At 65.3% G+C, this 56,373-nt stretch carries 55 protein-coding genes, 1 other RNA gene and 1 riboswitch (1 of these 57 only partly in view); of the genes, 33 read left to right on the top strand and 23 right to left on the bottom strand.

Going from position 1 to position 56,373, the window contains the following annotated elements:
* Together K359_RS0136120 and dapE are read left to right on the top strand one after the other, a co-directional pair.
* Positions 1-223, top strand: partial view of a DUF805 domain-containing protein gene (locus tag K359_RS0136120; protein WP_029083628.1) — the final stretch only. Its footprint begins 395 nt before the window's first position; the window shows 223 of its 618 coding nt (coding positions 396-618); its start codon lies off the left edge, out of view; its stop codon occupies positions 221-223.
* Positions 224-240: 17 nt separating this feature from the next.
* A complete protein-coding gene (gene dapE / locus K359_RS0136115; protein WP_029083627.1) occupies positions 241-1,407 on the top strand; it encodes a succinyl-diaminopimelate desuccinylase in 1,167 nt (388 codons plus the stop codon).
* Positions 1,408-1,470: 63 nt separating this feature from the next.
* On the opposite strand, the gene truA is transcribed toward dapE, so the two are convergent.
* From truA to def, 3 genes are all read right to left on the bottom strand, one after another.
* Positions 1,471-2,208: a tRNA pseudouridine(38-40) synthase TruA gene (gene truA / locus K359_RS0136110; RefSeq protein ID WP_029083626.1), complete on the bottom strand. Its 738-nt coding sequence runs from the start codon at positions 2,206-2,208 to the stop codon at positions 1,471-1,473.
* Positions 2,208-3,143 carry a methionyl-tRNA formyltransferase gene (fmt, locus tag K359_RS0136105; protein WP_029083625.1) on the bottom strand — a complete coding sequence of 312 codons (936 nt, stop codon included), beginning with the start codon at positions 3,141-3,143 and terminating at the stop codon, positions 2,208-2,210. Before fmt ends, truA begins: the two co-directional genes overlap by 1 nt.
* A gap of 177 nt (positions 3,144-3,320) precedes the next feature.
* Positions 3,321-3,848, bottom strand: a complete 528-nt coding sequence (gene def, locus K359_RS0136100; RefSeq protein WP_029083624.1) for a peptide deformylase — start codon at positions 3,846-3,848, stop codon at positions 3,321-3,323.
* Positions 3,849-4,012: 164 nt separating this feature from the next.
* Between def and K359_RS0136095 the strand changes: the two genes are divergently transcribed.
* From K359_RS0136095 to K359_RS0136085, 3 genes are all read left to right on the top strand, one after another.
* The gene (locus K359_RS0136095; RefSeq protein ID WP_029083623.1) at positions 4,013-5,221 is read left to right on the top strand and encodes a DNA recombination protein RmuC; all 1,209 of its coding nucleotides are present in this window, start codon (positions 4,013-4,015) and stop codon (positions 5,219-5,221) included.
* A 76-nt stretch (positions 5,222-5,297) separates the two neighbouring features.
* A complete protein-coding gene (locus tag K359_RS0136090; protein ID WP_029083622.1) occupies positions 5,298-5,603 on the top strand; it encodes a GIY-YIG nuclease family protein in 306 nt (101 codons plus the stop codon).
* Between the two features lie 78 nt (positions 5,604-5,681).
* Positions 5,682-7,058, top strand: a complete 1,377-nt coding sequence (locus K359_RS0136085) for an AmpG family muropeptide MFS transporter (protein WP_029083621.1) — start codon at positions 5,682-5,684, stop codon at positions 7,056-7,058.
* A gap of 130 nt (positions 7,059-7,188) precedes the next feature.
* On the opposite strand, the gene K359_RS0136080 is transcribed toward K359_RS0136085, so the two are convergent.
* The 5 genes from K359_RS0136080 to ffs all read right to left on the bottom strand — a co-directional run bounded on the left by K359_RS0136080 (position 7,189) and on the right by ffs (position 10,765).
* Complete coding sequence (locus K359_RS0136080; protein ID WP_029083620.1) at positions 7,189-7,617, bottom strand: hypothetical protein; 429 nt, start codon at positions 7,615-7,617, stop codon at positions 7,189-7,191.
* Between the two features lie 148 nt (positions 7,618-7,765).
* Positions 7,766-8,368, bottom strand: coding sequence for a recombination mediator RecR (recR, locus tag K359_RS0136075; protein WP_029083619.1), 603 nt, complete (start codon positions 8,366-8,368; stop codon positions 7,766-7,768).
* On the bottom strand, positions 8,369-8,689 hold the full coding sequence (locus tag K359_RS0136070; RefSeq protein ID WP_029083618.1) for a YbaB/EbfC family nucleoid-associated protein: 321 nt from the start codon (positions 8,687-8,689) through the stop codon (positions 8,369-8,371).
* A gap of 21 nt (positions 8,690-8,710) precedes the next feature.
* Positions 8,711-10,555 carry a DNA polymerase III subunit gamma/tau gene (locus K359_RS0136065; RefSeq protein WP_029083617.1) on the bottom strand — a complete coding sequence of 615 codons (1,845 nt, stop codon included), beginning with the start codon at positions 10,553-10,555 and terminating at the stop codon, positions 8,711-8,713.
* Between the two features lie 113 nt (positions 10,556-10,668).
* Positions 10,669-10,765, bottom strand: an RNA gene (gene ffs / locus K359_RS58370) — signal recognition particle sRNA small type.
* A gap of 97 nt (positions 10,766-10,862) precedes the next feature.
* Between ffs and K359_RS0136060 the strand changes: the two genes are divergently transcribed.
* The 4 genes from K359_RS0136060 to K359_RS0136045 all read left to right on the top strand — a co-directional run bounded on the left by K359_RS0136060 (position 10,863) and on the right by K359_RS0136045 (position 13,843).
* Positions 10,863-11,282 (top strand): HIT domain-containing protein, encoded by a 420-nt coding sequence (locus tag K359_RS0136060; RefSeq protein ID WP_029083616.1) that lies wholly within the window; start codon positions 10,863-10,865, stop codon positions 11,280-11,282.
* A gap of 6 nt (positions 11,283-11,288) precedes the next feature.
* Complete coding sequence (gene nudC / locus K359_RS0136055; RefSeq protein WP_029083615.1) at positions 11,289-12,239, top strand: NAD(+) diphosphatase; 951 nt, start codon at positions 11,289-11,291, stop codon at positions 12,237-12,239.
* Between the two features lie 79 nt (positions 12,240-12,318).
* Positions 12,319-13,266 (top strand): sugar kinase, encoded by a 948-nt coding sequence (locus tag K359_RS0136050; RefSeq protein WP_029083614.1) that lies wholly within the window; start codon positions 12,319-12,321, stop codon positions 13,264-13,266.
* Between the two features lie 76 nt (positions 13,267-13,342).
* Entirely contained in the window at positions 13,343-13,843 is a 501-nt protein-coding gene (locus tag K359_RS0136045) for an Lrp/AsnC family transcriptional regulator (protein WP_024578797.1), read from the top strand.
* 147 nt (positions 13,844-13,990) lie between these two features.
* Here the strand turns inward: K359_RS0136045 and K359_RS0136040 are convergent, their stop codons facing one another.
* The 4 genes from K359_RS0136040 to hrpB form a co-directional block, all read right to left on the bottom strand.
* A complete protein-coding gene (locus K359_RS0136040; RefSeq protein WP_029083613.1) occupies positions 13,991-15,490 on the bottom strand; it encodes a phosphomannomutase/phosphoglucomutase in 1,500 nt (499 codons plus the stop codon).
* Between the two features lie 151 nt (positions 15,491-15,641).
* On the bottom strand, positions 15,642-16,154 hold the full coding sequence (locus K359_RS0136035) for a TIGR02281 family clan AA aspartic protease (RefSeq protein WP_029083612.1): 513 nt from the start codon (positions 16,152-16,154) through the stop codon (positions 15,642-15,644).
* Positions 16,155-16,344: 190 nt separating this feature from the next.
* Positions 16,345-17,811 (bottom strand): NCS1 family nucleobase:cation symporter-1, encoded by a 1,467-nt coding sequence (locus tag K359_RS0136030; protein ID WP_156928838.1) that lies wholly within the window; start codon positions 17,809-17,811, stop codon positions 16,345-16,347.
* 329 nt (positions 17,812-18,140) lie between these two features.
* Positions 18,141-20,675: an ATP-dependent helicase HrpB gene (hrpB, locus tag K359_RS0136025; RefSeq protein ID WP_029083610.1), complete on the bottom strand. Its 2,535-nt coding sequence runs from the start codon at positions 20,673-20,675 to the stop codon at positions 18,141-18,143.
* Positions 20,676-20,898: 223 nt separating this feature from the next.
* Between hrpB and K359_RS0136020 the strand changes: the two genes are divergently transcribed.
* From K359_RS0136020 to K359_RS0135980, 9 genes are all read left to right on the top strand, one after another.
* Positions 20,899-21,966 carry an acyltransferase family protein gene (locus K359_RS0136020; protein WP_029083609.1) on the top strand — a complete coding sequence of 356 codons (1,068 nt, stop codon included), beginning with the start codon at positions 20,899-20,901 and terminating at the stop codon, positions 21,964-21,966.
* Positions 21,967-22,201: 235 nt separating this feature from the next.
* Positions 22,202-22,813 (top strand): sigma-70 family RNA polymerase sigma factor, encoded by a 612-nt coding sequence (locus K359_RS0136015; protein ID WP_029083608.1) that lies wholly within the window; start codon positions 22,202-22,204, stop codon positions 22,811-22,813.
* A 413-nt stretch (positions 22,814-23,226) separates the two neighbouring features.
* Positions 23,227-23,922 carry a cytochrome c biogenesis CcdA family protein gene (locus tag K359_RS0136010; RefSeq protein WP_029083607.1) on the top strand — a complete coding sequence of 232 codons (696 nt, stop codon included), beginning with the start codon at positions 23,227-23,229 and terminating at the stop codon, positions 23,920-23,922.
* An 18-nt stretch (positions 23,923-23,940) separates the two neighbouring features.
* Positions 23,941-24,519 carry a thioredoxin family protein gene (locus K359_RS0136005; RefSeq protein WP_029083606.1) on the top strand — a complete coding sequence of 193 codons (579 nt, stop codon included), beginning with the start codon at positions 23,941-23,943 and terminating at the stop codon, positions 24,517-24,519.
* Positions 24,520-24,690: 171 nt separating this feature from the next.
* Positions 24,691-26,097 carry a cytochrome ubiquinol oxidase subunit I gene (locus K359_RS0136000; RefSeq protein WP_029083605.1) on the top strand — a complete coding sequence of 469 codons (1,407 nt, stop codon included), beginning with the start codon at positions 24,691-24,693 and terminating at the stop codon, positions 26,095-26,097.
* Positions 26,094-27,104 carry a cytochrome d ubiquinol oxidase subunit II gene (gene cydB, locus K359_RS0135995; RefSeq protein ID WP_029083604.1) on the top strand — a complete coding sequence of 337 codons (1,011 nt, stop codon included), beginning with the start codon at positions 26,094-26,096 and terminating at the stop codon, positions 27,102-27,104. Before K359_RS0136000 ends, cydB begins: the two co-directional genes overlap by 4 nt.
* On the top strand, positions 27,104-27,232 hold the full coding sequence (locus tag K359_RS61920) for a DUF2474 domain-containing protein (RefSeq protein ID WP_156928837.1): 129 nt from the start codon (positions 27,104-27,106) through the stop codon (positions 27,230-27,232). Before cydB ends, K359_RS61920 begins: the two co-directional genes overlap by 1 nt.
* A 168-nt stretch (positions 27,233-27,400) precedes the next feature.
* On the top strand, positions 27,401-27,994 hold the full coding sequence (locus tag K359_RS0135985) for a L,D-transpeptidase (RefSeq protein ID WP_029083603.1): 594 nt from the start codon (positions 27,401-27,403) through the stop codon (positions 27,992-27,994).
* Positions 27,995-28,041: 47 nt separating this feature from the next.
* Positions 28,042-29,079 carry an amino acid ABC transporter substrate-binding protein gene (locus K359_RS0135980; RefSeq protein WP_029083602.1) on the top strand — a complete coding sequence of 346 codons (1,038 nt, stop codon included), beginning with the start codon at positions 28,042-28,044 and terminating at the stop codon, positions 29,077-29,079.
* Positions 29,080-29,432: 353 nt separating this feature from the next.
* Here K359_RS0135980 and K359_RS0135975 read toward each other — a convergent pair whose 3' ends face one another.
* A complete protein-coding gene (locus tag K359_RS0135975; RefSeq protein ID WP_029083601.1) occupies positions 29,433-30,572 on the bottom strand; it encodes an acyl-CoA dehydrogenase family protein in 1,140 nt (379 codons plus the stop codon).
* Between the two features lie 183 nt (positions 30,573-30,755).
* Positions 30,756-31,940 (bottom strand): acyl-CoA dehydrogenase family protein, encoded by a 1,185-nt coding sequence (locus K359_RS0135970; RefSeq protein ID WP_029083600.1) that lies wholly within the window; start codon positions 31,938-31,940, stop codon positions 30,756-30,758.
* A gap of 167 nt (positions 31,941-32,107) precedes the next feature.
* Here K359_RS0135970 and K359_RS0135965 point away from each other — a divergent pair, with 167 nt between their 5' ends.
* Together K359_RS0135965 and K359_RS0135960 are read left to right on the top strand one after the other, a co-directional pair.
* Positions 32,108-32,653, top strand: coding sequence for a carboxymuconolactone decarboxylase family protein (locus tag K359_RS0135965; RefSeq protein WP_029083599.1), 546 nt, complete (start codon positions 32,108-32,110; stop codon positions 32,651-32,653).
* A gap of 134 nt (positions 32,654-32,787) precedes the next feature.
* Complete coding sequence (locus K359_RS0135960; protein WP_029083598.1) at positions 32,788-33,282, top strand: VOC family protein; 495 nt, start codon at positions 32,788-32,790, stop codon at positions 33,280-33,282.
* Between the two features lie 280 nt (positions 33,283-33,562).
* Here K359_RS0135960 and K359_RS0135955 read toward each other — a convergent pair whose 3' ends face one another.
* The 3 genes from K359_RS0135955 to K359_RS0135945 all read right to left on the bottom strand — a co-directional run bounded on the left by K359_RS0135955 (position 33,563) and on the right by K359_RS0135945 (position 37,019).
* Positions 33,563-34,777: an MFS transporter gene (locus K359_RS0135955; protein WP_029083597.1), complete on the bottom strand. Its 1,215-nt coding sequence runs from the start codon at positions 34,775-34,777 to the stop codon at positions 33,563-33,565.
* A gap of 200 nt (positions 34,778-34,977) precedes the next feature.
* Complete coding sequence (locus tag K359_RS0135950; protein WP_029083596.1) at positions 34,978-36,222, bottom strand: MFS transporter; 1,245 nt, start codon at positions 36,220-36,222, stop codon at positions 34,978-34,980.
* 305 nt (positions 36,223-36,527) lie between these two features.
* Positions 36,528-37,019, bottom strand: coding sequence for a type II toxin-antitoxin system HicB family antitoxin (locus K359_RS0135945; protein WP_029083595.1), 492 nt, complete (start codon positions 37,017-37,019; stop codon positions 36,528-36,530).
* An 81-nt stretch (positions 37,020-37,100) separates the two neighbouring features.
* Here K359_RS0135945 and K359_RS0135940 point away from each other — a divergent pair, with 81 nt between their 5' ends.
* Both K359_RS0135940 and K359_RS0135935 read left to right on the top strand, forming a co-directional pair.
* On the top strand, positions 37,101-37,973 hold the full coding sequence (locus K359_RS0135940; RefSeq protein ID WP_029083594.1) for a protein-L-isoaspartate O-methyltransferase: 873 nt from the start codon (positions 37,101-37,103) through the stop codon (positions 37,971-37,973).
* 107 nt (positions 37,974-38,080) lie between these two features.
* Positions 38,081-40,150, top strand: a complete 2,070-nt coding sequence (locus K359_RS0135935; protein ID WP_029083593.1) for a prolyl oligopeptidase family protein — start codon at positions 38,081-38,083, stop codon at positions 40,148-40,150.
* 6 nt (positions 40,151-40,156) lie between these two features.
* Here K359_RS0135935 and K359_RS0135930 read toward each other — a convergent pair whose 3' ends face one another.
* Positions 40,157-40,825, bottom strand: coding sequence for a DUF938 domain-containing protein (locus K359_RS0135930; protein WP_029083592.1), 669 nt, complete (start codon positions 40,823-40,825; stop codon positions 40,157-40,159).
* A gap of 468 nt (positions 40,826-41,293) precedes the next feature.
* Here K359_RS0135930 and soxX point away from each other — a divergent pair, with 468 nt between their 5' ends.
* The 8 genes from soxX (at position 41,294) to K359_RS0135890 (ending at position 47,321) form a co-directional block, all read left to right on the top strand.
* Entirely contained in the window at positions 41,294-41,584 is a 291-nt protein-coding gene (soxX, locus tag K359_RS0135925) for a sulfur oxidation c-type cytochrome SoxX (RefSeq protein ID WP_051346599.1), read from the top strand.
* Between the two features lie 32 nt (positions 41,585-41,616).
* Complete coding sequence (soxY, locus tag K359_RS0135920) at positions 41,617-42,111, top strand: thiosulfate oxidation carrier protein SoxY (RefSeq protein WP_029083590.1); 495 nt, start codon at positions 41,617-41,619, stop codon at positions 42,109-42,111.
* A 92-nt stretch (positions 42,112-42,203) separates the two neighbouring features.
* Entirely contained in the window at positions 42,204-42,515 is a 312-nt protein-coding gene (soxZ, locus tag K359_RS0135915; protein WP_029083589.1) for a thiosulfate oxidation carrier complex protein SoxZ, read from the top strand.
* 86 nt (positions 42,516-42,601) lie between these two features.
* Positions 42,602-43,435: a sulfur oxidation c-type cytochrome SoxA gene (gene soxA / locus K359_RS0135910; protein WP_029083588.1), complete on the top strand. Its 834-nt coding sequence runs from the start codon at positions 42,602-42,604 to the stop codon at positions 43,433-43,435.
* Positions 43,432-43,734, top strand: a complete 303-nt coding sequence (locus K359_RS0135905; RefSeq protein ID WP_029083587.1) for a hypothetical protein — start codon at positions 43,432-43,434, stop codon at positions 43,732-43,734. Before soxA ends, K359_RS0135905 begins: the two co-directional genes overlap by 4 nt.
* 34 nt (positions 43,735-43,768) lie before the next feature.
* A complete protein-coding gene (gene soxB / locus K359_RS0135900; RefSeq protein ID WP_029083586.1) occupies positions 43,769-45,517 on the top strand; it encodes a thiosulfohydrolase SoxB in 1,749 nt (582 codons plus the stop codon).
* Entirely contained in the window at positions 45,514-45,969 is a 456-nt protein-coding gene (locus tag K359_RS0135895) for a hypothetical protein (RefSeq protein WP_029083585.1), read from the top strand. The genes soxB and K359_RS0135895 overlap by 4 nt, the downstream gene beginning before the upstream one ends.
* A gap of 311 nt (positions 45,970-46,280) precedes the next feature.
* On the top strand, positions 46,281-47,321 hold the full coding sequence (locus K359_RS0135890) for an MBL fold metallo-hydrolase (RefSeq protein WP_029083584.1): 1,041 nt from the start codon (positions 46,281-46,283) through the stop codon (positions 47,319-47,321).
* 203 nt (positions 47,322-47,524) lie between these two features.
* On the opposite strand, the gene K359_RS0135885 is transcribed toward K359_RS0135890, so the two are convergent.
* The 3 genes from K359_RS0135885 to K359_RS0135875 are packed head-to-tail and all read right to left on the bottom strand — an operon-like array spanning position 47,525 to position 50,174.
* Positions 47,525-48,319, bottom strand: coding sequence for an ABC transporter substrate-binding protein (locus K359_RS0135885; RefSeq protein ID WP_334261920.1), 795 nt, complete (start codon positions 48,317-48,319; stop codon positions 47,525-47,527).
* Between the two features lie 41 nt (positions 48,320-48,360).
* Positions 48,361-49,134 (bottom strand): ABC transporter ATP-binding protein, encoded by a 774-nt coding sequence (locus K359_RS0135880; RefSeq protein ID WP_029083582.1) that lies wholly within the window; start codon positions 49,132-49,134, stop codon positions 48,361-48,363.
* Positions 49,131-50,174 carry an iron ABC transporter permease gene (locus K359_RS0135875; RefSeq protein ID WP_029083581.1) on the bottom strand — a complete coding sequence of 348 codons (1,044 nt, stop codon included), beginning with the start codon at positions 50,172-50,174 and terminating at the stop codon, positions 49,131-49,133. The genes K359_RS0135880 and K359_RS0135875 overlap by 4 nt, the downstream gene beginning before the upstream one ends.
* Before the next feature lie 112 nt (positions 50,175-50,286).
* A riboswitch (cobalamin riboswitch) is annotated at positions 50,287-50,485 on the top strand.
* A 108-nt stretch (positions 50,486-50,593) separates the two neighbouring features.
* On the opposite strand from K359_RS0135875, the gene K359_RS0135870 reads away from it, so the two are divergent.
* Positions 50,594-52,858, top strand: coding sequence for a TonB-dependent receptor (locus K359_RS0135870; RefSeq protein ID WP_029083580.1), 2,265 nt, complete (start codon positions 50,594-50,596; stop codon positions 52,856-52,858).
* Positions 52,859-52,970: 112 nt separating this feature from the next.
* Positions 52,971-53,144 (top strand): hypothetical protein, encoded by a 174-nt coding sequence (locus K359_RS63575; RefSeq protein ID WP_165127318.1) that lies wholly within the window; start codon positions 52,971-52,973, stop codon positions 53,142-53,144.
* Between the two features lie 110 nt (positions 53,145-53,254).
* On the opposite strand, the gene K359_RS54030 is transcribed toward K359_RS63575, so the two are convergent.
* The gene (locus tag K359_RS54030; RefSeq protein ID WP_035977726.1) at positions 53,255-54,541 is read right to left on the bottom strand and encodes a hypothetical protein; all 1,287 of its coding nucleotides are present in this window, start codon (positions 54,539-54,541) and stop codon (positions 53,255-53,257) included.
* Between the two features lie 170 nt (positions 54,542-54,711).
* Here K359_RS54030 and K359_RS0135855 point away from each other — a divergent pair, with 170 nt between their 5' ends.
* A complete protein-coding gene (locus K359_RS0135855) occupies positions 54,712-55,935 on the top strand; it encodes an MFS transporter (RefSeq protein ID WP_029083579.1) in 1,224 nt (407 codons plus the stop codon).
* A gap of 124 nt (positions 55,936-56,059) precedes the next feature.
* Here K359_RS0135855 and K359_RS0135850 read toward each other — a convergent pair.
* Positions 56,060-56,373, bottom strand: a 314-nt coding sequence (locus K359_RS0135850; protein WP_029083578.1) for a transposase, incomplete at its 5' end; no start/stop codon positions are given.

Below are 56,373 nucleotides of genomic sequence, written 5' to 3'. Positions count from 1 at the left end.
GGCCGCGGGCACGATTGTCTTTGTGCTCTATATCTGGGGCTTCATCGAGCTCGCCTTCCTGCGGGGCACGTCATACCCAAATCGATACGGTCCCAATCCGCTGGGAAAAGCCCATGAGAGGCGAGGAGGCGACAGCGGCAGTGGGTCGCGCTCCGGGCGGGGCTGGGATCAGCAGAGCGAACTCGATATCGTGCCTCACAAAGCTGGTCCACCCGCGGTGTGACGTGTTAAGCGAGGCGCATGAATGATGCCGTCTCGATCACCCGCGATCTGGTTCGCTGCCCCTCCGTCACCCCGGCCGACGCCGGCGCGCTCGGCGTTCTCGAAAGCCTGCTGAAGGCGGCAGGCTTCGACGTCCATCGCGTGACGTTCTCCGAGCCCGGCACCGCCGATGTCGACAATCTCTACGCCCGCATCGGCAGCTCCGCGCCGCACATCACCTTCGCCGGCCACACCGACGTGGTGCCGCCCGGCGATGAATCAGCGTGGACGATCGGCGCATTCTCCGGCGAGGTGAAGGACGGCTTTCTCTACGGCCGCGGCGCCGTCGACATGAAGGGCGGCATCGCCTGCAGCGTCGCCGCGGTGCTGCAATATCTGCAGGACCATGGCGGCAAGCCACAAGAAGACGGCAACGGCTCGATCTCCTTCCTGATCACCGGCGACGAGGAAGACGTCTCGATCAACGGCACCGTCAAGCTGTTGAAATGGTGCGCCGAGCGCGGCGAGAAATTCGATCATTGCGTGCTCGGCGAGCCCTCCAATGTCGAGGTGCTCGGCGACATGATCAAGATCGGCCGGCGCGGCTCACAGTCCGGCACGCTGGTGGTCGATGGCGTGCAGGGCCACGTCGCCTATCCGCACCGCGCCTCGAATCCGGTGCCTGACATCTCGCGGCTGATCGTGGCGCTGAGCGACGAGCCGCTCGATCACGGCAGCGCGCAATTCCAGGCGAGCAATCTCGAATTCACCACGGTCGATGTCGGCAACACCGCCGGCAATGTGATCCCCGGCCAGGCACGAGCGAAATTCAACATCCGCTTCAACGACAACCACACCCAGGAGAGCCTGCGGCAGCTGGTCGATGAGCGGCTGGCGACAGCCTGCGGCAACCGCATCCGCGCCCACATCGACTGGATGCCGTCGAACTCGAACGTGTTCGTCACCAAGCCGGGGCCGTTCACCGACCTCGCCGTCGCTGCGATCGAGGAGATCACCGGCCGCAAGCCGGAGCTCTCGACCTCGGGCGGGACCTCGGACGCACGCTTCATCTCCAGCTATTGCCCGGTGATCGAATTCGGCCTGGTCGGCCAGACCATGCACCAGATCGACGAGCGCACGCCGGTGGCCGATCTGGAGAAGCTGACGCGGATATATCGGGGCGTGTTGGACAGGTATTTTGCGTAATCCAGCGGCTCGGCTAGACCAAAACTTCGAAAACAACCCCATGCACAGTAGGGATTGGGGCCACTAATAATCCACCCGCATCAGATAGAGCCCGTCCGGCGGCGCGACCGGGCCGCACGCCGCGCGGTTGCGGGCGGCGAGCGCGGCAAAGAGATCGTCCGCGCTCCAGCGGCCCTCGCCGACCCAGACCAGCGAGCCCACCATCGAGCGCACCTGGCTGTGCAGGAACGAGCGCGCCGACGTCACGATGTTGACGGCGTCGCCGTCGCGCCTGACGTCGAGTTGATCAAGCGTCTTCTCCGGCGACTTGGCCTGGCACTCGGTGTCGCGGAAGGTGGTGAAATCGTGCTTGCCGAGCAACCGCTGCGCGGCGTTGTGCATCGCTGCCGCATCGAGCGCGCGCGGCACGCGCCAGACGCGGCTGATGTCGACCGCGAGGTTCGCACGCGTGTTGGTGATACGATAGAGGTAGTGCCGCCTGGTCGCGGAGAAGCGCGCCTCGAAATCGTCTGATACGATATCCGCCGCCAACACGCCGATCGGATTGGGCCGCAGATGCGCGTTCAGCCCGTCGCGAAAACGGCCGGGCGGAAAATGCTTGGCGATGTCGCAATGCGCGACCTGGCCGCGCGCGTGCACGCCGGCGTCGGTACGGCCGGCGCCATGGACGCGCACGTCCTCGCCGCAGATCGCTTTCACCGCCGTCTCCAGCGCGCCCTGCACGGTCGGCGCGGTGTCCTGGATCTGCCAGCCGGAGAACGGCGTGCCGTCATATTCGATGGTGAGCTTGTAGCGGGGCATCAGGCGAGCCGCGCAGGCGGCTTCAGCGGCGTGCCGCGCAGAAAATCTGCCGCCTTCATCGGCGCCTTGCCGGCGCGTTGCAGTTCGAGAATCCGGATCGCGCCGTCGCCGCAAGCGATGGCAAATTTGTCGTCGAGCACATCGCCAGGTTCGCCCGAGCCCTTGGCGAATTCGCAACGCAGGATTTTCAGCCGCACCGGCTCGCCTTCGCCGGCGAGCTCGCACCAGGCGCCGGGAAACGGCGAGAGCCCGTGAATGTGCCGCAGCACCGCGTGCGCCGGCTTACTCCAGTCGATCCGCGCCTCGGCCTTGTCGATCTTGGCGGCATAGGTGACGCCGTCCTCGCTCTGCTTCGTAAGCTGCAAGCCACCACGCTGCAGCGCAGCCATCGCGCGCACCATCAAATCGGCACCGAGCGGCGCCAGCGCGTCGTGCAGATCGGATGCCGTCATGCTGTCCGAGATCGGCAGCCGCTCGGCCATCGCGACGTCGCCGGTGTCGAGACCGACATCCATCTTCATCACCATCACGCCGCTCTCGGCGTCACCCGCCATGATGGCGCGGTTGATCGGCGCGGCGCCGCGCCAGCGCGGCAGCAGTGAGGCGTGCAGGTTGAAGCAGCCGAGCCTGGGCGCGTCGAGGATGGCCTGCGGCAGGATCATGCCATAGGCGACGACGACGGCGGCATGCGCGTCATGCGCGCGAAATTCCTCGAGTGCTTCCGGCGTCTTCAGCGTTTTCGGCGTCAGCACGGGAATGCCGAGGCGGCGCGCTTCCTGCTCGACCGGCGTCGGCTGCAACTGCAGGCCGCGCCGCCCGCCCGGCTTCGGCGCGCGGGTGTAGACGGCTACGACCTCATGGCCATGGGCCACAAGCTCCAGCAGCGTCGGCACTGCGAAATCGGGCGTGCCCATGAAGATCAGGCGGAGAGGCATGCGGTCAATTTCTTCCGAGAGGCTCAAACATCCAAGTATTCGTCATGGCCGGGCATGGCCGTCAAGGACGGCGTCGCTTTCGCTCGCCTGTGCCCGGCCATCCACGTCTTTGGCCCCTTGAGAAGTAAGACGTGGATGCCCGGGTCAAGCCCGGGCATGACAGCAGAAGGAACGCCGTCACTCCGCCGCGCGCTTGGCGGCCTTCTCGAATTTCTTGAAGACGCGGTCGCGCTTCAGCTTCGACAGATAGTCCACGAACAGCACGCCGTTGAGGTGGTCGATCTCGTGCTGGATGCAGGTAGCATAGAGCCCCTCGGCATCCTCTTCATGCACCTTGCCGTCGAGATCGGTGAAGCGCAGGCGCACCCGCGCCGGACGCTCGACCTCCTCGTAATATTCGGGGATCGACAGGCAGCCCTCTTCGTAGACCGACAGCTCTTCCGAATACGAAATGATCTCCGGATTGATGAACACCCGCGGCTGCGGCGTGGTCTCGCCGTTCTCGTCGCGCTTGGCGAGGTCCATGGTGATCAGCCGCAGCGGCTGCGCGACCTGGATCGCCGCGAGCCCGATGCCCGGCGCGTCATACATGGTCTCGAGCATGTCGTCGGCGAGCTTGCGGATCTCCGGCGTCACCTTCTCGATCGCCTTCGACACCAACCGCAACTGCTTGTCCGGCAGAATGATGATTTCTCTGATAGCCATGGCCGCGATTTAAGCTGCGGGCATGATGCGGTCAATGCGTTCAGGAACCCCTTAAGGCGGCCTTAACCACGTTTCTTTACACAGCGTTAACCAGGAAAATTGCGTTGACCATAAATGTTCCCTTTTCGTTCGGCGGCGACGCCGAATCGGCTACAACGGCTGGCATGAACGAGATTCTCCTCACGCTTGGCGACCTCCCGGTCCGCGTCTCCGATGCGTTGATCGGCCTTGGCGCGCTGGCGCTGGTGCTGCTGCTGGCCATCGCGGTGGTGATCGCGCGCGCCAGCCGGCGCGGCGCGGAACTGGCGATGGCCCAGGCTATTCGGGCCGACGAGCTGGAGGAGCGGCTCGCCGACATGCTGCGGGCCCAGAGCGAGGCCTCAGGACGGGTCGATGCCATGGGGCAGGCGCTGGCCGGCCGCCAAGCGGAGATGGCCCGTGCCGTCAACGAGCGGCTGGATTCGGTGACCCACCGGGTCGGCCAGTCGATGGAACAGACCACGCGCAACACGATGGATTCTCTGCGCGTGCTGCATGAGCGGCTCGGCATCATCGACCACGCCCACAAGAACCTCAACGAGCTCACCACCCAGGTCACGACGCTGCGCGACGTGCTCGCCAACAAGCAATCCCGCGGCGCGTTCGGCCAGGCGCGGATGGAGGCCATCGTCCAGGACGGCATGCCGAAGGGCTCGTTCGAGTTCCAGTACACGCTGACCACGGGCAAGCGGCCGGACTGCGTGGTGTTCCTGCCCGACCAGCGCCCGCTCTGCATCGACGCGAAATTCCCGCTGGAGGCCATGACCGCGCTGCACGATGCGCGCAGCGACGAGGAGCGCAAATTCGCCAGCCAGCGGCTGCGCGCCGACGTGCTGAAGCATGTCAGCGACATCGCGGAGAAGGACCTGATCCCCGGCGAGACCCAGGACACCGCGCTGATGTTCGTGCCGTCGGAATCGGTCTATGCCGAAATCCATGACGGCTTCGACGACGTGATCCAGAAGGCCTATCGCGCCCGCGTCGTGCTGGTATCGCCCTCGCTGCTGATGCTGGCGATCCAGGTGATGCAGCAGATCCTGAAGGACGCCCGCATCCGCGACGCCGCCGACCAGATCCGCAACGAGGTGATGCATCTCGGCGATGATCTCGCCCGCCTGCGCGAGCGCGTCCTGAAGCTGCAGAACCATTTCGGCCAGGTGAACGAGGACGTCAGGCAGATCCTGATCTCCGCCGACAAGATCGAGAAGCGCGCCGGCCGCATCGAGGAACTCGACTTCAGCAAGTCCGAGACCCCGATCGAAGTCCCCCGCTTCGTCAAACCCGCCGCCCCCGACCTGTTCCCCGCCCCGCGCAAGCTGCAGGCGGGGGAGTAGTATAGCCCCGATGTCACCCCATAATCGGTGTCATCGCCCGGCTTGACCGGGCGACCCAGTATCCCAGAGGCGGCAATTGGGAGCACGCTCCTACTACGTCTACATCCTCACCAACCGCATCGGCGGCACGCTCTACATCGGTGTGACAAATGACCTCATTCGCCGCGTCGGCGAGCAGAAGCTGAAATTGGTTGAGGGCTTCACGGAAAAGTACGATGTCGCGAGGCTGGTCTATTTCGAGGTCTTCGACGTTGTCGAACAGGCGATCCATCGCGAGAAGCGGCTAAAGAAATGGCCGCGCGCGTGGAAAATATCCCTGATTGAGAAGGACAATCCGGACTGGATCGATCTTTACCCGGAGATCGCCGGTGGCGGCGGATAGGCCTCTGGGATACTGGATCGCCCGGTCGAGCCGGGCGATGACAGTCTTTTTGGGGACGAATCTGGTAACACCGGTTCTATGACAGCACCTGAAGCGACGTCAGACGTGCCTGCAAAGCCGACGCCAAAGCCTGCCGCCACCTCTTGGCGCGACGGCCTCGCCGTATATCTGCAGCCGCGGGTGCTGATCGTGTTGCTGCTCGGCTTCTCCTCTGGCCTGCCGCTGGCGCTGTCGGGCTCGACGCTGCAGGTGTGGATGAAGGAGGCCGGGGTCGATCTCGGCACCATCGGGCTGCTGGCGCTGATCGGCACGCCCTACACGCTGAAATTCCTCTGGGCGCCGCTGGTCGACGCGCTGCATGTGCCGCTGTTCACGCAAATGTTCGGTCGCCGTCGCGGCTGGCTGCTGTTCTCGCAGCTGTTGCTGATCGCGGCGATCATGGTGCTGGCGATGGCCGATCCGGCGCGATCGCCATGGTTCGCGGCACTTGCCGCGCTGCTGGTCGCAACCGCTTCGTCGACACAGGACATCGTGGTCGATGCCTTCCGCGTCGAAAGCCTGCCGGAAAGCGAGCAGGCCGCCGGCATGGCGTCCTATGTCGCAGCCTACCGCATCGGCATGCTGGTCTCGACCGCAGGCGCGCTGTTCATCGTCAGCGGGTTCGAGTCCGCCGGAGTGGCGCGCCCGTCGGCGTGGATGTGGGGCTATGTGGTGATGGCCGCGCTGGTCGTGATCGGCATCGTCACCGCGCTGGCTGCGACCGAGCCGGCCCAATCGAAAGGTGCGGAGGCAGCCACGCATGCGCAGACCGCAGCCGAACGCGTATGGCACGCGGCGCTCGGCGCGTTCTCCGAGTTCCTCAGCCGCAAGGACGCATTCGCGGCGCTCGCCTTTGTGGTGCTGTTCAAGTTCACCGACGCGTTCTCAGGCACCATGACCGCACCGTTCGTGATCGACATCGGCTTTTCCAAGGTCGATTACGCGGCGATCGTGAAGGGCGTAGGTCTTGCCGCAACCCTGATCGGCGGATTTGCCGGCGGCTTCGTGGCGCGGCGCTATTCGCTCGCCACCAGCCTCTGGATCGGCGGTGTGCTGCAGGCGATCGCCAACCTCTCGTTCTCCTGGCTCGCGCATGTCGGCGTCGATCAATGGGCGCTCGCGCTTGCGATCACGGCGGAGAACTTCACCAGTGCGATCGGCACCGTGATCTTCGTCGCTTATCTCTCGGCGCTGTGCCGCAACCCGCTGCACACCGCGACCCAGTATGCGCTGCTCACGGCGCTCGCGGCGGTCGGCCGCACCTATCTGTCATCGGGCGCGGGCTATGTCGCCAAGGCCGTTGGCTGGCCGGTGTTCTTCGCGATCTGCGTGCTGGTCGCGATCCCAAGCCTGATCCTGCTCGCCTGGCTGCAGCGCCGCGGGCATTTTGACGAGCTGGGGCCGGTGCGGGTTTAAGCCTCCGCTGTCGTCACCCGCGAAAGCGGGTGACCCAGTATTCCAGAGACAGTTGTGCTTGAATCGAGAGGCCGCGGCGTGCTGAATCGCCCGGTCGAGCCGTGCGTGACACTGCAATTGAGGCACGGCCCTACTTCGCGACCACGCTCCACTTGGTGACGATGGCTTCGCTCATCTGGCCGGCGTCCTGGGCGCAGGCGACCTCGTCGACCTTCACCGAGATTTCCTTGCCGGTGAAACTCTTCAGCTGCGCGGCCTGGGCGTCGTTGGTCGGAATGAGCTGGAAGGTTTCCGGCCCGGTCTCGAGGTTGCAGAGACCGTTCGGCGGCGGCAGGCGGCGCGGCTCGCTGGTGATCTGGTAGGTCGCGACGCGCTTGCCACGGTTCTTGGCATCGCGCACCTTCAGGGCGCTGAGTTCCCCCGACAGCACGTCGCCGGTCCGGATCATCTTGCCGGGCTTCTGCGGCGCGTCGCTCTGCTGCGCAATGGCGCAAGGCGCGGCGAAGGTGGCCGCCAGAAACGCAAAGCCCAAGCGTACGCCGAATCGCTGTGTCGTCATTTTCAGGAGTTCCGTATCTAGATTCGTCCGAGCGTGAATGACCGTCCCCGAATCGCCGTCCACCCTATCATTTTGTTTCAGCGCGATCTTTTCGGCTTGTCACCGAACGCCTGGCGTCTGCCGCTGGGTTCGGCCGCCGGATCGCGCGCTAGAACAGCGTCCGCTGCCGCATGGCTGCGGATAGCGTACCTTCATCGAGGTAATCAAGCTCTCCGCCGACCGGCACGCCATGCGCCAGCCGCGTCACCCGCACATTGGCCTCCGACAGCAGGTCGGTGATGTAATGCGCGGTGGTCTGGCCGTCGACGGTCGCATTCAGCGCCAGGATGATCTCGCTGACCTCAGGCGCATGCGCCCGCGCCACCAGCTGATCGATGGTGAGATCCTGCGGGCCGACTCCGTCGAGCGGCGACAACGTTGCGCCAAGCACGTGATAGCGGCCATTGGTCGCATTGGCGCGTTCCAGCGCCCAGAGATCGGCGACATCGGCGACCACGACGATGATCGAGGGATCGCGGCGCGGATCGGTGCAGACCGTGCAGGGATTTTGTGTATCGATGTTTCCGCAGGTGCAGACCTGGATCTTGTCGATGGCGACCTGCAACGCCGCGGTCAGCGGCGTCATCAGGGCTTCGCGCTTCTTGATCAGGTGCAGCGCCGCGCGCCGCGCCGAGCGCGGGCCAAGCCCGGGCAGCCGCGCCAGCAACTGGATCAGGCGTTCAATCTCGGGGCCGGCAACGCTTGCAGCCATTTAGGTCGGACCAAATCCCGGCGGCAGGCTGAGCCCGCCGGTGATAGCCATCATCTTCTCCTGCATCGCGGTCTCCGCCTTGCGGCGGGCGTCGCCGAGCGCGGTGACCAGCAAATCCTCGAGCACCTCGCGTTCCTCCGGCTTCATCAGCGACGGATCGATCTTGATGCCCTTCACTTCCATCTTGGCGGTCATGCGCACCGCGACCAGGCCGCCGCCGGAAATACCCTCGACCTCGACATTGCCGAGTTCGTCCTGCATCGCCTGCATCTTGGATTGCAGCTGCGCTGCCTGCTTCATCATGCCGAGAAAATCAGCCATGCGTGCGTTCCTATAATCTGATCAATCGTCGTCGCTGTCGGAAGTTTCAATCGGGTCTTCGCCGGTCGCATCCGCTACCGGAACCTCTGCGGCCAGGCGGCGGACCTCGACCACTTTCGTGCCGGGAAAGCGCGCCAGCACCTCCTGCACGCGCGGATCGGCCTCGGCGGCGCGCTGATGCTCGCTGCGCGCGAGTTCGTTCTGCGAGCGTACGGTGGGCTGGCCGGCCTCGTTAGAGATGATCACGGTCCAGCGCCGTCCGGTCCACAGTTCGAGCTTGCGCGACAGATCGGTGACGAGCGCGCGCTGCGCCTTCGGCTCGAGCGCGATCTCGAGCTGGCCATCCTCGATGCGCACCGGCCGCACGTCGGCCTCCAGCGCACTCTTGGTCATGATGTCGCGCTTCTCGCCGGCGAGCGCGATCAGTTGCGGGAAGCTAGTGATCCGCAGCGCCGGCGCGGCATCGGCAACCGGCGCCGCCATCTGCGGACGCGCGGCCAGATCGGCGCGTGGCGCCCCCTGCGGGGCACGCATCGGCACTGAGGGCATCGCAGACATCGCCGAGGACGGCGCGCCGCGCGACGGCTGTGACGCGGCCGAGCCTGACGTCGCGGGCGCGGCGCCACCACCGTTCTGCTCGATCATCATCCGGATCGCCTCATCCGGCGTCGGCAGATCGGCGACATAGGCAATCCGCACCAGCACCATCTCGGCGGCAGCGGCAGGCCGCGTCGCAGTCTGCACCTCGGCAATGCCCTTGAGCAGCATCTGAAACATCCGTGACAGCACCCGCATCGACAGTTTTGCCGCGAACTCGCGTGCACGCACCCGCTCGGTCTCGCCGAACGCGACATTGTCGGCGGTTGCCGGCACGACCTTCACGCGGGTGATGAAATTGACGAACTCGGCAAGGTCGGACAGCACCACGACCGGATCGGCGCCGACGTCATACTGCGCGCGGAATTCCGCGAAGGCGCTGGCGAGATCGCCGCGCGCCAGCGAATCAAAGAGATCGATGACGCGGGTGCGATCGGCAAGGCCGAGCATCTGCCTGACCGCGTCGGCCTTCACGTTGCCCGCGGCATGCGCGATCGCCTGGTCGAACAGCGACAGCGAGTCGCGCACCGAGCCTTCCGCCGCGCGCGCGATGATGCCGAGCGCCTCGGGCTCGACCTCGACGCCCTCCTTCGCGGCAATATTGCCGAGATGCTTCATCAGCACGTCGGCCTCGACGCGGCGCAGATCGAAGCGCTGGCAGCGCGACAGCACCGTGATCGGCACCTTGCGGATTTCGGTGGTGGCGAACACGAATTTGGCGTGCTCCGGCGGCTCCTCCAGCGTCTTCAGGAAGGCGTTGAAGGCCGCGGTCGACAGCATGTGGACTTCGTCGATGATGTAGACCTTGTAGCGCGCGCTCGCCGGCGCATAGCGCACGCTGTCATTGATCTGGCGGACGTCGTCGACGCCGGTATGGGACGCGGCGTCCATCTCCAGCACGTCCATGTGCCGGCTTTCCATGATCGCCTGGCAGTGCACGCCGAGGTCGGGCATGTGGATGGTCGGCCCCTTCACCGAGCCGTCCGGCTTGGCGTAGTTCAAGGCGCGGGCGAGGATGCGCGCGGTGGTGGTCTTGCCGACCCCGCGGACGCCGGTGAGGATCCAGGCCTGCGGAATCCGCCCGGTCTCGAATGCGTTCGAGACGGTGCGGACCATGGCCTCCTGGCCGATCAGATCCTCGAAGCTGGAGGGGCGGTATTTGCGGGCGAGAACGCGGTACGGCTTTGCGGTCTCCGGCGCTCCCCCGAGATCAAAACCGCTCTGGCCTGCGCCTTCGGAGGGATGGGAGGGGGCGCCAGCGTCATTCATGCGTCGATCCGCAACTTGGGAATTGTCTCTTGCAGCCGGCGTGCGGATAGGAGCCGAAATCAAGCGCCGGGCGCGGAGACCGCCATTCCAGCACGATTCGCTCGGAAAAACAGGTAGGAGACTGACGAGCGACCCGATCCGGACCTCGTTAGGGCTGCTTCCTTCCGGACCTGACCCGGTTGGCGAGTGGCTCGTCCACCGCCAATCTCCCGGTCCCTATTTGGGGCCAAAACCGTCGGAAAGCAAGCGGCCTGACCGTGCTTTGTGGGACTTGTGTGGGAACACGGAAAGGCATTATTTGCCCCTCATGTCGGGCTCCAATTGGTCGCTGCATTCGCAGCTCAAGAAAGACACCATCGACATCGGCGACCTGCCGCTGTGCAAGGTGCTCGTCATCAAGGATGCGCATTATCCCTGGCTGCTGCTGGTGCCACGGCGCGACGGCGCGGTCGAGATCATCGACCTCGACGAGGTCGAGCAGGCGCAGCTGATGACGGAGATCACCCGCGTCTCGCGGGCCCTGAAAGAGGTCACCAAGTGCGACAAGCTGAATGTCGCCGCGCTCGGCAACCTCGTCCCGCAGCTTCACGTCCATGTCATCGCGCGCCGTACCAGCGACGCTGCATGGCCGCGTCCCGTTTGGGGCGTGATGCCGCCGCTGGCGCATGACGCCGAGGAAGTGCAGAATTTCATCAGCGCGCTTCGCCGCAAGATCTGGTTGGGTTGAACTCCGATGTCCGCATTCGATTCCTTTCCGCTCGGCCAGCCGGCCTTCGTCACCCATGTGCTGGACCGCGCCGCGCATCTGCGCAGCGATGACGAAAAACTGTTTGCGCTCGAAGGCCACCGCGAGGCCCGCGCCTATGTGATCTATCGCGACTCGCTGGTGGTGAAGCAGGAGGAAGGCGGCGCCCGCGCACTGCTCTCGCTGGAGGAGGCGCGCAGCTTTGGCGCCAATCCCGGCACGATCTTCCTGGGCTTGCGCGATGCCGCGCCGATCTTCGGCATGGGGATCGCACCGCAAGCCGCGGAGAAGCTGCTCGGACGCGGCGACGTCGCGATCACCGAATTGCGCGGCATGGCGATGCAGGGCGTTGTGCCGCCCGAGCAGCTCTCGGCGATCGCAATGGCGAAATCCATGGTGACCTGGCACCAGCGCCACGGCTTCTGCGCGAATTGCGGCACCCGCACGGCGATGAAGGACGGCGGCTGGAAGCGCGTATGTCCGAGCTGCAAGGCCGAGCACTTTCCGCGCACCGATCCGGTCGTGATCATGCTGGTCACGTCAGGCGACAAGGTGCTGATGGGACGGCAGAAGCAGTTCATGCCCGGCATGTATTCCTGCCTCGCCGGCTTCGTCGAGGCCGCCGAGACCATCGAGGATGCGGTCCGGCGCGAGATTTTCGAGGAGGCCGGCATCCGCTGCACCGACGTCAATTACTACATGACGCAGCCCTGGCCCTATCCGTCATCGCTGATGATCGGCTGCACCGCGCGTGCGACCAACGAGGACATCGTGGTCGACCGCACCGAGCTGGAGGATGCGCGCTGGTTCGACCACGCCGAGGCGACGCTTATGCTCAAGCGCCAGCACCCCGACGGCCTTGCCGGTCCGCATCCGTTCGCGATTGCCCATCATTTGCTCGGGCGCTGGGTGCATCACCGAAACCCGTTGGACCAGTAGCGGGAACCGGACATCGTTCTGCCGATTAGTCCGAGCACTGCTTGTGGCAGTTGACGGAACCATTGCGACGGACCCCTGCATGAATTTTCCGAACGGCGCCCCGAAAGTCCCGCCCCGCATCCTCTGCATCGGCCTGCCGGTGCGCGACCTGACCTTTCGCGTCAATGTCCCGGCGCGCGGCTCCAAGGAGAATGCGACGCATTTCGACGAGATCTGCGGCGGCAATGCGCTGAACGCCGCGATCGGCATCGTCCGGCTGGGCGGCCGCGCCTCGATCTGCGGACCGATGGGCGATTCGCGGGAGACCTCGAGCCGCTACATCTTCGACAAGCTCGGCGAGGAGGGCATCGAGACCAACCATCTCATCCACATGCCGAACCTGGTCACCCCGATCTCGGCGATCATGATCGACGCCACCGGCGAGCGCACCATCGTCACCTTCCGCGATCCCGAGCTTTGGAAGGTCAAGCTGCCGCCGACCGAGCTACTGCTGGAGGATTGCGCGGCGATCCTGACCGAGAGCCGCTGCGCACCGTTCTGCACCGAGCTGTGCGCCGAGGCCGTCAGGCGCGGCATTCCCGTGGTGGTCGACGTCGACCGCGCGATGTCGATGCGGGAAGGGCTGCTCACCGCCTCCTCGCATCTGGTGTTTTCCAGCGAGCCGCTGCAGGAGACCGCCGACGTCACCGACGACGGGCAGGCGCTGCAGAAGCTCGCCAAGCTGACCCCCTCCTTCCTGGCCGGCACCCGCGGGCCGATGGGCACGATCTGGCTCAACGAGCAGGGCGAGCTCGACGAAACCCCCGCCTTCCCGGTCCACACCGTCGACACGCTCGGCGCCGGCGACGTCTTCCACGGGGCATTTGCGCTGGCCATCACCGAACAGCAGGAGCTACGGCAGGCGCTTCGCTTCGCCTCAGCCGCCGCAGCGCTGAAATGCACCCGCTTCGGGGGTGCTTATGCCGCACCGCAACGTGCTGAAGTTGAAGCGTTTTTGGGCGAACACGCCGAGGCCCGGCCGGCCTGACCGGCCACGACCCGCTTGATTTGGAAGATTTTTCTCTATATGAGGGAGATTGAACCTTCATGTGGAACTTTCTTCTATGACCGATGTCGCCATCCAGCTTCATGACAACAACCGCCGCCTCGATGCGATCGACCGCAAGATCCTGACCGTGCTGCAGGAGGACGCCTCGCTCTCCGTCGCCGAGATCGGCGACCGGGTCGGGCTGTCCTCGACACCGTGCTGGAAGCGCATCCAGCGGCTGGAGGCCGATGGCGTGATCCTGCGCCGCGTCGCGCTGGTCGACCAGAACAAGATCGGGCTCGGGATTTCGGTGTTCGTCTCGGTCGAGAGCGCCGACCATTCGGAGGCGTGGCTGCGCAAATTCGCCGACGCCGTCAGCGCCATGCCCGAGGTGATGGAATTTTACCGGATGGCCGGCGACGTCGACTACATGCTGCGCGTCGTGGTCGCGGACATGCAGGCCTATGACGTCTTCTACAAGAAGCTGATCTCGGCGGTGCCGCTGAAGAACGTCACCTCGCGCTTTGCGATGGAGAAGATCAAGTCGGTCACGGCGCTGCCGGTGCCGGCGGCGTAAGCACCACCTTCTCAACTGTCATCGCCCGGCTTGACCGGGCGATCCAATACGCCGCGGCCTCTCGGCTCAATCACTACCGTCTCTGGAATACTGGATCACCCGCATGCGCGGGTGATGACACCGTTGTTGGCCGCGAGCAGCGCGCTCTCAAATCTTCTGATTGTACTCGCCGACCTCGGGGTGAGTGCGCAGCACGGAATCCATCGCCTCGAACAGGTCGTGCATGCGCTGCTCGCTGACCGGGCTTTCCACCACGACCACGAGCTCCGGCTTGTTCGAGGATGCGCGCACCAGGCCCCAGCTGCCGTCCTCGACCGTGACGCGGACGCCGTTGACCGTGACGAGATCGCGGATGTTCTGGCCTGCGACCTGCGCGCCCTTCTGTTGCAGCGTCTCGAAGTGCTTCACCACGGCGTCGACGACGCCGTATTTCGCCTCGTCGGCGCAATGCGGCGACATGGTCGGCGACGACCAGGTCTTCGGCAGCGCTTCCTTCAGGTCGGCCATCGACTTGCCGGGGGCGCGGTCGAGCATCTCGCAGATCGCGATCGCCGACACCAGGCCGTCGTCATAGCCGCGGCCGAACGGCTTGTTGAAGAAGAAATGGCCGGACTTCTCGAAGCCGGCGAGCGCGCCCAATTCATTGGTGCGACGCTTCATGTAGGAATGACCGGTCTTCCAGTAGACCGTCTTCGCGCCCTGCTTCTGCAATATGGGGTCCGTCACGAACAACCCGGTCGACTTCACGTCGACGACGAACTGTGCATTCGGGTTGATCGCCGACATGTCGCGCGCCAGCATGACGCCGACCTTGTCGGCAAAGATCTCCTCGCCGGTGTTGTCGACCACGCCGCAGCGATCACCGTCGCCGTCGAAGCCCAAACCCACGTCAGCCTTGTGCTCCAGCACCGCATCGCGGATCGCGTGCAGCATCTCCATGTCTTCCGGATTCGGATTGTATTTCGGGAAGGTGTGATCGAGCTCGGTGTCGAGCGGGATCACTTCGCAGCCGATCGCCTGCAGCACCTGCGGCGCGAACGCACCCGCGGTGCCGTTGCCGCAGGCCGCCACCACCTTCAGCTTGCGCTTCAGCTTCGGCCGATTGGTGAGGTCGGCGATGTAGCGCGCCGGATAGTGCTCGTGAAACAGGTAGGAGCCGCCGGTCTTGTTGTCGAACGCGGCGTTGAGCACGATCTCCTTCAGCCGGGTCATCTCGTCGGGGCCGAAGGTGAGCGGGCGGTTGGCGCCCATCTTGACGCCGGTCCAGCCATTGTCGTTATGCGATGCGGTGACCATCGCGACGCAGGGCACGTCGAGATCGAACTGCGCGAAATAGGCCATCGGCGTCACCGCGAGCCCGATGTCGTGCACCTTGCAGCCCGCGGCCATCAGGCCCGAGATCAGCGCGTATTTGATCGAGGCGGAATAGCCGCGGAAGTCGTGACCGGTGACGATCTCCTGCTTGACGCCGAGCTCCGCGATCAGCGCGCCGAGCCCCATGCCCAGCGCCTGCACGCCCATCAGGTTGATCTCCTTGTTGAACAGCCAGCGCGCGTCGTATTCGCGAAACCCGGTCGGCTTCACCATCGGCTCGGATTCGAAGGCATAGGTGTTCGGGACCAGCGCGGATTTCGGCTTGGGAAACATGGATCGGCCTTATGGTCATGCAGAGGGTATCGCCGCAGCCTTTAGCGAATGCGCAGGCCGGGCGAAAGCTGAGACTGCGGCTGGTGGCCGACAATTACGGCGGAAATGGCGGCGATATCGGGTCGCCGCGGATACCCCGAAAGGGCTGGATTTATTGCTCCAGCAACAACTTGCCGTTGGCGTATTCGAAGCGCTTCAGCTTCGACAGGAAGGACAGGCCGAGCAGGTTTTCGGACAGCGCCTCGTCCGGCAGCACCAGGGCGTCGACGTCGCGCACGGTGAGGCCGCCGAGCTCGATCATGGCGATGCGCGTGCGCGCGGCCTTGATGGTGCCGTTGGCGGTGGTGACACGCGAGGTGTAATCGCCCGGCACCGGTCGCAGGCCGAACCGCGCGGCCGAGGTCTCGTTCAGGGCCACCACGGAAGCGCCGGTGTCGACCATGAAGTAGATGCGCTGGCCGTCGATCCGGCCGTCGGTCGCGAAATGGCCGCGGGGATCGGGCGCAATGCTGAGCGTGCGGGAGCTGGCCTGCGCCACCGTGACGGCGGGGGCGATGGTCTGCTTTGCGGTGGTCGCGGCGGCGGGCGACATCTTGCTGGCCATCTGTGCCATGAAGGTGCCCAGCCCGATCAGGATGGCCGCGAAAATCATCAGGTTACGCATGACACCATACTCGGAAAACCGAACACGCAATTTCACCACGCCGCACGCCCCGCCGCGAGCAAGCGCGGCAACGCGAGGCTGCCATTTTGGCGAAAAGGATGAGCGAAGAGTTAATGCCAGCCCGTGAGAGGTGGCTGAACGACATCGGCCGCCTCTGACGGAAGGATTTTGCCGGCTTTCAGGCCGACTTTCAGGCCGTCTTGGCAACCGGGCTCGGCATCGCAACGCGCAGCGCGTAGTAGACAGCGCCCGCGATTCCGCCCCCGAAGAACCAGCCATAGACCGCCCACCACGCCGGCAGGATCGAGGTGAAGTTCGGCAGCACCGACGAGAACAGGGCGCCGATGGCAGCTGCGATCAGCGCGCTGACGTTCCAGCCGTTCTGAAAGCGATATTCGCCGTTCTCCTGATACAGCGCCGGCACGTTCACGCGACCTTTGGCGATCAGATAGTAGTCGACCATCATGATGCCGAAGATCGGTCCCATCGTCGCGCCGATCAGTCCGACGAACGAGGCGGCGTTGCCCTCCCAGGGCGCGAACGGATACAGCGCCAGCGCGATCAGCGCCGCGATGTAGCCGCCCTTCTTGAAGTCGATATGCCGCGGAAACACGTTGGAGAAATCGAACGCCGGCGAGACGAAATTGGCGACGACGTTGATGCCGAGCGTTGCCACCGCAAAGGTGACCGCAGCGAGCAGCGCCAGGAACCAGCTGTCGAACTTCGCCGAGATCTGGTCAGGATGCAGCAGCACCTCGTGATAGACGTTGAACGCCGCGATCGTGGTGACGCCGGCGACCAGCGAGAACAGGATCAGATTGACCGGCAGGCCCCAGATATTGCCCTTGCGCAGCGCGTGCACGTCCGGCGCATAGCGCGAGAAGTCGCAGAAGTTGAGATAGAGCGCGGCGAAATAGGTGATCCAGGTCGCGGCGACGGCGCAGAGCGCCGGGAACGAGCCGGGCACGCCGGGCACGCCGGCTTCCTTGGTCTTCTCCAGCAGCACATCCTGCGGGATCGGCGCCGTGAGCGAGATGCCGCCGGCCGCGATGCAGAGATAGACCGCGAGGATCAGCATCATCAGCCACACCGCCGGCCCTGCCCAGTCCTGGAAGCGGCGCACCGTTTCCATGCCGCGCTGGATGATCAGGAGCTGCAGCGCCCAGATCACGACGAAGCAGATCACCTCGAGCGTGGAATGGCCGAGCATGTGGCTGGACTGGTGGAACGCCTTGAAGCTGTCGATGCGCGTCAGCAGCGCGACGATCGCGCCCGAGGCCGCCGCGGTCTGCGCGCCGTACCAGAAGCAGGCGACGATGGCGCGGACCAGCGCCGGAATGTTGGCGCCCCAGATCCCGAACGAGGCGCGTGCCAGCACCGGATAGGGCACGCCGGTCCTCACGCCGGCATTGCCGATCAGGCTCATCAGCACGAAGATCACCAGCGAGCCGGCACCGATCGCGAGGATGAAATTGACGAAGCTGCCGCAGAGCAGGAACAGGCTGGCGGCGAGATAGTAGCCCCACAGGCTGTGCACGTCCGACGTCCAGACGTTGAAGATGCTGAAGGCGCCCCAGTTGCGTTCCCTGGCCGGCGCGAGGTCTTCGTTGTAGAGCGACGGCGATGCGTTCTTGATCTCCAGGTTCTTGATCTCCATGGCAGCGTCCCCAAAATGCGAGCCCGTGATCCCGGCGCGCAAATCTAACCACCGTTTGCAGGCGCTCGCCAGCGCAACCGATCAAGCATCATCCGGAAAACAGAGACTCGGTGTCGTCCCGGCGAAGGCCGGGACCCATAACCACCAATGTCTCTTGTTGCGCGATGTTGGAACGACGAGTCCCGTCCACAACACCGGCCGCGGTGTATGGGTCCCGGCCCCCGTGCGCAATTGCGCACTCGGCCGGGACGACGAATGAGAGAAATGCGACCTTGGGGCGCAACAACGCGAAACGTTGACGCGGCACGACAAAGCATTGCCTCGAAGATTTAGGTCCCGCGCGGTTTCACGCGCCTTGTCGGCATCGCGCTGGCGGGATCTTCCGGCCAGGGATGGCGCGGATAGCGGCCGCGCAGGTCGGAACGAACCGCGGCGTAGCTGCCGCGCCAAAAACCGGGCAGATCGCGCGTCACCTGCACCGGCCGCTGCGCCGGCGACAGCAGTTCCAGCACCAGCGGCACCGCCCCCTTGGCGATCGAAGGATGGATGTTGAGCCCGAACAGTTCCTGCAGCCGCACCGCAATGGTCGGCCCCTGCTCGGCCTCGTAATCGATCGCGAGCTGCGTTCCGGTCGGCGCCTCGAAATGCGTCGGCGCCTCGCGGTCAAGCCGGGCGCGCAATTCCCACGGCAGCAGCGCCATCAGCGCATCGGACAGATCGCCGGCGGACAGATCCTTCAGCGCGGTCTTGTCGTACAGCGCAGGCACCAGCCAGTCCTCGGCACGCGCGGCAAGTGCAGCATCCGACAGATCGGGCCAGCTCTCGTCCTCGGCCTTGCGCAGGAACATGATTCGGTCGCGCCATTGTTTCGAATGCTTCGACCACGGCAGCCGGTCGAGACCCGCCGCGATCAGGCCGTCGGCGAAGATGCGTGCGGTCTCGGCCGAGGGCTGCAGCGACATCGGCGCTTCCGACAGCGTGATCGCGTGCAGCGAGCGCCGGCGGCGGGCGCGCAGCGCCATCGCGCCGCGATCGAACGTCACTTCTTCGACATTCTCGATCTGGTCGGCGAAGCGCTGCTCGATCTCGTCCTGGGTGATCGGTGCCGCCAGCAGGATGCGGCCGCTCGCGGCCGTGCCGGTCAGTTCGGCGACCGCGATATAGGGCAGCCGCGCTAACGCGGACGTCTGCTCGACTGCGGCGCCACGGCCATTGGCCAGTACGAAGCTGCCATTGCCGCGGTTTTTGGCGACGCGGTCCGGGAACGCGAAGGCCAGCATGACGCCGGTGGAAAGATCGCCGCGATCGACAGACACTACCTTTGCGGCCCCCCCTCCCCGGCTCTCCCCCGCAAGGGGGGAGGGAGAAGAAAGTCTCTCAGACCTCTCCACCTGCGAGGCCCAGCGTTCGGCCATGCTGCGCGCGCTCGATGCCCGCTGCGAACGGTCGCGGCGGAACTGGTCGAGCCTGTGGTCGAGATCGACGCTGTCGCCGCCGAGCCCGCGCTCGGTCAGCACCGCGGCGATCTCGGCCGCCTCCTCAGCCGCGCCGAACCGGGCGGAATCCACGATCATGCGCGCCAGCCGCGGCGGCAGCGCCAGCGCGCGCAGGCTCTTGCCCTCTTCGGTGATGCGGCCGTCACCATCAAGCGCACCGAGCTCTGACAGCAGCGACTTCGCTTCCTTGAGCGCCGGGCCCGGCGGGGGATCGAGGAAGGCAAGGCTAGCGGGATCGCTGACGCCCCATTGCGCGAGGTCGAGCACCAGCGAGGACAGGTCGGCGGAGAGAATCTCGGGCGCGGTGTAGGCCGGAAGCGACGCTGTCTGCGGCTCGTCCCACAGACGGTAGCAGACGCCGGGCTCGATGCGGCCGGCGCGGCCGCGCCGTTGATCCACCGCTGCGCGCGAGGCCCGCACGGTCTCGAGCCGGGTCAACGCAATGTCAGGCTCGTAGCGCGGCACCCGCGCCAGGCCGGAATCCACCACGATGCGCACGCCCTCGATGGTCAGTGAGGTCTCGGCGATCGAGGTCGCCAGCACCACCTTGCGCGTGCCTTTCGGCGCCGGCGCGATGGCGCGATCCTGCACGCTCGCATCGAGCGCGCCGAACAGCGGCACGATCTCGATGGAGGCGTCGTGCACGCGTTCGGCGAGGAAGGTCTGGGTGCGGCGGATCTCGGCCGCGCCCGGCAGGAAGGCGAGCACCGAGCCGGCATCGGCGCGCAGCGCGGTTGCGATCGTCTCGGCCATCTGCCGCTCCAGCGGCGCGTCCACCTTGCGGCCGACATAACGGGTCTCGACCGGAAAGGCGCGGCCCTCGCTCTCGACAACAGGCGCATCGCCAAGCAGTCTTGCGACCCGCGCGCCGTCGAGCGTGGCCGACATCACGAGGATGCGCAGATCCTCGCGCAGGCCGGTCTGCGCGTCGCGCGCCAGCGCCAGCCCGAGATCGGCGTCGAGCGAGCGCTCGTGGAATTCGTCGAACAGCACCGCGGCGACGCCGTTGAGCTCGGGATCGTCGAGGATCTGGCGCGAGAAGATGCCTTCGGTGACGACCTCGATCCGCGTCGCGCGCGACACCTTTGAGCCGAAGCGCACGCGATAGCCGACGGTCTCGCCGGCGCGCTCACCGAGCGTCTTCGCCATCCGCTCGGCGCTGGCGCGCGCAGCGATGCGGCGCGGCTCCAGCACGATGATCTTCTTGCCCCTGGCCCAGGGCGCATCGAGCAAGGCCAGCGGCACGCGCGTGGTCTTGCCGGCGCCCGGCGGCGCGACCAGGACTGCGGAATTATGGCCATCGAGCGTGCGGTCGAGTTCATCGAGCACGGCGTCGATCGGCAGCGGGCTATCGAAATGGCGTGGCAAGGACTTTCATCGCGGCAGCGGCTGGGACGGCCTGCGTCCCGTGGTTAACGAACGTCTCTGGTCCCTTTCGGAATCGTCTCGGACTCCTGGCCTCTTAGACCATTCGCCTGTTGCAGGGAACCGGGGAAAGGTCCGGGTTCGGCGGCACATCATTTGTATTGATAAAGGAGAAAGCAACGGATCGGGCCGATGATAGGCACGATCACGCCGGAACAGGACAAGGATGACCACAAACGGCACAGCAGCTGCGACAGATCGTTCCGCCGGGAACGTGGGCGCGCGCGTCGATTGGGTCGACTATGCCAAGGGCATCTGCATCATCATGGTCGTGATGATGCACTCCGTGCTGGGGGTCGAAAAGGCCGCCGACCAGACCGGCTTCATGCATTATGCCGTGATGTTCGCGAAGCCGTTCCGGATGCCGGACTTCTTCCTGATCTCGGGACTGTTCCTGTCGGTCGTAATCGACCGCGACTGGCGCACCTATCTCGACCGCAAAGTGATGCACTTCGCCTATTTCTATGTGCTGTGGGTGACGATCCAGTTCGGCTTCAAGGCGCCGTCGCTGGCCGCCGAGGCGGGCTGGGCCCAGGTCGGGCTCGCGTATCTCGAATCCTTCATCGAGCCGTTCGGCACGCTGTGGTTCATCTATCTGCTGCCGATCTTCTTCGTCGTCACCAAACTGACGCGCAACGTCCACCCGCTCGTGATCTGGCTGATCGCAGCATTGCTGGAGTCGGCGCATGTCGCGACCGGCTGGACCGTGATCGACGAGTTCTGCTCCCGCTTCGCCTATTTCTACACCGGCTATGTCCTCGCCAGTTACGTGTTCGTGCTGTCGGACCGCGCGCGGGCACGGCCTGCGTTTGCGCTGCTCGGGCTTGGGCTCTGGGCGCTCGTCAACGGCAGCCTGGTTGCGCTCGATATCAGCGAATGGCCTGTTGTCTCGCTGGCGCTCGGCTTTGCCGGCGCCTGCGCAATCATCGTGACCGGCACGCTGTTGGCGCGCGCGCACTGGCTCGGCTTCCTGCGCTTCTGCGGCGAGCATTCGATCGTAATCTATCTCGCCTTCTTCCTGCCGATGGCCGCGACACGCACCCTGCTGCTGAAGTCCGGGGTCATCCACGACATCGGTCTGGTTTCGCTGATCGTGACCGCGGTCGGCGTCGCCGGTGCGCTCCTGATCTGGCGGCTGGCGCTGGCGGCGCGGGCCAATTTCCTGTTCGAACGGCCCGATGCGTTCTGGATCGCCCCGAAAAAGGCAGCGCCCGCTTTGCAAGCGGCCGAATAGTGCCGAAAGTCATAGGCCGGATTCGTTCCGACAGAGGCGATTCCGGCCGCTCCAATTTTCCGCGCATTGAAATTACTGGCTTTTTGGTCCCGAATGTTTCGTCGTTGGGCCGCCGACGAAACAATTCTCCCGGTCACGAAACCATTTTCCGCTTTTCGCGCAGACATCCGGAAACGGGCGGTAACTAACAATTCTCCTAACGAAACGCCGCCTAACGGCGAATTGGGAGCCTGTCATGCCGAACGTCATCGCCATCAACACTGCAGCCAAGAAGCACATCGACGCTGCCCGCGCGACCTCGGATGAAATGCTGCTCGCGAGTATCGCCCAGAATAACCGCACCGCGATGCACACGCTCTATGCCCGCCACAATGTCCGGGTTTACCGCTTCGTGCTGCGGATGGTCCGCGACACCACGATGGCCGAGGACCTGGTCAGCCAGGTGTTCCTGGACGTCTGGCGCACCGCGGCCCAGTTCGAGGGCCGCTCGCAGGTTTCGACCTGGCTGCTGTCGATCGCCCGCTTCAAGGCGCTGACCGCGCTGCGCCAGCGCAAGCATGAGGATATCGACCAGGACGACGTGCTGGAGATCGCCGATGGCGCCGACACGCCGGAAACCTCGCTCGATCGCGCCACCACCAGCGAGATCCTGCGCGCCTGCGTGGCCAAGCTGTCGCCGGCGCACCGCGAGATCATCAACCTGGTCTACTACCATGAGAAGTCGGTCGAGGAGGCCGGGAAGATCATCGGTATCCCGCAGAGCACGGTGAAGACCCGCATGTTCTATGCCCGCAAGCAGCTTGCCGACCTCCTCAGGGGTGCCGGCGTGGACAGCGTCGCGGCTTAATCTAACGCAAATTCAGATACTTAGCAGGAGATCGCGCGATTCAGGCAATTGTAGACGAAGCCGAAAAAGTCAGGCGACGAAACAATTGAAACAATCGACGACATCACCCGGAAAAACCCGATCTCTATACCCATATCCAACGACGCAACCGCAACCACTACCAGCTCAACAAGTTTCGACGCTTCTCTAGTTCCAACCTCCCAAGTAGCCTCCAACGACCCGGCCGGGATGCCCCCCAGCCGGGTCGCTCTGTTTTTGGCGCGGCGTCGTGAAGCCGAACTCACCTCGTCTCACACGGACGTGACGTCATTCGCGACGGCTCAGCCGTAACGGCCAGACCGTCCTCGCGAAGACCATCAGGCGTACCCGGCACGGCCTTCTGGCGAGCCGGGAGTTCTGATGGACGGACGACGATGCTCAGCCTTGCCCTAGCCCTGCTTACCGGTGTCGCCACCGTCGCCGCCCCCTGCACCCTGCCGATGCTGCCAATCCTGCTTGGGGTATCGATAGGCCAGACCCGCAAGGCGCGGCCCGCGGTGATCGCGCTCGGCTTCGTGATGTCATTCTCTGCGGTGGCATTGCTGCTGAGCGCGATCACGCGTGCGTTCGATTTCGATCCGAATGTGCTGCGCACCGGCGCAGCCGTCCTGCTCGCCGGCTTCGGCCTCTTGATGATCTGGCCGGCGCCGTTCGAATGGCTGTCGATCCGGCTCAGCGGTGCCGCTTACGGCGCCGGTCAGGCTGCGCCGTCGCAGGGCCTGCTCGGCGGCTTCGTGCTCGGCAGCACGCTCGGCCTGGTGTGGACGCCCTGCGCCGGACCGGTGCTCGGCTCGATCCTGACCATCGTCGCGACCTCGAAGGATACGGCGTGGGCGAGCCTGCAGCTCGTCACCTACGCGATCGGCGCCGCGATCCCGATGCTCGCGATTGCCTATGGCGGCCAAGCCGTCACCACCCGCGTGCGCAGCATGGCGCGGATCGCGCCGCGTCTGCAGCAGGGCTTCGGCGTCCTGATCATCGGCTTCGCTGCACTTTCCTACCTGCAATACGACACGCTGATCGTGGCGTGGCTGACCCAGTTCTATCCCAACGGCCAGATCGGCCTCTGAACCCCACAGGAGATATCGATGCCCGTGCGCTTGCTTGCTGTGTCGGCCCTCGTCGGCGCCCTTGGCCTGGGCGGCGCCGTCATCCCCGGCCTCTGCTCGGAGTTCGACACGCCGGCGAAAGCGGTGCCGGTGGCCGCGGCGATGACGGCCGAACAGAGCCAGACCGCGCCGGAATTCGCCGGCATCAGCAACTGGTTCAATTCGAAGCCGCTGAAGCTCGCCGATCTGCGCGGCAAGGTGGTGCTGGTGGATTTCTGGACCTATGGCTGCGTCAACTGCGTCAACACGCTGCCGCACGTCACCGAACTCTATTCAAAGTACCGGGACCGCGGCCTCGTCGTGATCGGGGTCCACACCCCGGAATTCCCGTTCGAGCATTCGGCGTCCAACGTGCAGGCGGCACTGAAGCGGCACGGCATCCTCTATCCGGTGGCGCAGGACAACAATTCGCAGACCTGGAACGCCTACGGCAACCAGTATTGGCCGGCGCAATATATCATCGACCAGAACGGCAAGATCGTCTTCCAGCACGCCGGCGAGGGGCGGTACGACGAGATCGACCGCACCGTCGCCCGGCTGCTCAGCGCCAACAGCTAGCGCATGATCCGGAAAAGTGGGACCCGGTTTTCCCTAAAGATCATGCTCAAATGGAGATGAGACGATGATGCGATTGCATTCAATCGCATCATCGTCTCGGACAATCCGCCCTGTTTGTCGTCACACCTGGCGTGGTAAGGTCCACGCCAGGTCGGCGACAAATGGTGGATCATGTTCGAAGGCTGGGATGCGGTCGTACTCGCCCGCGCGCAATTCGCTTTCACGATGTCGTTCCACATCGTGTTTCCCGCATTCTCGATCGGGCTTGCGAGCTATCTCGCGGTGCTCGAGGCGCTGTGGCTTGCCACCAAGCGCGAAGTCTACATCAACCTGTTCAATTACTGGCTGAAGATCTTCGCGGTCGCGTTCGGCATGGGCGTGGTCTCGGGCATCGTGATGTCCTACCAGTTCGGCACCAACTGGTCGTCCTTTGCCGACAAGACCGGGCCGGTGATCGGCCCGATGATGGCCTATGAGGTCCTGACCGCGTTCTTCCTCGAGGCGGGCTTCCTCGGCGTGATGCTGTTCGGGCTGTCGCGCGTCGGCCCAAGGCTGCACTTCCTGGCGACCCTGATGGTCGCGATCGGCACGCTGATCTCGGCGTTCTGGATTCTATCGGCCAATTCCTGGATGCAGACGCCGACCGGCCATGCCGTCAATGCCGATGGCCAGTTCGTCGCAGCCGACTGGCTCAAGGTGATCTTCAATCCCTCGTTCCCGTATCGCCTCGTGCACATGGTGCTGGCGGCGTATCTCACCACCTCGCTCGTGGTCGGCGCAGTCGGCGCCTGGCACCTGCTGCGCGACCAGCATCTCGCCGGCCCGCGGGTGATGTTTTCGATGGCGATGTGGATGGCGACGCTGGTGGCGCCGATCCAGATCCTCGCCGGCGACCAGCACGGCCTCAACACGCTGGAGCACCAGCCGGCCAAGGTGATGGCGATGGAAGGCCACTACCAGAGCCACAAGGACGGCGCGCCGCTGATCCTGTTCGGCTGGCCCGACCAGGCCGAAGCGAAGGTGAAATATGCGATCGAGGTGCCGAAGCTCTCGTCGCTGATCCTGAAGCATTCGCTCGACGCCCCGCTCGCCGGCCTCGACACCGTGCCGCGTGAAAACTGGCCGCCGGTGCCGATCACCTTCTGGTCGTTCCGCATCATGGTCGGGCTCGGCTTCCTGATCCTGGGACTCGGCCTGCTCAGCCTCGTGATGCGCTGGCGCGGCATGATGTACCAGTCGCCGCTGCTGCACCGCTTCGCGGTCCTGATGGGCCCGGCCGGCTTCATCGCAGTGCTCGCCGGCTGGATCACCACGGAGACCGGGCGGCAGCCGTTCACCGTCTACGGGCTGTTGCGCACCACCGACTCGGTATCGCCGCTGGCGGCGCCTGCGGTCGGCTCCTCGCTGATCGCCTTCATCATCGTCTATTTCGCCGTGTTCACCGCGGGCGTGATCTATATCCTGCGGCTGATGGCGCAGCCGCCGCATCCCGGCGAGCTTGGCCCGACAAAGGATCTCCCCGCCCGTGCCGCCGGCATCACGCCGGCCGCAGGTGCTGCCGTGGAGGGCGCGCGATGAGCATTCCCATCGACCTCACCACGATCTGGGCCTTCATCATCGCCTTTGCCGTGTTCGTCTATGTCGTGATGGACGGCTTCGATCTCGGCCTCGGCATCCTGTTTCCGGTGTTTCCGCAAAAGGCCGATCGCGACGTCATCATGAACACGGTGGCGCCGGTGTGGGACGGCAACGAGACCTGGCTGGTGCTCGGCGGCGGCGGCATGATGGCGGCGTTTCCGCTGGCCTATGCGGTGCTGATGCCGGCGCTCTACACGCCGATGATCGCGATGCTGCTCGGCCTCGTGTTCCGCGGCGTCGCCTTCGAATTCCGCTGGCGGACCCAGAAGGCGCGCAACAAATGGGACCTCGCCTTCGCCGGCGGTTCGCTGGTCGCGACCCTGGCACAGGGGATCGCGCTCGGCGCCATCCTGCAGGGCATCCATGTCGAGGGACGCCACTATGCCGGCGGCTGGTGGGATTGGCTGACGCCGTTCAGCGTCCTGACCGGCATCGCGCTGGTGATCGGCTACGCGCTGCTGGGAGCGACCTGGCTGGTGATGAAGACCGAGGGCGAGTTGCGTGACCGCGCCTATCATCTGAGCTGGATCCTGCTGATCGCGATGCTGTGCGCGATCGGCGCGGTCAGCATCGCAACGCCGTTCCTGGCCGTGCAGTACACCCAGCGCTGGTTCGCCTGGCCCAACATCATCCTCACCGCGCCGGTGCCGATCGCGGTCGCCGCCGCCACCGCGCTGCTGCTGCGCGCGCTCAGCAACAAGAACGACCACCAGCCGTTCTTCCTGACACTGGCGCTGTTCGCGCTGTCCTATGCCGGGCTCGGCATCAGCATGTACCCGTACATCGTGCCGCAGAGCATCACGATCTGGCAGGCGGCGGCGCCCGCCAACAGCCAGATCTTCATGCTGTTCGGGGTCTCGATCCTGGTGCCGCTGATCCTCGGCTACACCGCCTGGGCCTATTGGGTGTTCCGCGGCAAGATGCGGCCCGGCCACGGATACCACTGATGCCGCAGGCCCCGAATCAACGGCCGCTCGGCCAGCGCCTGTTGTGGTTCGCGGCGCTCTGGCTCGGCGGCGTCGGCACGGTGACAGTGATCTCGTTCGCGTTGCGACTCTGGATCGCGCCGAAATGAGGCGAATGGCGCGGCACGCCCGGCCCTCAATGACAAAAAACGGAAGCATTACAGTGATATAGTGTGACGCCCGCCCTAAACTTGCCATCAAGCTGCCGCTCAGATTTGATGCTGCCGCGATTTGGGGTCGAGCAACCATTTGGCCGCGCGCCACAAGGAGAGCTTTGCATGACGAAACTTCGTCACCTGGTCTGGATGTTGATCGCCACGGGCGCACTCGTGCTGTCGACGTCGCAAGGCTTCGCCCAGAGCCGCCCCGATGCCGATGAGCCCGGCCTGGTCGCCGACGACGGCTACGAGCTCGATCCGGAATGGCAGAAGCAGGTGGTGTATTACCGGACCAATGAGGCGCCGGGGACCATCATCGTCGCGACCGCCGAGCGCCATCTCTACCTCGTGCAGGGCAATGGCCGCGCGCTCCGCTACGGCATCGGCGTCGGCCGCGAGGGCTTCACGTGGCAGGGCCTGGTCAGCATCACCCGCAAGGCCGAGTGGCCGGACTGGGTGCCGCCGCCGGAGATGATCGCGCGCCAGCCCTATCTGCCGCGCTTCATGGCGGGCGGCCCGGGCAACCCGCTCGGCGCACGCGCAATGTATCTCGGCACCACGGTCTATCGCATCCACGGCACCAACCGGCCCGACACCATCGGCACCGCTGTTTCCTCCGGCTGCTTCCGCCTGGTCAACAACGACGTGGCCGATCTCTATAGCCGCGTTCCCGTCGGCACCAAGGTGATCATCCGCCAGAAGCCCGAACTGTAGCGTCCGATATCCGCCCGTTTCCCCCGATCACTCGCGAGAAAGAACCCATGCGTACATTTCGAGGCGGCCTGACGATCGGGCTCGCGGTCGCCGTGCTGGTTGCGGCAGCCGCCATCACCTATGAGCGTTACGACACCCGCACGCTGAAGCGCACCGTGCGCCGCGGCGACGTGCTGTGCGGCGTCAACAAGGGCCTGCCGGGCTTCTCGATCCCCGACGACAAGGGCAACTGGACCGGCTTCGACGTCGATTTCTGCCGTGCGGTCGCCTCGGCGATCTTCGACGACCCGTCGAAGGCGAAGTTCGTCCCGCTCGACGCCAGCGAGCGCTTCAAGGAGCTGCAGAACCGCAAGGTCGACATCCTCTCGCGCAACTCCACCTGGAGCATGTCGCGCGAGACCAATTACGACCTCTATTTCCCGGCGGTCGCCTATTATGACGGCCAGGGCTTCATGCTGCCCCGCGCGCGCAACATCGATTCCGCGCTCGACCTGAACGGCAGCAAGGTCTGCGTGCAATCCAACACCACGACGCAGCTCAACCTCGCCGACTATTTCCGTGCCAACAACATGAAGTACACGGAGATGAAGTTCGACAAGCTGGACGATGTCGTGAAGGCCTATGATTCCGGCCAATGCGATACGCTGACGTCGGACGCCTCGCAGCTCTACGCGCTGCGGCTCAACCTCTCCAAGCCGAGCGACCACACGATCCTGGCCGACATCATCTCCAAGGAGCCGCTGGCGCCGGTGGTCCGGCTGCGCGACGACGACTGGATGATGATCGTGAAGTGGACGCTCTACGCCATGATCAACGCCGAGGAGCTCGGCATCACCTCGAAGAATATCGACGAGGCGCTGAAATCGAAGAAGCCGGAGGTGATGCGGCTGGTCGGCACCGAGGGCGCCTATGGCGAGGATCTCGGCCTGACCAAGGACTGGGCCGTGCGCATCATCAAGCATGTCGGCAATTACGGCGAGGTCTACGACCGCAACGTCGGCGCCGACTCCAGGCTGAAGATCCCGCGCGGCATGAACCAGCTCTGGAACGCCGGCGGCGTCCAGTACGCGCCGCCGATCCGTTGATCGACAGCGCGGCTTAGACCAGCGCTGTCGCCGCACTCTCAATTGTCATCACCCGCGAAGGCGAATGATCCAGTACGCCGCGGCCTCTCGGCTCAAATACGAACGCCTCTGGAATACTGGATCGCCCGGTCCAGCCGGGCGATGACAGTGTGTTGCGCGGAGATGTCGCCGCCGCTGATCGGCAGCGCGGCCTAGACCACCGCTGTCGCCCCACTCTCAATTGTCATCACCCGCGAAAGCGGGTGATCCAGTACGCCGCGGCCTCTCGGCTCAATAACGGCTGCCTCTGGAATACTGGATCGCCCGGTCGAGCCGGACGATGACAGTGTGCGTGTAGCGACGGCTCCCGTGCCTCAGTACCCCTTGCCCTGCGCCAGCTGGTCGGCGTGGAAATTGCTGTCGCCGAACAGCTCCTGGCAGACGCGGGCGCGCTTCATGAAGAAGCCGATGTCGAACTGGTCGGTCATGCCCATGCCGCCATGCATCTGCACGCCTTCCTGGACGGCGAGCGTCGCGGTCGTCCCGGCGCGCGCCTTGGCGACGGAAACCGCATTGCCCGCCTTGTCGAGATCGGCATCGAGCGCCTGCAGCGCCTTCAGCACGGCGGCGCGGGTGATCTCGATATCGATGTAGAGCTCGGCGGCACGATGCTGCAGCGCCTGGAATTCGCCGATCGCCTTGCCGAACTGCTTGCGCTCCTTGAGGTAGGTCACGGTGCGGCCGAACACCTCGTCGGAGAGGCCGACCATTTCGGACGCCACAGTGCCGCGGCCGATGTTGAGCACGCCCTCGAGCAGCCCAAAGCCCTGATCGACCTCGCCGAGCACGCTGTCGGCATTGACCTCGACCTTGTCGAACACGATACGCGCCGCGTTATGCGAGTCGACCATCGCGGTGCGCTCGATCGCGAGCCCCTTCGCCTTCGGATCGACCAGGAACAGCGTCAGGCCGTTCTTCTCGCCGGCGCTACCCGCGCTGCGCGCGGCCACGATCAGAAGATCGGCGGTGTGGCCGTCGACCACAAAGGCCTTGTCGCCGGACAGCTTGAAGCCGTTGCCCGAGCGTGTCGCTTGCAATCTGGTCTGCAGCGGGCGATGCTTTGCACCCTCGTCGATCGCCAACGCCGCGAGCAGCGAGCCGTAGGCGATTTTCGGCAGATGCTGCGCCTTCTGCGCCTCGCTGCCGCCGCGCGACAGCGCCGAGGCCGCAAGCACCGAGGTCGCGAGGAACGGCGACGGCATCAAGGTGCGGCCGATCTCCTCCATCACGATGCCGGCCTCGACGCAGCCGAGCCCGCTGCCGCCGAACTGGTCCGGCACCAGCAGGCCGGAGAAGCCCATCTCCGCAAAGGTCTTCCAGAGCTCGCGCGAGAAGCCCGTAGCATCCTTGCTGTCGCGCAAGGCGCGCAGATGCGCGACCGGCGCCTTGTCGCTGATGAGGCCGCGCGCACTGTCGCGCAGCATGGATTGTTCTTCGGTGAGGACGAGGGCCATGGATCGATTCCGAAATGACGACGATGAATTTTCCAACTGTTGACCCCCCCTGCAAGGGGGAGGGTTGGGGTGGGGGTCTGCCGCTTGCTCCGTGCTTGCGGCTTGACCCCCGCCCGTCGCGCTCAGGGAACGCAATTGCGTTCCCGAGCGCGCCGACCTCCCCCTTTCAGGGGGAGGTGAAGATCACGCCCCCGGCAGATCGAGGATGCGCTTGGCGACGATGCCGAGCATCACCTCCGAGGTGCCGCCCTCGATCGAATTGGCCTTGGTGCGCAGCCAGGCGCGCGGACGGGCGCCGCCTTTGGAGCGGTCGCTTTCCCATTCCAGCGCGTCGATGCCGCCCGCCGACATCAGGATCTCGTAGCGCCGCTTGTTGAGCTCGGTGCCGTAATATTTCATCGCCGAGGAGAACGCCGGATGCGATTGCCCCGCCTTGGCGAGATCGACCGCGCGTTCCGCCGCCGCGGCAAGCGCGGCTTCATCGACCTCGAAGCTCGCGATCTGGCTGCGCAGCTGCGCATCGTCGAGCTTGCCCTGCGCATCGGCGCCAACCGAGTCGGCAGCGATCTGGCCGAGCGGACGGCCGACGCCGCGCTCGCCCATGCCCGAGATCATCGCACGCTCGTGCTGTAGCAGGTACTTCGCGACATCCCAGCCGCGATTGACGGTGCCCACGACATGCGACTTCGGCACGCGGACATTGTCGAAGAAAGTTTCGCAGAACGGCGAATAGCCCGAGATCAAGAGGATCGGCTTGGTCGACACGCCCGTTGATGCCATGTCGAACAGGATGAAGCTGATGCCGTCGTGCTTCTTCGCCGCCGGATCGGTGCGCACCAGGCAGAAGATCCAGTCGGCGTAGTTGGCGTAGGAGGTCCAGATCTTCTGGCCGTTGATGATGTAGTCGTCGCCGTCGCCAACGGCGCGGGTCTGCAGCGAGGCGAGGTCGGAGCCGGCGTTCGGCTCGGAATAGCCCTGGCACCAGCGGATCAGGCCCGCGGTGATCTTCGGCAAATGCTCCTTCTTCTGCTCCTCGGTGCCGTATTTCAAAAGCGCCGGCCCGAGCATCGAGATGCCGAACGAGGTCAGCGGCGCGCGCGCACCGATTGCGGCCATCTCCTGGCGCACGATCTTGGCCTCCTCGCCATCGAGGCCGCCGCCGCCATATTCCTTCGGCCAATGCGGCACGGTCCAGCCCTTGTCGCGCATCCGCTCGAACCAGACGCGCTGCGCGTCGGACGAGAATTTCATGTTGCGGCCACCCCAGAAGGTGTCGCCATCCGAGGTCATCGGTTTGCGCATCTCGGGCGGGCAGTTCTGCTCCAGCCAGGCGCGGGTCTCCGCGCGGAATTTCTCGAGGTCAGCCATGGTGCGTTTCCAGTCAAAATCGACGAATTGGAATCGACCTTAGACCTGCGCGGCCGCCGAATTCAATATGCCTCGCGGCCGCGCCATGCTCTGGCGTCGGTGGTCACCTCGCGTGATCGGGTGTATCGGCGAGACAGGTAACGATTGAAAAACAAGAGGAAACGGACATGCGGCTGAAGCTGCTTTCGCCTAGCGAAATGACCGCCGCCCAGAAAGAAACCTACGACGAGTCGATCGCCGGCAAGCGCGGCGCGCCACCGGCGCCGATGATGGCCTGGCTGAACAGCCCGGAGATGGCGCGGCATGCCACGCGGCTCGGCGAGGTGCTGCGCTTCGACACGATCTTTCCGGCAAAGCTGTCGGAGATCGCGATCCTCGTCACCGCGCGGCACTGGACCGCGCATTACGAATGGTATGCCCACAAGCGCCTCGCGCTGAAGGGCGGCCTCGACCCGAAGATCATCGAGGACATTCGCGTGCGCCGGACGCCGACCTTTGACGACCCCAAGGCCAAAATGATCTACGACGTCGCCAAGGCGCTGCACGAGGGCCACGGCCTGCCGAAGCCGCTCTATGACGAGGCCGTCGAGGTGCTGAGCCAGCGCGGCCTCGTCGAGGTGATCGGCCTCTGCGGCTATTACACGATGGTGTCGATGACGCTGAACGCGTTCGAGTTCGAGCTGCCCGGCGGCGAACTGTCCGAGCTCGCATAGACTCCACCAAGGATGGCGCTTGCGGAAACGCTGCGTTTCCGGATCAGTCGCTCTGGTCCCGGCAAATCCGGCCTATATCATGCGCTGAGGCCTTGCCCCTGACGGCAAGGCATTGACGCCAACGGAGCCAGGCGATGCCGCAAAATCCTCCCATCGTCGCGGGCACGCGGATCGGGCATGTCCATCTCAAGGTCGCCGATCTCGACCGGGCGCTCGGCTTCTATTGCGGCGTGCTCGGCTTCGAGCTGCAGCAGCGCTTGGGCGCGGACGCGGCCTTCATCTCGGCCGGCGACTATCACCACCACATCGGCCTCAACACCTGGGAGAGCAAGGGCGGCCATCCGCCCCCGCCGGGCACCACCGGCCTGTTCCACACCGCCATCCTCTATCCCACCCGCCCGGCGCTCGCCGACGCGCTGCATCGCCTGCTCTCCGCCGGCATCCAGCTCGACGGCGCCAGCGATCACGGCGTCAGCCAGGCGCTCTATTTGCGCGATCCCGACGAGAACGGCGTCGAGCTCTACTGGGACCGGCCTGAAGCCGAATGGCCACGCAGCGCCGACGGCAAGCTCGCGATGTTCACGCGACGGCTCGACCTCGACGATCTGTTGAAGCAGCGCGCGGTGTAATTCCGCGGCCCGGATAATTTCGTAGCCCGGATCGCGCTTCGCCGCATCCTGCTACAGGTCTTTATTCCCCTTCCCCTGAAAGGGGGAAGGTCGGGATGGGGGTCAGCCGCGGGCTCTGCTGTAAGTGGAGAGAGCAGATCCCGACCCGCTTTGCTCTGCGAGCAAAGCGACCTCCCCTTTTCAAGGGGAGGTGGAAAGGTAGATCGGATGGAGTGCAGCGCAATCTGCGGCTTTCTCGCCAATCGATCGAGCGGTCCCGATTACTCTTCGCTCATCCGGGCTACTTCCCCTTCATCATGATCGTCACCGCTGCGATCAGTTCGAGGCCGATGCAGCCGTAGAACGGCAGCGTGTAGCTGCCGGAGAGATCGTGCAGCAGCCCGATCACGCCGGGGCCGAACGCATAGGTGATCTGGTTGATCGCGGTGATCAGGCTGACCAGCACGCCGAACGCCCGCGGGTCGAATTCACGCTGCACGATCAGCGCCGGCAGCGTGATCAGATTGCCGACCGAGAGGCCAAACAGCGCGCAAGCGGCGATCTGCGCGAGGTCATTATGCACATTGATGATGATCACGAGCGCGATCGCCTGGCTGACAAAGGACAGCGCCGATGCCAGCCGCTGGTTGAGCCGGTCGATCACGAAGGAGAAGGAGACGCGGCCGACCACGGCCATCGCGGTCAAGAGCGCCATCGCCACCGTCGCGCGCTCGCGGCCGATCACCTGGTCGAGATAGGCGATCAGGTGGACGATGAAGCCGACCTGGGCGAACAGCACCAGCGCGAAGGCAATCGAGACCGAGAGGAAGCGGATGTCGCGCAGCGCCCGCGCGCGCAGCTGCGTCGCCGACGGCGCATCGGCCGCGGCTGAAGTCACCGCGTGAAGATGCGCCGGCGGCCGCCCGACGAAGATCAGGATCACCGGCACCATCACCACGATCAGCAGTACGGCGGCCGCGATCATCGCGCCGGAGAAGCCGAACGCGCCGATCCCCGCCACCAGCAGCGGCACGCCGACGATGCCGCCGAAGCTCGCACCGTTCAGCGCCAGGCTGATCGCCATGCCGCGCTTCTTGTCGAACCACAGGCCGAGCGTGTTGGTGATGATACCGAGGCTGGTGCCGGCCCAGCCGAACGCCAATAGCGCATCGGCAAGATAGAGCTGCCAGGGCTCGCGCACCTCGCCGATCGCAACCGCCGCGACCGCCATCGCGAAGGTGCCGGCGATCAGGCAGCTGCGCGCACCGAACGCCTTGATCGCCTCGCTGACGAAGGCAACCAGCGCAGCGCCGAACAAATAGAAGAACGTCGTGCCCGACGAGATCAGCGACGCCGGCCAGCCGTGCAGCCGCTGCAGCTCGGCGACATAGACGCTCTGCCCGTAGAAGCCCAATCCCCAGCCGAAGGTCGCAAGCAGGAAGCAGACGACGACGATGCGCCAGCCCTCGTAACCAAGCGAGGATTCGTCTGATTGCGCGGGCGATGATGCGTCCATTTCTTGCTCTTGCTTCTTCTCACATCGTCATGGCCGGAGTAGTCCGTTCCCACGATGTGAGCAGCCGTGCAAGCCGGTCATTTCGAAACCGATCGAAGTGTCAGCAATTGGCAGGAGCATGATCCGGAAAAGTGCGAAGCGGTTTTCCCTCGCGAAAAACGCGAAGCGTTTGCGCGGAGATCATGCTCAAACAAGAAGCATTAGAGGCTCGGGTTCGGGATTTCTTCCACCGTGCGCAATTTCGCCCGCCGCTTGGCGAATGAGGCGAGCGCCAGCACGGCAAGCCCGAGAAGCACCGGCGGGAACACTACCCAGTTGACGGCGTTCCAGCCGTAATGGGCGAGCAGCTGGCCCGACGAGAACGAGCCGATCGCCATCATGCCGAACACCAGGAAATCGTTGAACGCCTGCACCTTGTTGCGCTCCTGCGGCCGGTGCGTGTCCAGCACCAGCGCGGAGGCGCCAACGAAGGCAAAATTCCAGCCCACGCCGAGCACGAACAGCGTCGCCCAGAAATGCGGCGCCGTGATACCCGACAGCCCGATCATCGCGGCCACCGCCTCCAGCGCCAGCCCGAGCGCGACGATGCGAGGTGCGCCAAACCGCGCGATCAGCGAGCCCGTGAAGAAGCTCGGGCCATACATCGCCACGATGTGCCACTGGATGCCGAAATTGGAATCGCTGACCGACAGCCCGCACATCTTCATGGCGAGCGGCGCCGAGGTCATCACCAGATTCATCATCGGATAGGCGATCACGCCGCACAGCGCCGCGGCGATGAAGCGCGGCTGCCTTGCGATCTCGAGCAACGGGCGGCCGCCATGCAGATCCGCCGCCGCGGGTTTCGGTGCGTCGACGCCCGAGAGCACCGCCATCGCCACCAGCGCGACCAGCGCCTGCATCACGAAGGAGAACGCGAACAGATAAGGCGACCAGATGTCCATGGTCCATTGCACGAGCTGCGGCCCGAGCACACCGGCGAACACGCCGCCGGCCATCACCCAGGACACCGCTTTGGGCCGGAACGCGGCGCTGGCGCCATCGGCCGCGGCAAAGCGATAGGACTGCGCGACGGCGCCATAGAGCCCGCCGAGGAAGGTCGCGCCGCAGAACAGCCAGAACGACGAATGCAGGATCGCCCAGGCACCGAGCGCGCCGGTGAGCGTGCCGCAGAAGGTGCCGACGATGAAGGCGACGCGCCTGCCATAGGCGCGCGAGATCGCGCCGGTCGGCAGCGTGCCGGCGGCGAGCCCGAGCACATACATCGAGAGCGGCACGGTGGCGAGCGAAACGTTCGGCGCCAGCGTCGCGCCGACGATCGAGCCGGTGGCAAAGATCACGGCCGAATTGGCGCCGGTCAGCGCCTGCGCAGCGGCAAGCCGCCACACATTGCTGCGCGCCCGCGCATCGTCGCTCGTCTCCTCCGCAGCTGTCACGTCGATCATCGGTGGTCCCGCACTGAAGCCCCGGCGGGAGCCTCCAACGCCGGCACTATGGAGAGCCGGTGCAGGCCGATCAACCGGCGCAAACGAACGTACGCCATGCGGGAGGCGCACAAGAGAGCGCACCGCCCTCGTGCGCTATTGCAGGGCCGACACTTCTATCAGTCCCGTCATCCTGAGGAGCGCGGAACGCGCGTCTCGAAGGATGCACGGCCACCAGCCGGGCCGTCGACCCTTCGAGACGCGCGCAAGAGCGCGCTCCTCAGGGTGACGGTGAAAGAGCAGATGGCGGCTCGAGAGCAAATCTTCTACCGCACCGGCTTCTTGCCCGGACGCTTCTCGGCGCGCAGCGCGCCGGTCTTGTGCACCTTGGAGCGCGGCCCCACGAGGTACGGCTTGTGAACGTGCCATTCCAGCGCAAGCGTCGCGGCGAAACCGAAAAAGCTTGAACGGCTCATGCCAAGTCCGGCGGCATGCTTGTCGATCCGTGCGATGAGGCTCTTCGGCAGATAGACGTTGACGCGCTCGGACGGGTCGGGCGGGTCGACGCCGACCATGAAGAAGGCGGCGACGTCCGAGCCCTTCGGCGCCACGATGCGCTCGATCGGGGTCGGCTCCGGCAATGGCTTGCCCTGCTCGACCCAGCCGTCGACGGTCTGCGCCAGCGCATGCTCGGCGCGCTCGATCGCGTCTTCCTGCGATCGCCCCGCGGCAACGCAGCCCGGAAAGTCCGGAAACCATGCCCCGAATGCGCCGCGCGGCCCGCGCTCCAGCACGGCCGGATAAAGCCGTCTCTTCATTCTGGCCTCCGTTATCAGGGTATGCTATTTCACACACCCCAATGTGTCAAATAACACAACGAGACGCAGAGGAGAGCAGACATGGACCGGCAGGCCGAACTCCGCATCATCCGCGCCGCCTATGCCAAGCAGATCATGGCTGCCGCCGCCGTCAGCGACACACGCGTGGCCGCGGCCTTCGCCGCCATTCCGCGCGAGGACTTCGTCGGCCCGGGACCGTGGATGATGCTGCGATGGTGGACCCGCGACTATGTGCCGACGCCCGATGCCGATCCAGTCTATCTCTACACCAACGATCTGGTCGCGCTGTTGCCCGGGCGCAGTCTCAACAACGGCCAGCCCTCGCTGCACGCCCATCTCATACACCAGGCTTCGCCCGCCGCCGGCGACCATGTGGTGCATGTCGGAACCGGCACGGGCTATTACACCGCACTCCTCGCGCATCTGGTCGGACCGACCGGCCGCGTCACCGGCATCGAATACGATCCGGAGCTTGCGGCACGCGCCCGTGTCAATCTTGCTCCCTGCCGGAATGTCGAGATCATCGAGGGCGACGGCACGCGTGTCGCGTTCGATTCGGCCGACGTGATCTACGTCAACGCCGGCTGCACCCGGCCTGCCGCGCGATGGCTCGACGGCCTCGCCGACGGCGGTCGCCTGATCCTGCCGCTGACGTCGGATCAGGGATTCAAGGGCGGCGCGCCGGAGCAGGTGGCGCGATCCGGTGCGGTGTTCCGCATCCGGCGCGAGGGGGCAGGCTATCAGGCGTCCTGGATATCACCGGTCGCGATCATCCCCTGCGACGGCGGCCGTGACGAACCGTCCGAAAAGGCGTTGGCCGAAGCCTTCGCCCGCGGCGGCTGGCAGAAGGTGACGCGGCTCCATCGCGATGCCGACATTCCCGACGAACGCTGCTGGCTGCGCGGGGATAGCTGGTGCCTCGCCTATAGTTGATCCACACGCGATGTTCGCCACACGACGCGCAATGGACAGCAAGCGGGCGTCCGCGTAGATCAAGTATGATCGTCAAGCTCCCCCTATCATCGTCGATGGAGTCAGCTGTGTCCCCAGACGAAAGGCCCACTCTCGCCGCTCCTGACGATGATCCCTATCTGTGGCTGGAAGATATCGAGGGAGACCGCGCACTCGATTTCGTTGAACGGCAGAACCGGCTGACGCTGGAAAAATTCGGCGGCCCGCGATTTGCGGCTGACCGCGACCTGTTGGCCGCGATCTACGACCGGCCGGACAATATCCCTTACGTCACGCGCCGCGGCGGACTGCTCTACAATCTCTGGAAGGACGCGAACAATCCGCGCGGCCTGTGGCGGCGGACGACGCTTGAGGAGTTTCGCAAGCCGAACCCCGAATGGGAAATTCTGCTCGATATCGACAATCTTGCCATCGAGGAAGACAAGGACTGGCTGCTGAGCTGGACACATGCGCCTCCCGAAGCCGGTTCGCGCGCGATCGTGAGTCTGTCGCGCGGCGGTAGCGATGCCACCACGCTGCGCGAATACGATCTGGAAGCGAAGAGCTTCGTCGTTGACGGATTTGTGCTGCCGGAAGCAAAGAGTGGCGCCGAATGGGCCGAAGCCGATACGCTGCTGCTGGCGAGCGTGGTTGGCGAAGGCATGGCCACGACCTCCGGCTATGCCCGCACCGTCAGGCGCTGGCGCCGTGGCGAGGCCGTCGAACAGGCTCCGGTGATTTTCGAGGTACCCGCCGACCATATGGCAGCATATTGCGGCGGCGACCGAACTGGGCCCAGTCCCCGCATCTGGTTCACCGATCGCATCGACTTCTTCAATCTCAAGGTCTGGCTCGGCGACGAGACCGGCGCGAAAACCAAGCTCGATCTGCCGACCGACATCTGGCTCGAAGCGCAGCAGGACTGGCTGGCGGTCAAGCTGCGCTCGGCATGGACCGTGGCGGAGAAGACCTATGCGGCCGATTCCGTGCTCGGCATATCGCTGTCGGCCTTTCTCGCAGGCGATCGCCATTTCACTGTCGTGTTCGAACCGGGCGCGCGGCGCGCGCTGCAGGGATTTTTCTGGACCGACGGCGTACTGGTGCTGTCGATCCTGGATGAGTTGCGACCGGTTTTCGAACTCTGCACACCCTCGGCAAATGACTGGACCCGCCGGAATCTGCCTGGGCTTCCCGAGATCGGGGTGGTCGATGTCTGGCGCCTTGATGTGCACGAGTCCGAGAGCAACGGCGACATGCTGGCCAATGTGCAGGACCCGCTGACGCCGCCCTCCCTGATGCTGGTCGACGGCGTCGCGAGCCCGACGCTGTTGAAGCAGGCGCCGAAGACATTCGCCGCCGACGGGCTCGTGACCACCCAGCACGAGGCCATCTCGGTCGACGGCGAGCGCATCCCCTACGTGCAGACCGGGCCTGCGACCGAGACCGGCGACGCTCCGGTCTATATGAGCGCCTATGGTGGCTTCGGCCTCGCCGTGAAGCCCTATTACAGTTCGGCGCTTGGCAAGCTGTGGCTGGAGCGCGGCGGCACCACGGTGCAGGCGAACATCCGCGGCGGCGGAGAGTTCGGCACACGCTGGCACGATGCCGGCCGCAATGCTGGCAAGCGGTTGGCGCATGATGACTTCGCCGCGGTCGCTGCCGATCTGGTCAGACGCGGCGTGACACGCGCCAGCCGGATTGCCGCGGAAGGTGGATCGAACGGCGGCATCCTGATCACCAACATGCTGACGCGCTATCCGGAACGGTTCGGCGCCCTGTTCTGCACGATTCCGCTGATCGACATGCGCCGCTACACCAAGCTTCTCGCCGGGGCGAGCTGGATCGCGGAATATGGCGATCCCGACAAGCCGGAGCAGTGGGACTGGTTGCAGACCTACTCGGCCTATCATGCGGCGAAGTCAGGACAGCACTATCCGCCGATCCTGATCGCCACCACGAGGCGCGACGACCGCGTTCATCCCGGACACGCGCGCAAGATGACGGCCAAGCTGCAGGCGATGGGACACGAGGCCTATCTCTACGAGCCCGCCGCCGGCGGCCATGGCTACGGCAAGGACAACCGGGAACGCGCCGCCTTCATCGCACTCGGCTACACCTTCCTGAAGGACAAGATCGGCTGGATCGACAACAGCGCCTGAGCGCGGCTACTTGCGCACGAACATCAGGATCATGTTGTTGGACGGCATCTCGAATGTACCGGCCAGCTTCAGCCCGACGCTCTCCGCAAGCTTCTCGACCTCGGCGATATCGCGGACGCCCCATTCGGCGTCGCGTTCGCGCAAGGAGGTGTCGAACACGGCATTGCTGAGCGCGGTGTGCTTGCCGTCGCGCTTGAACGGGCCGTAGAGGAACAGCCGGCCGTCGGAGCGCAGATGCTGGGCGGCGCCGGCGAACAGGCCCTCGGCGACGCGCCACGGCGCGATGTGGATCACGTTGGCGCAGAAGATCGCGAGCAGTTTGTCCGGACCTTTGCCGTCGGATGGCGACCAGGCCGGATCGGACAGATCGATCGGTTGCGGCGGCTGGATGTTGGCAAGCCCGGCATGCGCGCGCCAGGCAGCGATGCTGCGCAGATGGGCCGGATGGAGGTCGCTCGGCCACCAAATGATGTCGGGCGCCTGACCCGCGAAATACACGACATGCTGGCCGGTACCGCTGCCGGCTTCCAGCACGTCGCCGGACTGGCCGGCGAGGAAGCGTTTCAGGACCGCCCAGATCGGTTGATGGTTGCGGTGGAACGCTGCCGCGTCGAGCCGCCCATCCGCCTCGACCGGCTGGCCATCCTTGCCGAACTCTACCACGAACTCCGCCACCGCTTCTCTCCCTCACGCCAGCCGCTTGTGAACCGTGCACGTGCCATCGGCAAGAGCGGAACCCGCATCGCATACCGCCCAACCCGTCATCCCCGCGCAAAGGCTTCGCCTTTGTCGCTGGAGGTGCGAGCTCTTGCAAGCCTCGAAGGATGCACGGCCACAGTCGGGCCGTCGACCCTTCGAGGCTCGCTCAACGGCGCAATTGCGCCGCAAGGCTCGCACCTCCAGCGACAACGGCGGAGCCGTTGCGCGGGGGTGACGGGCGCTATTTCGTGTCGGCGCATGCGCCATAAAGCGCATTAACCGCCCTCTGCCTCGCAACCATTCTCCACATTGCCAGCCGATGGCCTTTGTGCTTTCCACTCTTTATATTGCGATGGGATCATCGAGATAGAAGCCCGGGAAACGTCCTTGATCGCCACTTTCTCCAAGCCAGCCTTCGTCCTGGCGCTGCTGGCAGGTGCCGCCATGGCGGTGCCCGCGCAGGCCCAATCCGCCGCCGAGGGCCAGAAACTCGCCTTCGACCGCGGCAAGGGCAATTGCCTGACCTGCCATGTCATCAAGGGCGGCGACCTGCCCGGCACGATCGGCCCCGAGCTGACCGGCCTCAAGGCGAAATACAGCCGCGATGAGCTGGTCGCGATCGTGACGGACGAGACCAAGCGCAATCCGCAAACCGTGATGCCGCCGTTCGGCCGAAACCGGATTTTGAGCGAGAAGGAAATCAACGCGGTGGTGGACTTCCTGCAGACGTTGTGACGCCGCGACCGCCGCTTGAGGAGATTTTTTCGATGAACATCACGACCAGCGAATTCTTCAAGACACGCCGCCTGCTGCTGAAAGGCGCCGGCGTCGCCGCACTGATCGGCCTCGGCGTCATTCCGTTCGACGTGCCGCAGGCGCTCGCCGCCGCCAATGACAAATATCCGGAAGACGCGTTCAAGCAGAAGAGCGAGGCCGACGCGATCAAGGCGCTCTACGGCAAGACTGCCGAGCCCTCGGACAAGGTCAAGATGGACGCGCCGGAGATCGCCGAGAACGGCGCTGTGGTGCCGATCTCCGCCACGACGACGCTATCAGACGTCACCTCGATCTCGTTTCTGGTCAGCGAGAACCCGATCTCGCTGGTCGCCTCGTACAAAATTCCGGCCGGCACGCTGCCGACGGTCGCCAACCGCATCAAGATGGCCAAGACCAGCAACGTTACCGTGATCGTCGAGGCCGGCGGCAAGCTCTACAGCGCCCAAAAGGAAATCAAGGTCACCGTCGGCGGCTGCGGCGGCTGAGTACGCATGATCCGGACCCAGAGGGCCACGTTAGTGCAAAGTGGGAACCGGTTTTCCGATAAGATCATGCGCAAACAATAGGAACAAAACCGATGGCATCGAGCATTCGCGTGCGCGCCACGTCAAACGGCGACACCACTGAGGTGCAGGCGCTGATCCAGCATCCGATGGATTCCGGCTTCGTCAAGGACGCCAAGGGCGAGATCATTCCGCCGCACTTCATCCAGGTGCTGACCTTCGAGTATGACGGCAAGCCGGTGTTCGTCGCCGACTGGGGCGGCGGCGTCTCCAAGGATCCCTACGTCAAGTTCGCCTTCAAAGGCGGCAAGAAGGGCGACGATCTCAAGGTCAGCTGGGTCGACAACAAGGGCGCGACCGACACCGCCACGGCGAAAATTCAATGACGCGGCGCTTCGCAATCCGCACTCTAGAGCGTTTTCGAGCGAAGTGGACGCCGGTTCGCGTGAAGAAAACGCGTCCAAACAAAAATCTGGTCGCAACGCTTGCGCTCGGCGTTCTGGCGTGCGCTCCGGCGGCGCGCGCGGCCGACACCGTCGATCCCGCCGCCGACAAGGCCGCGTTCCAGAAATTCTTCACCAGCAAATTCCCCAAGCTGAAGCTCGAGGATTTCGTCAACGGTCCCTATTCGATGAATGAGGACCTGCACAAGCAGTGGCTGGAGAAGGAAGAGTTTCCGCCCTACGAGTTCTCGCTCGAAGCCGGCAAGGAGATGTTCTCGACGCCGTTCAAGAACGGCAAGACCTACGCCGACTGCTTCCCGAACCAAGGCATCGGCATCCGCCAGAACTATCCCTATTTCGACGAGAAGGAAGGCAAGGTCGTCACGCTGGAGCTCGCGCTCAACCGCTGCCGTGAGGCCAATGGCGAGGCGCCGTTCTCCTATGTGAAGGACGACATGGCGGCGCTCACCGCCTACATGGCCTTCACCTCGCGCGGCAAGCCGATGGATATCAAGATCCCGAACGATCCGCGCGCGCTGGAGGCCTATCAGAAGGGCAAGGAGTATTTCTACACCCGCCGCGGCCAGCTCAATTTCTCCTGCGCCACCTGCCACATCCAGAGCCCGGGCGAACGGATCCGCGCCGAGGTGCTGGCGCCGGCGCTCGGCATCCTGAACGCGATGCCGATCTACCGCTCGGAATGGTCGGGCATGGGCACCACCAGCCGCCGCTTCACCACCTGCAACAGCCAGATCCGCGGCGTGCCGCTCAATCCGCAGGACGACGAGTATCGCAACCTCGAATATTATCTGTCCTACGTCAGCAACGGCCTGCCGATCTCGGGTCCGGGAGCGCGGCCATGAGAACCATCTTCACGGCATCAGCCCTGCTGCTCGCAACAGCGACGGGTGCCCTCGCCGCCTCCGAGGCTGACTACAAGGCGGCCTATGCCGCGGCCGAAGCCGCCAACAAGGAAGCAGGCAGCCTGCGCAACCAGTGGACCACCACCGCCGCGACGCTATCTGCCGCAAAAAAGGCCGGTGAGGCTGGTGATTTCGACACCGCCGTCGCCCAGGCCAAGGAGGCCGAGGCACTGGCAAAGGCATCGATCTTCCAGGCCGCCAGCGAAAAGGAACGCTGGAAGGACATGGAAATTCGCTAAAGGCGCGCAGGCCACGGGCCGCGCGGAGAGAAGAATGATCATCCGCCGCCGGGATTTCCTGAGAGCTTCGGCCGCCGCTACGCTCGTGGCCGGCCTGCCCCGGCTTGCGCGCGGCGCCGATACCGCCAGCGTCTACGATCTCGAACGCTTCGGCAACGCCCGCATCCTGCACATGACCGACACGCATGCGCAGCTGAAGCCGGTGTTCTTCCGCGAGCCCAGCGTCAATCTCGGCGTCGGCGCGATGACCGGCCAGCCGCCGCATCTGGTCGGCAAGGCGTTCCTCGACCGGTTCGGCATCCGGCCCGACAGCGCCGACGCCTATGCCTTCACCTGCGTCGAGTTCGAGAAGGCCGCCGGCCGCTTCGGCAAGCTCGGCGGCTTTGCCCATCTGAAGACGCTGGTCGACAAGCTGCGAGCCGATGTCGGCGAGAAGCGCTCGATCCTGCTCGACGGCGGCGACCTCTGGCAGGGCTCAGGGCTCGCCAACGCCATGAACGGCGCCGACATGGTGGGGGCCGCCAATCTGCTCGGCATCGAGGCGATGACCGGGCATTGGGAATTCACCTATGGCGAAGAGGTGCTGCGCGACAATCTCGCCCGCTTCAAGGGTGAGTTCCTGGCGCAGAACGTGTTCCTGACTGAGGAAGCCGCGTTCAACGACGCCAAGGCGTTCGATCCGGCCTCGGGGCGCGTATTCAAGCCGTCTGTCATCAGGGAGATCGGCGGCCACCGCGTCGCGATCATCGGCCAGGCCTTCCCCTATGTGCCGATCGCGCATCCCAAGCGCTTCACGCCGGATTGGAAGTTCGGCATCCGCGACGAGGAGCTGCAAAAGCTGGTCGACGGCCACCGCAACAACGACAAGGTCGAGGCGGTGATCCTGCTGTCGCATAACGGCATGGATGTCGACCTCAAGCTCGCCAGCCGCGTCACCGGCATCGACGTCATCCTCGGCGGCCACACCCATGACGCGATCCCGATCCCGATTACGGTGACCAATGCCGGCGGCGTCACGCTGGTCACCAATGCCGGCTCCAACGGCAAGTTCATCGGCGTGCTCGATCTCGATCTCGCCAAGGGCAAGGTCGCCAATGTCCGCTACCGGCTGCTGCCGGTGTTCGCCGAACTGCTGAAGCCCGATCCGGCGATGCAAACGCTGATCGACAAGATGCGCGACCCGCATGTCGACGACTGGAGCGACAAGCTCGGCACCGCCGACCGCCTGCTCTACCGCCGCGGCAATTTCTCCGGCACCGTCGACCAGCTGATCTGCGACGCGTTGCTCAACGAGCTCAACGCCGAGATCGCGCTGTCGCCGGGTTTCCGCTGGGGCCTAACCGCGCTCGCCGGCCAGCCGCTGACCATGGAAGACGTGCTGTCGGAAACCGCGATCACCTATCCGGAGACCTACGTCGCCACCATGACCGGCAGCCAGATCAAGGATGTGCTGGAAGACGTCTGCGACAATCTGTTCAACGTCGATCCCTACTATCAGCAGGGCGGCGACATGGTCCGCGTCGGCGGCCTCGCCTATGCCTGCACGCCGGGCGAATCCGTCGGCAAGCGCATCTCCGAGCTGAAGCTTGGCAACGGCAAGCATCTCGAAGCCGGCAAGCAGTACAAGGTCGCGGGCTGGGCCTCGGTCAACCAGCAGAGCGGCGCGCCGGTCTGGGAAGTCGTGGCCAAGCACCTGCGCTCCGGCCGGCCGCCGAACCGCGACGAGCCCGGCGTGACGCTGAAGGGCGTCGACGACAACCCGGGCATGACGAAGCTCGGATGACGCGGCGCCCGATCATCGCTGCGCTCGGCCTGACGGCGCTCGCGCTTGCAGCCTCCCTCGCCCGCGCCCAGTTGGCGCCGCTGCAGGACAAGCCGTTCGCCGAGCACAAGATCGTGCTGCAGCTCTCCGACAATGATCCGAGGAAGCAGGGCCTCGTCATCAGCGTCGCCAACAATCTGATGAGGCACTACGACCCCGACAAGGTCGCGGTCGAGATCGTTGCCTTCGGCCCGGGCATCGAGCTGCTCAAGCCCGACAACCCAAACCGCAAGCTGGTGGAAAGCCTGGTCGCGGAGGGCGTGCGGGTCGATATCTGCCTCAACACCGTCGACACGATCGAGCGCGACACCGGCAAGCGGCCGGACTACATCGCCGCCGCCACCCCGGTGCAGGTCGGCGTCGCGCAGATTTTGCTCTTGACCGAGAACGGATACACGCTGGTTCGTCCCTGACGGAGCTGCAGGAGCAGGGCTGGAGCTACGTGCGGCCGTAAGTTCGCTCCCCCCCAATCGCGCATCATACGCCCGTCATCCTGAGGAGCCCGCGCAGCGGGCGTCTCGAAGGATGCACGGCCCCGGTGTCTCCGCGCGCATTTGCTCTCCTCGCGGAAAGACCCGGGCCGTCCACCCTTCGAGACGCCCGCTGCGCGGCTCCTCAGGGTGACGGGACCCGTATCCGCGCGGGGATGGATTTGCTTTGAATCGACCCTATCTATGGAATAATATCCTCCAAGTGACTCGGCCCGGAGAATAGGTAAGCCGTCATGATCTTTCGCCAGCTCTTCGACAGCGTGTCCGGCACCTACAGCTATCTGCTCGCGAGCCGCGCCGGCGGCGAGGCGCTGATCCTCGATCCGGTGCTGGAGAAGGCCGACCGCTACTGCAAGCTGCTGCAGGAACTCGACCTCAGGCTGGTCAAGGCGGTCGACACGCATCTGCATGCCGATCACGTCACCGGCCTTGGCGAGTTGCGCGACCGCACCCAGTGCATCACCATCATGGGCGAGCAGAGCAAGGCCGACGTGGTGTCGATGCGCGTTTCCGACGGCGACAAGGTGACGATCGAGGGTCTTTGCCTCGAGGCGATGTACACGCCCGGCCACACCGATGATTCCTATAGCTATCTGATGGGCGACCGCGTCTTCACCGGCGATACGCTCTTGATCCGCGGCACCGGCCGCACCGATTTCCAGAACGGCAGCGCGCGGGCGCAGTACGATTCGATCTTCAATCGCCTCTTGAGGCTGCCCGAGGAGACGATGATGTTCCCCGCACATGACTACAAGGGCGACACCGTCTCCACGATCGGCGAGGAGAAGCGCTACAATCCGCGGCTGCAGGTCAAATCGATCGACGACTATGTCGAGCTGATGAACAACCTCAATCTGCCGAACCCGAAGCTGATGGATGTCGTGGTGCCCGCCAACATGCATGTCGGCCTGCACCAGGACGAGCTCGCCAAGGAAGGCCTCTCCCTCAGCGCGCGCGACGCTATCTCGAGCCTCGGCCGGCCCGATATCCTGCTGGTCGATTTGCGCGAGAGCGGCGAAAGGACCAAGCACGGCACGCTCGCGGGCGCACTGCACGCGCCCTATCCCGGGATCTGCGCCACCTTGCAGCCCGGCGGCATGCTGCGCGAAGTCGCCGCCGCGACCGGCCGCCGCGTCGTGTTCTTCTGCGCCTTCGGCGAACGCTCGGCGATGGCGGTGGCCGCCGCGAAGAAGGCGGGACTGATGAACACCGCCCATATCGAAGGCGGTATGGACGCGTGGAAGAAGGCCGGCGGGCCGGTGGTGCACGGTTAGTCACGAGACAAATATCGAACCGTCACCCCCGCGCAACGGCTTCGCCGTTGTCGCTGGAGGTGCGAGCCTTGCGGGGCACTTGCACCGCTGGGCGAGCCTCGAAGGGCGACAGCCCCGCTCTGTCCGCAGCCATTTGGAAATATCGGGGCCGTGCATCCTCCGAGACGCGCTACGCGCTCCTCAGGATGACGGATAACGAGGAGTCACCGCGTCACCCGCTGCAGCTCCGCCGTCAACCGATCCAGCGCATCCGCCAGCATCACGCCGCCGCAGACGGTGAGCCGCTCCGGCAGCACGATGCGCTTGCCCTCCGGATAGAATCGCTCCAGCGCCGGATGCAGCAGGAAGGCGCGGCCGTCGTCCTCGGCGCGATCGCCGGCTTCCGACACCAGGATAAAATCCGGCCGTAGTTTCACGATGGCTTCCAGCGAGGCAAATCCGCCGGCGCTGAAGCCGAGCTCGCCGGCGGCGTTGGAAAGACCCGTTGCCGCCAGCAGCGAGCTGATCAGGCTGCTCTCACCCGACACAAAGCCGCGCCGCTCCAGCGGCAGCACGCGATAATGATGACCATCAGCCACCGCCCGCGCCCGTGCGATCGCCGCATCGAGCCGCGCGATCTCGGCCTCCGCGCGATCCGGATGCTGCAGCACATTGCCCATCGCGCGGATCTGGTCCTTCACCTCGTCCAGCGTGCGCGGCACCGTGAACTCGACGAGGTGTAGCCCCTTCGCCTTCAACAGATCGCGCGTCGCCCGCTTGTCGAATAGGCTGACGACGACAAGGTCGGGCTTGTGCAGCAGAACATCTTCGGCCTCGCCGGACAGCCGCGGAAAGTTTCGCGCCTTCTCGGCGGCCCAGGACTGCCAGGCATCGCGCGAAAAACGGCTCAGCCCGAGGATCTGGTCCGGATCGGCCAGCGACAACACGAGCTGGTCGCTGCAGACATTCATCGAGACGATGCGCGGTCCGGTGGCGGATGAGGCATCGCACGACATCATCCATGCCGCCATTGCCAAGGCTGCGAGACACCGCATGCGCATCACACGTCCGCCCACGGCACGATGACGGCCTCGCGTTGAAATTCGGCGCGGTAGGCGCTGACCCGGAACACGCTGGCGAGGACCGCCTCCGACAATGCTTCCGCAGGCGCGCCTTGCGCCGCCAGCCGGCCCTCCGCCAGAACCAGCACGTGATCGGCAAAGCGCGCGGCGAGCCCGAGATCGTGCGTCACCACGACGACCAGCACGCCGGTGTCGGCGACGTTGCGCAGCTTCTGCATCACGTCGATCTGGTGGCGCGGATCGAGCGACGCGGTCGGCTCGTCGGCGAGGATCACCGGCGCCTCGACCGCCAGCACCCTCGCCAACGCGACGCGGCTGCGCTCGCCGCCGGACAGCTCGGTGACGCGGCGGTCGCTGAATTCAGTGACGTCGACCGCCTGCATCGCCCGCAGCACGGCCTCCATGTCCTTCGGCGACAACCGCGCCGGATCGGTCGCGCCATGCGGATAGCGGCCGAGCGCGACGATGTCGCGCGCCGGCAGCGGCCAATGCACCATGTGCCCCTGCGGCAGATAGGCAAAGCGTTTCGCGCGCTCGCGCAACGATAGCGCCGCCAGCGCATCGCCGCCGATCCGGATCTCGCCATCGGACGGGATCAATCCGGCGAGCGCGCGCAGCAGCGTGGTCTTGCCGGCGCCGTTCGGGCCGACCAGCGCGACCAGATGGCCTGATGCCAGCGACAGCGACACATCGTGCAGCACCTTGCGGCTACCGAGCGACGCATTGAGCGCGATGGCGGAGAGCAGCGTCATGCCACGCCTCCGCCGAGCGCGCGGCGTTCGCGCATGATCAGATAGAGGAAGAACGGCACCCCGATGATCGAGGTCAGCACACCGACCTTGATGTCGGAGGTCGAGGGGATGATGCGCACCGCGATATCGGCCGCGAGCAGCAGCGCCGCGCCGGTGAGCGCGCTCGGCACCAGCAGCCGCGCCGGATCGTGACCGATCAGGGGACGCATCAGATGCGGCGCGAAGAGCCCGATGAAGCCGATCGTGCCGGTGACCGCGACCGCGCCGCCGACGCCGAGCGCAACGCCCGCGATCACGAAGAGCCGCAGCCGCCCGACATCGACGCCGAGGCTCTGCGCCGCCTCCTCGCCGAGCGTCAGCGCACGGAACGCGCTCGCCTGGCTGAGCAGGATCGCGGCACCCGCGATGATGAAGGGCAACGCCAGCGCGACATGCTGAAAGCTGCGGTCCTCGAGCGAGCCGAGCAGCCAGAACGCGATTTCCAGCACCACGAAGGGATTGCTGGAGAGGTTCATCACCAGCGCGGTCGCAGCTCCCGCAAAGCTCGAGATCGCGAGCCCCGCGAGGATCAGAATCAGCAGCCCGGCATTGCGGCCGGCGATCGCGAGCAGCGCGAACACCGAGCCGAACGCGGCGATGATCGCCACCACCGGCAGCGCGTAGGAGCGCACGTCGGCCAGGCCGAGCGCGATCACCAGCACCGCGCCGAACGCCGCCGATTGCGGCGCGCCGAACAGCGACGGCGAGGCCAGCGGATTGCGCAGCAGGCCCTGCAGCGCCGCGCCTGACAGCCCGAGAATGCCGCCGATTGCGAACGCCAGAATGGTGCGCGGCAAACGAATTTCGCGCACGATCACCTGCGCCACGTCGCTGCCGCCGCCGAACAGCGCCTCGGTCACCGCGAGCGGCGACAGCCGCACCGGCCCGATGCCGAGCGAGATCACGCACAGCAGCGCCACAAGCGCGAGCAGCGCCGCGGTGGCGCCCCACCGTCGCCGCGCCGCGACCTCGGCCGCCAAGGCAAAATCCTGCACGCTCATTGGATCCATGCTCTTACAGCGATCGCCGTGGCAGACAAGCGACACTCGATAAAAACCGTGGCCGCCCAGCCATTGCCCGACTTCCGCCGGATTGACTTTGCTGCCCGGCCGAACCCTAGATGAACATGACGGTTCTTTAGCGAGATGAAAAGGGAATGCGGTGCGGGGAAACTTCCCCAAGGCCGCGGCTGCCCCCGCAACTGTATGCGGTGAATCCTTCGTCACAGGCCACTGGGAATCTCGGTCCTGGGAAGGCGACGAAGGGTAACGACCCGCGAGCCAGGAGACCTGCCGTCAGCCGTGGTCACACGCGAAGATGCCGGTCGGGGAGTACAGGCATGAGCTTCACCTGAGGCTGTTAGCACGATGGTGAGACTGGTTCGCGGTGACGTGCCACTGACGTTACCGAGGTCTCGCTTATGCTCACTTTCTCTTTCCATTGGCGGCGCACGCTGCTGCTCGCGACGACGATGCTCGCGCCTGTATTTATTGTCTCCGCCGCGCGGGCGCAGCAGGCGCCTGCTCCCGATCAGCTACCGACCATCGAAGTCACCAAGCCGGGCGATCAGAACGTCACGCGCGCCAGGCCGGCCGCGGACGAAGCGCCGGCGCCGCGCCGCCCGGCGACGGGCACCGCAGAGAGCACCAATGTGGGCGGCGGAAGCGGATCGGGCACCACAGGGACAGGCACGGCCACCGGAACGGGCGGCACCAGCGGCGGCCGCCAGTTCGCCGGCATTGTCGGATCGTCCTCGGCCCTGATCACGGCCGACGACATCGCGCATTCGCCGGTACAGTCGCTGCCTGAAATCCTCGCGCAGGTGCCGGGCGTGCAGCTGCAAACGCTCTATGGCGGGCCGAACGGCGCCAAGACCGCGGTCGACCTGCGCGGCTTCGGGGCATTCGCCACCGACAACACGCTGTTCCTGCTCAACGGCCGCCGGCTCAACGACGTCGACAAGGCCGGCTTCGACCTCACCACGATCCCGCTCGATTCGATCGCGCGCATCGAGATCACGCGCGGCAACAGCGGCGCCGTGCTCTACGGCGACAATGCGGTGGGCGGCGTCGTCAACATCATCACCAAGACCGGCGTCGGCGGTCCGCCGACGACGATGAGAGCCGAGGCGGGATATGGCTCGTTCAACACCCGCATGGCCGCCGTCTCCGCGGCGCTCAATGCGGGACCGTGGTCCACCTCGTTCTACGGCAACGGCATCAAGTCCGACGGCTACCGCGTCAACAATGCGCTCGACCAGCGCAACGCCGTCGGCAGCATCAACTACACCACGCCCGATCTGACCGCCTTCCTCACCGTCACGGGCAGCGACCAGAAGCTCGGCCTGCCCGGCGGGCGGCTGGTCGATCCGTCGATCGGGATCAACGAGCTGCAAACCGACCGCAGGGGCAGCAGCACGCCGTTCGACTATGCCAACCAGCAGACCGCCAGCGTCACCGCCGGCTTCACCAAGACGCTGATCAACGGCGTCGACCTGATCGTCGACGGCGGCTGGCGGCAGCGCGATACCCAAAGCGGCTTCTTCGGCACGGTACCGACCATCAGCTTCGCCTCGACCTACAACGATGCCGCGCTGGAGACCTGGTCGCTGACGCCGCGGCTCAGCGTCAAGAACGTGATGCTGGGGATGCCGTCGACGATCCTGACCGGCATCGATTATTACGATTCGACGTTCCGTCAGGCACGCGGCGCGTTCCAGGGCGTCGACCCCTTCCACATCTACAATATCGAGCAGCAGAGCGTGGCAGGCTACTGGCAGCACACGCTCGGATTGCTGCCGACCACCGACTTCGCCTATGGTGCACGCGTCCAGAATACCAGCGTCTCGGCGCGTGATCGCTACGACCCGAATGCGCCGTTCGCCTTCGACACGCAGGCGTCGCCGCTCGACAGCAACGAGACGCAATATGCGCTCCATGTCGGCGTCGAGCATCGCTTCACCGACACATTCTCGGTGTTCGGCCGCGCCGCGCGCGCATTCCGCACGCCCGACGTCGACGAGCGCGTCGCATCGGGTCCGTCATTCGACCCGCTGACCTTCCTGCCCATCGCGCAGAATTTTGCGCTCAAGACCCAGACGTCGGAAGACGTCGAGGGCGGCTTCCGGGTCAGGACCAACCGCTTCCAGGTCCAGACCAGCGTCTATCTGATGGATCTCGAGAACGAGATCCATTTCAACCCGGTGCTGTTCTACAACGTCAACCTCGATCCGACCCGCCGCTACGGCTCGGAAACCAGCGCCTCGCTCAAGGTCAGCGACAGCGTGACCTTGCGCGGCGGCATGGCGATCACCCGCGCGGTCTTCCGCGAAGGCATCTGGGCCGGCAACGACGTGCCGCTGGTGTCGCGCTATACCGGCAATGTCGGCGTGACCTGGAATATTTGGCAGAACTATCTGGTGTTCGACGCCACCGCGCGCGCCTGGAGCTCGCGCATCATGGACAACGACCAGGCCAACACCCAGAGCCGGATTCCCGGCAACGCCACCGCCGATATCAAGCTGAGCGGGCAAATTGATCGCTTCTTCTGGTCGCTCAGCGTCAACAACCTGTTCAACGCGCTCTATTACGACTACGCCATCGCGAGCTCGTTCACGGATGGCCGCTTCTCGGCCTATCCGCTCCCGGGCCGCACCTACATGGTGAAGGCCGGCGCAACGTTTTAGAGCGTGATCCGGCGCGGCGGGTGTGACGCCGCAGCGTCGTCTCTCACATTACAAGCGCCAGCAAACTGGGGTAGAATTCCGGCAGCTGATTTAACCCGCGCAGGGGAAACGCATGGGCAAGGCCGGAAAGACGAGCAAGGGCGCCGACAAGCCCAGCAAGAAGTCCGACGAAAAGTCGAAGGCGCCGCCGCCACCCGCCGCGCCGCCGGACGACGAGTATGACGAGGATGGCGACATCGCCACCCCGAAGATCGACCGCTATGGCAATGACGACGAGCCGTTGTAGGACGGACATCATCCACGATGTCGTCCTGGCGAAAGGCAGGACCCATTACCCCTGAAGCACGTTGGCGGGCGAGCTGCGGCCCCAGTCTTCTACCAAACTTGCAGCGGTGGTTATGGGTCCTGGCTTTCGCCAGGACGACGTGAGGCATTGCGAATAAAATCGTCACGCTCGATCTTCTTGATACTGCCGCGATCCAGCAGATGCGCACCGAAGCCGCTGCGCGCCAGCGATGAGGCGATCTGCGGCGATGCCAGCAGCAGCGCCGTGGTCATCGCCAGCGGCGCGGCGCTGAGCCAATCGAGCCGCACCGGCGTCAACTCTTCCGTACTTCCGCGATAGAGACCGTCACCCGCGGCGATGCGGCCGCATTCCCTGATCAGCTCGCGCCTTGTGCCGTCGCGCGACGCGCTGCCGAGCAGCGCCTGCATCGCCAGATGGGTCCGCACGCCGGCGCGGCCGTCCGCCAGCGGAGCCGGCGTCTCGTCAAGCGAGACGCGCAGCAGCAGGTCGACCAGATCGGTGCCGGACCGGTATGCGTTCATGGGCTCAACCAGCCGCGGGTTGCAGTCGATCAAAAGCGGCGTTGCGCTGTCGAGCGGCATGATGACATCGACCGACAGCGCGCCGTGCCAGCCAAGATGCGCGCCGATGGTCTCGAGCGCGGCGCGGATCGCCGGCCGGCTCACGCTCTCCTTGATCGCCTCGCCGCCGCCGACGCCGGCTGCGATCTGACGGTAGGCGTGGAAGGCAATGAGAGTGCCGCGGCAAAACACCGACTGGGCCTTCTCGACGGTGCCGGTGATGAGGTCTTGCGCCAGCACCTCGCCGGCAAAATCGCCTGCGGATTCGAGATCGTAGAGCGCGCGATGGAGATCGCTGGCGTCGCGCACAAACCAGATACCACGGCTGGCAGTGCCGATCGACGTCTTGACCACGGAGGGAAACCGCAGGCCGTCGCGCAGCTCATCGACCGAGTTCACGATCCGGGTCGGCGGCTGCGGCAGGCCGAGCTGGTCGAGCAGACGGCTGAAGCCGGCCTTGCTGTGCACGGCGCGATAGCTGGCGAAATCCGGCAGCGCCAGGCCGGCGCGCAGCTGCAATCGATCCTGGGCGCGGGCGAACAGAAAGCCCTGTTCATGGGTCGGCAGCAGCACATCGAAATGCCGCGACGCCAACAGACGCTCGACGAAGCGCAGGAAGCCGGCCGGATCGGTGCGCAGCGGCGGACAATGGTGGTACTTGCGGACAAAGCGGGAATAGCGCGCCAGGCACCAGCGCGAGGGATCGCAGATTTCGACGTGATGGCCGGCCAGCCCCAGGATCGTGATCGCCTCGCGGCCGGAGGTGCTGGAGCCCTCTGACACGAGCACCCGGAGCGGCTTTTTGGCGTCGATCATGACCGATCATCGCCGCGCCGCCACGCTTTGTCGCCGCCATTAATGCCGCATGTGTCGATCCGGCACGCCCACTCCGGGGGCAGCCATGCAGGCGCGTTCATGGACAATTAGCGGCCAGCCTCTATTTTCGGCGGGCCCTGCCGGGCGTTGGGAAAAGGGTTGTCTCAAAAATGGTCGACGTTCTGGCCGCACCGCAGCAAGCGAGAGCCGACAGCGCGGTGCGCACGCTGACGGGGATTTCGGTGGCCCATTGGGTCAGCCATTTCCATATCTTCGTGCTGCCGATGCTGTTCCCGTTCCTGAAGCAGCAGCTCGGCGTCGGCTATGTCGAGCTCGGCCTGGCGCTGACGGTGTTCGCGGTGGTCTCCGGCCTGACCCAGGCGCCGATCGGCTACCTCGCCGACCATATCGGCGCGCGCAAGATCCTGCTGATCGGGCTGACCATCGGCGGCTGTGCGCTGATCGGGCTCGGCCTGCATCTCAGCTATCCCTCGCTGATCGTCTGCGCCGTGCTGCTTGGGCTTGCCAACAGCGTCTATCATCCGGCTAACTACGCGATCCTCTCGGCCCATATGGACGAGGCGCGGATGGGCCGCGCCTTCTCGATCCACACCTTTGCCGGCTTCCTCGGCGGCGCGGTCGCGCCCGCGATCATGGCGGCGCTGGTCGCCTCGATCGGCGGCCTCGGCGCACTGATCGTGGCCGGCGCGGTCGGTCCGCTGGTGGCGCTGTTCCTGATCGTGCTCGGCATTCCCGATGCCGGCGCCAACAGGAACAAGGCCAAGGACCACGCCTCACAGAAGACGAGCGTGATCACGCCGGCGCTGATGGTGCTGACCGCGTTCTTCACGCTGCTCAGCCTGTCGACCTCGGGCATCAACAATTTTGGCGTGGTGGCGCTGATGGGCGGTTACGGCGCGTCGTTCTCGACCGCCAATATCGCGCTGACCGCGTTCCTCGGCGCCAGCGCCGCCGGCGTGCTGGCGGGCGGCTATCTCGCCGACTGGACCCATCGTCACAGCCAGGTCGCGGCGGCCTGCTTTGCGATCAATGCCGCGCTCGTCCTGCTGATCGCGCTGATGGACCTGCCGCCTGTCGCGCTCACGCTGGCGATGGGGCTCGCCGGATTCCTTGGCGGCGTGATCGCGCCGTCCCGCGACATGATGGTGCGCAACGCCGCGCCTCCCGGCGCCGCCGGCCGCGCCTTCGGCATCGTCTCCACCGGCTTCAACTTCGGCGGCATCGTCAGCCCGCTGCTGTTCGGCTGGATCATGGACCAGCACATGCCGCATTGGGTGTTCGGCGCCTCGGTGGGCTTCATGGTGCTGACCGTGCTGCTTGCGCTGGTCACCGAGCGCAAGCCGCAGGCCTCCGAGGCTACAATCCGGGCGTAGCCCCGCTAGGCAACCCCGCAGGATCGCTCCGCCCCGCGAACTGCCAACAATCGCCGTTTGTTGACGGGATTTCCCACCATAACGACTGGTGCCTGCCGCCTGGGAGGACTAGAGCATTTTCCGATCACGTTGCGTCGTAACCAGCCGCGACGAGATAATTTTGGCATTCCTCGGGTGAGAAGCGCTTGAGAGCGTTGGCGATTGCTTGCCAGAGATCGGGCATGGTGCGCGCTGCGGCGGCCCGCAACAGGGCTTTCAGTTTAGAGAAGGCCATTTCGATCGGGTTGAAGTCTGGACTGTAGGGCGGAAGATAGAGCAGGCTTGCTCCGACCGCCCGGATGGCCTCTCGAACGCCATGGACCTTGTGAGCGGGCAAGTTGTCCATGATAACGGTATCGCCCGGCCGCAGCGATGGGGCGAGCAATTGCTCGACGTAGG

Source organism: Bradyrhizobium sp. th-b2, assembly GCF_000426785.1.
Classification (GTDB): domain Bacteria; phylum Pseudomonadota; class Alphaproteobacteria; order Rhizobiales; family Xanthobacteraceae; genus Bradyrhizobium; species Bradyrhizobium septentrionale.
This window is presented reverse-complemented; position numbering and strand designations above follow the sequence as displayed.

Coding starts and splice junctions, on each gene's coding strand:
- K359_RS0135980 (WP_029083602.1), top strand. CDS start 28,042: ATGCGTACATTTCGAGGCGGCCTGACGATCGGGCTCGCGGTCGCCGTG.
- recR (WP_029083619.1), bottom strand. CDS start 8,368: ATGGCTGCAAGCGTTGCCGGCCCCGAGATTGAACGCCTGATCCAGTTG.
- K359_RS0136030 (WP_156928838.1), bottom strand. CDS start 17,811: ATGGAGATCAAGAACCTGGAGATCAAGAACGCATCGCCGTCGCTCTAC.
- K359_RS0135870 (WP_029083580.1), top strand. CDS start 50,594: ATGCTCACTTTCTCTTTCCATTGGCGGCGCACGCTGCTGCTCGCGACG.
- K359_RS0136010 (WP_029083607.1), top strand. CDS start 23,227: ATGCTCAGCCTTGCCCTAGCCCTGCTTACCGGTGTCGCCACCGTCGCC.
- K359_RS0135985 (WP_029083603.1), top strand. CDS start 27,401: ATGACGAAACTTCGTCACCTGGTCTGGATGTTGATCGCCACGGGCGCA.
- soxX (WP_051346599.1), top strand. CDS start 41,294: ATGGCGGTGCCCGCGCAGGCCCAATCCGCCGCCGAGGGCCAGAAACTC.
- K359_RS63575 (WP_165127318.1), top strand. CDS start 52,971: ATGGGCAAGGCCGGAAAGACGAGCAAGGGCGCCGACAAGCCCAGCAAG.
- K359_RS0136020 (WP_029083609.1), top strand. CDS start 20,899: ATGACCACAAACGGCACAGCAGCTGCGACAGATCGTTCCGCCGGGAAC.
- K359_RS0136045 (WP_024578797.1), top strand. CDS start 13,343: ATGACCGATGTCGCCATCCAGCTTCATGACAACAACCGCCGCCTCGAT.
- K359_RS0135905 (WP_029083587.1), top strand. CDS start 43,432: ATGAGAACCATCTTCACGGCATCAGCCCTGCTGCTCGCAACAGCGACG.
- soxZ (WP_029083589.1), top strand. CDS start 42,204: ATGGCATCGAGCATTCGCGTGCGCGCCACGTCAAACGGCGACACCACT.
- soxB (WP_029083586.1), top strand. CDS start 43,769: ATGATCATCCGCCGCCGGGATTTCCTGAGAGCTTCGGCCGCCGCTACG.
- K359_RS0136000 (WP_029083605.1), top strand. CDS start 24,691: ATGTTCGAAGGCTGGGATGCGGTCGTACTCGCCCGCGCGCAATTCGCT.
- K359_RS0135950 (WP_029083596.1), bottom strand. CDS start 36,222: ATGATCGACGTGACAGCTGCGGAGGAGACGAGCGACGATGCGCGGGCG.
- K359_RS0136015 (WP_029083608.1), top strand. CDS start 22,202: ATGCCGAACGTCATCGCCATCAACACTGCAGCCAAGAAGCACATCGAC.
- K359_RS0136095 (WP_029083623.1), top strand. CDS start 4,013: ATGAACGAGATTCTCCTCACGCTTGGCGACCTCCCGGTCCGCGTCTCC.
- fmt (WP_029083625.1), bottom strand. CDS start 3,143: ATGCCTCTCCGCCTGATCTTCATGGGCACGCCCGATTTCGCAGTGCCG.
- K359_RS0136060 (WP_029083616.1), top strand. CDS start 10,863: ATGTCGGGCTCCAATTGGTCGCTGCATTCGCAGCTCAAGAAAGACACC.
- def (WP_029083624.1), bottom strand. CDS start 3,848: ATGGCTATCAGAGAAATCATCATTCTGCCGGACAAGCAGTTGCGGTTG.
- K359_RS0136050 (WP_029083614.1), top strand. CDS start 12,319: ATGAATTTTCCGAACGGCGCCCCGAAAGTCCCGCCCCGCATCCTCTGC.
- K359_RS0135965 (WP_029083599.1), top strand. CDS start 32,108: ATGCGGCTGAAGCTGCTTTCGCCTAGCGAAATGACCGCCGCCCAGAAA.
- K359_RS0135975 (WP_029083601.1), bottom strand. CDS start 30,572: ATGGCCCTCGTCCTCACCGAAGAACAATCCATGCTGCGCGACAGTGCG.
- K359_RS0135955 (WP_029083597.1), bottom strand. CDS start 34,777: ATGGACGCATCATCGCCCGCGCAATCAGACGAATCCTCGCTTGGTTAC.
- K359_RS54030 (WP_035977726.1), bottom strand. CDS start 54,541: ATGATCGACGCCAAAAAGCCGCTCCGGGTGCTCGTGTCAGAGGGCTCC.
- K359_RS0136085 (WP_029083621.1), top strand. CDS start 5,682: ATGACAGCACCTGAAGCGACGTCAGACGTGCCTGCAAAGCCGACGCCA.
- nudC (WP_029083615.1), top strand. CDS start 11,289: ATGTCCGCATTCGATTCCTTTCCGCTCGGCCAGCCGGCCTTCGTCACC.
- K359_RS0135970 (WP_029083600.1), bottom strand. CDS start 31,940: ATGGCTGACCTCGAGAAATTCCGCGCGGAGACCCGCGCCTGGCTGGAG.
- K359_RS61920 (WP_156928837.1), top strand. CDS start 27,104: ATGCCGCAGGCCCCGAATCAACGGCCGCTCGGCCAGCGCCTGTTGTGG.
- K359_RS0135890 (WP_029083584.1), top strand. CDS start 46,281: ATGATCTTTCGCCAGCTCTTCGACAGCGTGTCCGGCACCTACAGCTAT.
- K359_RS0135945 (WP_029083595.1), bottom strand. CDS start 37,019: ATGAAGAGACGGCTTTATCCGGCCGTGCTGGAGCGCGGGCCGCGCGGC.
- soxY (WP_029083590.1), top strand. CDS start 41,617: ATGAACATCACGACCAGCGAATTCTTCAAGACACGCCGCCTGCTGCTG.
- K359_RS0136035 (WP_029083612.1), bottom strand. CDS start 16,154: ATGCGTAACCTGATGATTTTCGCGGCCATCCTGATCGGGCTGGGCACC.
- dapE (WP_029083627.1), top strand. CDS start 241: ATGAATGATGCCGTCTCGATCACCCGCGATCTGGTTCGCTGCCCCTCC.
- K359_RS0136005 (WP_029083606.1), top strand. CDS start 23,941: ATGCCCGTGCGCTTGCTTGCTGTGTCGGCCCTCGTCGGCGCCCTTGGC.
- K359_RS0136040 (WP_029083613.1), bottom strand. CDS start 15,490: ATGTTTCCCAAGCCGAAATCCGCGCTGGTCCCGAACACCTATGCCTTC.
- K359_RS0136065 (WP_029083617.1), bottom strand. CDS start 10,555: ATGAATGACGCTGGCGCCCCCTCCCATCCCTCCGAAGGCGCAGGCCAG.
- K359_RS0135855 (WP_029083579.1), top strand. CDS start 54,712: ATGGTCGACGTTCTGGCCGCACCGCAGCAAGCGAGAGCCGACAGCGCG.
- K359_RS0135940 (WP_029083594.1), top strand. CDS start 37,101: ATGGACCGGCAGGCCGAACTCCGCATCATCCGCGCCGCCTATGCCAAG.
- K359_RS0135885 (WP_334261920.1), bottom strand. CDS start 48,319: ATGATGTCGTGCGATGCCTCATCCGCCACCGGACCGCGCATCGTCTCG.
- K359_RS0135875 (WP_029083581.1), bottom strand. CDS start 50,174: ATGAGCGTGCAGGATTTTGCCTTGGCGGCCGAGGTCGCGGCGCGGCGA.
- K359_RS0136080 (WP_029083620.1), bottom strand. CDS start 7,617: ATGACGACACAGCGATTCGGCGTACGCTTGGGCTTTGCGTTTCTGGCG.
- K359_RS0136070 (WP_029083618.1), bottom strand. CDS start 8,689: ATGGCTGATTTTCTCGGCATGATGAAGCAGGCAGCGCAGCTGCAATCC.
- cydB (WP_029083604.1), top strand. CDS start 26,094: ATGAGCATTCCCATCGACCTCACCACGATCTGGGCCTTCATCATCGCC.
- K359_RS0135895 (WP_029083585.1), top strand. CDS start 45,514: ATGACGCGGCGCCCGATCATCGCTGCGCTCGGCCTGACGGCGCTCGCG.
- truA (WP_029083626.1), bottom strand. CDS start 2,208: ATGCCCCGCTACAAGCTCACCATCGAATATGACGGCACGCCGTTCTCC.
- K359_RS0135960 (WP_029083598.1), top strand. CDS start 32,788: ATGCCGCAAAATCCTCCCATCGTCGCGGGCACGCGGATCGGGCATGTC.
- K359_RS0135880 (WP_029083582.1), bottom strand. CDS start 49,134: ATGACGCTGCTCTCCGCCATCGCGCTCAATGCGTCGCTCGGTAGCCGC.